The 56,133-nt window shown below is 71.9% G+C and carries 54 protein-coding genes (2 of these 54 only partly in view); 29 read left to right on the plus strand and 25 right to left on the minus strand.

Annotation, left to right across the window (positions count from 1 at the left end; translation table 11 throughout):
• The 3 genes from J8N05_RS16495 to J8N05_RS16505 form a co-directional block, all read left to right on the plus strand.
• Positions 1–884: the 3' portion of a lytic transglycosylase domain-containing protein gene (locus J8N05_RS16495; RefSeq protein ID WP_210883604.1), read on the plus strand. The gene continues 820 nt to the left of window position 1, outside the view; the window shows 884 of its 1,704 coding nt (coding positions 821–1,704); its start codon lies off the left edge, out of view; the stop codon is at positions 882–884.
• A 188-nt stretch (positions 885–1,072) separates the two neighbouring features.
• Positions 1,073–1,207 (plus strand): SPW_0924 family protein, encoded by a 135-nt coding sequence (locus tag J8N05_RS16500; RefSeq protein ID WP_210883605.1) that lies wholly within the window; start codon positions 1,073–1,075, stop codon positions 1,205–1,207.
• Between the two features lie 66 nt (positions 1,208–1,273).
• Complete coding sequence (locus J8N05_RS16505; RefSeq protein WP_210883607.1) at positions 1,274–2,266, plus strand: DUF3068 domain-containing protein; 993 nt, start codon at positions 1,274–1,276, stop codon at positions 2,264–2,266.
• Positions 2,267–2,290: 24 nt separating this feature from the next.
• On the opposite strand, the gene hrpB is transcribed toward J8N05_RS16505, so the two are convergent.
• Together hrpB and J8N05_RS16515 are read right to left on the minus strand one after the other, a co-directional pair.
• Entirely contained in the window at positions 2,291–4,885 is a 2,595-nt protein-coding gene (gene hrpB / locus J8N05_RS16510) for an ATP-dependent helicase HrpB (RefSeq protein ID WP_210883610.1), read from the minus strand.
• A gap of 68 nt (positions 4,886–4,953) precedes the next feature.
• Complete coding sequence (locus J8N05_RS16515) at positions 4,954–5,832, minus strand: class I SAM-dependent methyltransferase (RefSeq protein ID WP_247706721.1); 879 nt, start codon at positions 5,830–5,832, stop codon at positions 4,954–4,956.
• A gap of 401 nt (positions 5,833–6,233) precedes the next feature.
• On the opposite strand from J8N05_RS16515, the gene rpsA reads away from it, so the two are divergent.
• The 4 genes from rpsA (at position 6,234) to J8N05_RS16535 (ending at position 10,166) form a co-directional block, all read left to right on the plus strand.
• Positions 6,234–7,751 (plus strand): 30S ribosomal protein S1, encoded by a 1,518-nt coding sequence (rpsA, locus tag J8N05_RS16520; protein WP_107017577.1) that lies wholly within the window; start codon positions 6,234–6,236, stop codon positions 7,749–7,751.
• Positions 7,752–8,033: 282 nt separating this feature from the next.
• Positions 8,034–8,972, plus strand: a complete 939-nt coding sequence (locus J8N05_RS16525) for a PAC2 family protein (protein WP_189770096.1) — start codon at positions 8,034–8,036, stop codon at positions 8,970–8,972.
• A 137-nt stretch (positions 8,973–9,109) separates the two neighbouring features.
• The gene (gene coaE / locus J8N05_RS16530) at positions 9,110–9,721 is read left to right on the plus strand and encodes a dephospho-CoA kinase (protein WP_210883612.1); all 612 of its coding nucleotides are present in this window, start codon (positions 9,110–9,112) and stop codon (positions 9,719–9,721) included.
• A gap of 64 nt (positions 9,722–9,785) precedes the next feature.
• Positions 9,786–10,166, plus strand: coding sequence for a tetratricopeptide repeat protein (locus tag J8N05_RS16535; protein ID WP_210883613.1), 381 nt, complete (start codon positions 9,786–9,788; stop codon positions 10,164–10,166).
• A gap of 46 nt (positions 10,167–10,212) precedes the next feature.
• On the opposite strand, the gene J8N05_RS16540 is transcribed toward J8N05_RS16535, so the two are convergent.
• Positions 10,213–10,476, minus strand: coding sequence for a DUF6343 family protein (locus J8N05_RS16540; RefSeq protein WP_210883615.1), 264 nt, complete (start codon positions 10,474–10,476; stop codon positions 10,213–10,215).
• An 86-nt stretch (positions 10,477–10,562) separates the two neighbouring features.
• On the opposite strand from J8N05_RS16540, the gene J8N05_RS16545 reads away from it, so the two are divergent.
• The 3 genes from J8N05_RS16545 (at position 10,563) to J8N05_RS16555 (ending at position 12,986) form a co-directional block, all read left to right on the plus strand.
• A complete protein-coding gene (locus tag J8N05_RS16545) occupies positions 10,563–11,549 on the plus strand; it encodes an acyltransferase domain-containing protein (RefSeq protein WP_210883617.1) in 987 nt (328 codons plus the stop codon).
• Positions 11,550–11,693: 144 nt separating this feature from the next.
• Positions 11,694–12,389 carry a class I SAM-dependent methyltransferase gene (locus tag J8N05_RS16550; RefSeq protein WP_247706300.1) on the plus strand — a complete coding sequence of 232 codons (696 nt, stop codon included), beginning with the start codon at positions 11,694–11,696 and terminating at the stop codon, positions 12,387–12,389.
• 114 nt (positions 12,390–12,503) lie between these two features.
• Positions 12,504–12,986, plus strand: a complete 483-nt coding sequence (locus J8N05_RS16555) for a DoxX family protein (RefSeq protein ID WP_210883618.1) — start codon at positions 12,504–12,506, stop codon at positions 12,984–12,986.
• Between the two features lie 30 nt (positions 12,987–13,016).
• Here the strand turns inward: J8N05_RS16555 and J8N05_RS16560 are convergent, their stop codons facing one another.
• Positions 13,017–13,553: an RNA-binding S4 domain-containing protein gene (locus J8N05_RS16560; protein ID WP_247706301.1), complete on the minus strand. Its 537-nt coding sequence runs from the start codon at positions 13,551–13,553 to the stop codon at positions 13,017–13,019.
• Positions 13,554–13,640: 87 nt separating this feature from the next.
• On the opposite strand from J8N05_RS16560, the gene J8N05_RS16565 reads away from it, so the two are divergent.
• Positions 13,641–14,360: a uracil-DNA glycosylase gene (locus J8N05_RS16565; protein ID WP_210883619.1), complete on the plus strand. Its 720-nt coding sequence runs from the start codon at positions 13,641–13,643 to the stop codon at positions 14,358–14,360.
• Positions 14,361–14,433: 73 nt separating this feature from the next.
• Here the strand turns inward: J8N05_RS16565 and J8N05_RS16570 are convergent, their stop codons facing one another.
• Complete coding sequence (locus tag J8N05_RS16570) at positions 14,434–14,841, minus strand: (2Fe-2S) ferredoxin domain-containing protein (protein WP_210883620.1); 408 nt, start codon at positions 14,839–14,841, stop codon at positions 14,434–14,436.
• On the minus strand, positions 14,838–15,527 hold the full coding sequence (locus tag J8N05_RS16575; RefSeq protein WP_210883621.1) for a GntR family transcriptional regulator: 690 nt from the start codon (positions 15,525–15,527) through the stop codon (positions 14,838–14,840). The genes J8N05_RS16570 and J8N05_RS16575 overlap by 4 nt, the downstream gene beginning before the upstream one ends.
• Positions 15,528–15,731: 204 nt before the next feature.
• Here J8N05_RS16575 and J8N05_RS16580 point away from each other — a divergent pair, with 204 nt between their 5' ends.
• The 3 genes from J8N05_RS16580 (at position 15,732) to J8N05_RS16590 (ending at position 19,180) form a co-directional block, all read left to right on the plus strand.
• Complete coding sequence (locus tag J8N05_RS16580; RefSeq protein WP_210883622.1) at positions 15,732–17,225, plus strand: NCS1 family nucleobase:cation symporter-1; 1,494 nt, start codon at positions 15,732–15,734, stop codon at positions 17,223–17,225.
• Positions 17,226–17,227: 2 nt separating this feature from the next.
• Positions 17,228–17,944 (plus strand): aspartate/glutamate racemase family protein, encoded by a 717-nt coding sequence (locus J8N05_RS16585; RefSeq protein ID WP_210883623.1) that lies wholly within the window; start codon positions 17,228–17,230, stop codon positions 17,942–17,944.
• Positions 17,945–18,229: 285 nt separating this feature from the next.
• Complete coding sequence (locus tag J8N05_RS16590; protein ID WP_210883625.1) at positions 18,230–19,180, plus strand: glycoside hydrolase family 6 protein; 951 nt, start codon at positions 18,230–18,232, stop codon at positions 19,178–19,180.
• A gap of 13 nt (positions 19,181–19,193) precedes the next feature.
• Here J8N05_RS16590 and J8N05_RS16595 read toward each other — a convergent pair whose 3' ends face one another.
• Complete coding sequence (locus J8N05_RS16595; RefSeq protein ID WP_210883627.1) at positions 19,194–19,613, minus strand: RidA family protein; 420 nt, start codon at positions 19,611–19,613, stop codon at positions 19,194–19,196.
• A 189-nt stretch (positions 19,614–19,802) separates the two neighbouring features.
• Between J8N05_RS16595 and J8N05_RS16600 the strand changes: the two genes are divergently transcribed.
• The 4 genes from J8N05_RS16600 (at position 19,803) to J8N05_RS16615 (ending at position 25,012) form a co-directional block, all read left to right on the plus strand.
• Positions 19,803–20,975, plus strand: a complete 1,173-nt coding sequence (locus J8N05_RS16600; RefSeq protein WP_210883628.1) for a peptidoglycan recognition protein family protein — start codon at positions 19,803–19,805, stop codon at positions 20,973–20,975.
• Between the two features lie 125 nt (positions 20,976–21,100).
• Positions 21,101–21,532, plus strand: a complete 432-nt coding sequence (locus tag J8N05_RS16605; RefSeq protein ID WP_210883629.1) for a hypothetical protein — start codon at positions 21,101–21,103, stop codon at positions 21,530–21,532.
• Between the two features lie 58 nt (positions 21,533–21,590).
• Positions 21,591–22,322, plus strand: coding sequence for a DUF7873 family protein (locus tag J8N05_RS16610; RefSeq protein ID WP_210883630.1), 732 nt, complete (start codon positions 21,591–21,593; stop codon positions 22,320–22,322).
• Between the two features lie 749 nt (positions 22,323–23,071).
• Positions 23,072–25,012, plus strand: coding sequence for an FUSC family protein (locus J8N05_RS16615; RefSeq protein WP_247706302.1), 1,941 nt, complete (start codon positions 23,072–23,074; stop codon positions 25,010–25,012).
• 104 nt (positions 25,013–25,116) lie between these two features.
• Here J8N05_RS16615 and J8N05_RS16620 read toward each other — a convergent pair whose 3' ends face one another.
• Positions 25,117–26,073 carry an endonuclease/exonuclease/phosphatase family protein gene (locus tag J8N05_RS16620; RefSeq protein WP_210883631.1) on the minus strand — a complete coding sequence of 319 codons (957 nt, stop codon included), beginning with the start codon at positions 26,071–26,073 and terminating at the stop codon, positions 25,117–25,119.
• Between the two features lie 170 nt (positions 26,074–26,243).
• Here J8N05_RS16620 and J8N05_RS16625 point away from each other — a divergent pair, with 170 nt between their 5' ends.
• From J8N05_RS16625 to J8N05_RS16635, 3 genes are all read left to right on the plus strand, one after another.
• Positions 26,244–27,665, plus strand: coding sequence for an amidohydrolase (locus J8N05_RS16625; RefSeq protein WP_210883632.1), 1,422 nt, complete (start codon positions 26,244–26,246; stop codon positions 27,663–27,665).
• Positions 27,666–27,791: 126 nt separating this feature from the next.
• Entirely contained in the window at positions 27,792–28,496 is a 705-nt protein-coding gene (locus tag J8N05_RS16630; RefSeq protein ID WP_210883633.1) for a DUF899 domain-containing protein, read from the plus strand.
• Between the two features lie 145 nt (positions 28,497–28,641).
• The gene (locus tag J8N05_RS16635; RefSeq protein ID WP_210883635.1) at positions 28,642–28,812 is read left to right on the plus strand and encodes a hypothetical protein; all 171 of its coding nucleotides are present in this window, start codon (positions 28,642–28,644) and stop codon (positions 28,810–28,812) included.
• A 40-nt stretch (positions 28,813–28,852) separates the two neighbouring features.
• Here the strand turns inward: J8N05_RS16635 and J8N05_RS16640 are convergent, their stop codons facing one another.
• The 3 genes from J8N05_RS16640 to J8N05_RS16650 form a co-directional block, all read right to left on the minus strand.
• Positions 28,853–30,715 carry an ABC transporter ATP-binding protein gene (locus tag J8N05_RS16640; protein WP_210890218.1) on the minus strand — a complete coding sequence of 621 codons (1,863 nt, stop codon included), beginning with the start codon at positions 30,713–30,715 and terminating at the stop codon, positions 28,853–28,855.
• A gap of 362 nt (positions 30,716–31,077) precedes the next feature.
• A complete protein-coding gene (locus J8N05_RS16645) occupies positions 31,078–31,530 on the minus strand; it encodes a hypothetical protein (RefSeq protein WP_210883637.1) in 453 nt (150 codons plus the stop codon).
• 204 nt (positions 31,531–31,734) lie between these two features.
• Positions 31,735–32,334 (minus strand): ATP-binding protein, encoded by a 600-nt coding sequence (locus J8N05_RS16650; protein WP_210883639.1) that lies wholly within the window; start codon positions 32,332–32,334, stop codon positions 31,735–31,737.
• A 178-nt stretch (positions 32,335–32,512) separates the two neighbouring features.
• On the opposite strand from J8N05_RS16650, the gene J8N05_RS16655 reads away from it, so the two are divergent.
• Both J8N05_RS16655 and J8N05_RS16660 read left to right on the plus strand, forming a co-directional pair.
• Entirely contained in the window at positions 32,513–33,373 is an 861-nt protein-coding gene (locus J8N05_RS16655) for a helix-turn-helix domain-containing protein (RefSeq protein ID WP_210883640.1), read from the plus strand.
• Positions 33,374–33,637 carry a DUF397 domain-containing protein gene (locus J8N05_RS16660; RefSeq protein ID WP_107017598.1) on the plus strand — a complete coding sequence of 88 codons (264 nt, stop codon included), beginning with the start codon at positions 33,374–33,376 and terminating at the stop codon, positions 33,635–33,637.
• 107 nt (positions 33,638–33,744) lie between these two features.
• On the opposite strand, the gene J8N05_RS16665 is transcribed toward J8N05_RS16660, so the two are convergent.
• The 4 genes from J8N05_RS16665 to pdxR form a co-directional block, all read right to left on the minus strand.
• Entirely contained in the window at positions 33,745–34,461 is a 717-nt protein-coding gene (locus J8N05_RS16665) for a fused DSP-PTPase phosphatase/NAD kinase-like protein (protein WP_210883641.1), read from the minus strand.
• A gap of 151 nt (positions 34,462–34,612) precedes the next feature.
• On the minus strand, positions 34,613–35,521 hold the full coding sequence (locus J8N05_RS16670) for a hypothetical protein (protein ID WP_210883642.1): 909 nt from the start codon (positions 35,519–35,521) through the stop codon (positions 34,613–34,615).
• On the minus strand, positions 35,518–37,860 hold the full coding sequence (locus J8N05_RS16675) for a PEP/pyruvate-binding domain-containing protein (protein WP_247706303.1): 2,343 nt from the start codon (positions 37,858–37,860) through the stop codon (positions 35,518–35,520). Before J8N05_RS16675 ends, J8N05_RS16670 begins: the two co-directional genes overlap by 4 nt.
• Before the next feature lie 435 nt (positions 37,861–38,295).
• On the minus strand, positions 38,296–39,705 hold the full coding sequence (gene pdxR / locus J8N05_RS16680; RefSeq protein WP_210883644.1) for a MocR-like pyridoxine biosynthesis transcription factor PdxR: 1,410 nt from the start codon (positions 39,703–39,705) through the stop codon (positions 38,296–38,298).
• A gap of 47 nt (positions 39,706–39,752) precedes the next feature.
• Here pdxR and J8N05_RS16685 point away from each other — a divergent pair, with 47 nt between their 5' ends.
• Positions 39,753–40,253 (plus strand): carboxymuconolactone decarboxylase family protein, encoded by a 501-nt coding sequence (locus J8N05_RS16685; protein WP_210883646.1) that lies wholly within the window; start codon positions 39,753–39,755, stop codon positions 40,251–40,253.
• A 57-nt stretch (positions 40,254–40,310) separates the two neighbouring features.
• On the opposite strand, the gene J8N05_RS16690 is transcribed toward J8N05_RS16685, so the two are convergent.
• The 3 genes from J8N05_RS16690 to J8N05_RS16700 all read right to left on the minus strand — a co-directional run bounded on the left by J8N05_RS16690 (position 40,311) and on the right by J8N05_RS16700 (position 43,356).
• A complete protein-coding gene (locus J8N05_RS16690; RefSeq protein ID WP_210883648.1) occupies positions 40,311–41,798 on the minus strand; it encodes a glutamate synthase subunit beta in 1,488 nt (495 codons plus the stop codon).
• Between the two features lie 178 nt (positions 41,799–41,976).
• Complete coding sequence (locus J8N05_RS16695) at positions 41,977–42,456, minus strand: anthrone oxygenase family protein (protein WP_210883649.1); 480 nt, start codon at positions 42,454–42,456, stop codon at positions 41,977–41,979.
• Between the two features lie 192 nt (positions 42,457–42,648).
• Positions 42,649–43,356 carry a DUF2293 domain-containing protein gene (locus J8N05_RS16700; protein WP_210883651.1) on the minus strand — a complete coding sequence of 236 codons (708 nt, stop codon included), beginning with the start codon at positions 43,354–43,356 and terminating at the stop codon, positions 42,649–42,651.
• A 151-nt stretch (positions 43,357–43,507) separates the two neighbouring features.
• Between J8N05_RS16700 and J8N05_RS16705 the strand changes: the two genes are divergently transcribed.
• Complete coding sequence (locus tag J8N05_RS16705; protein ID WP_210890219.1) at positions 43,508–44,161, plus strand: nucleoside/nucleotide kinase family protein; 654 nt, start codon at positions 43,508–43,510, stop codon at positions 44,159–44,161.
• 162 nt (positions 44,162–44,323) lie between these two features.
• A complete protein-coding gene (locus tag J8N05_RS16710) occupies positions 44,324–44,752 on the plus strand; it encodes a CBS domain-containing protein (RefSeq protein ID WP_210883652.1) in 429 nt (142 codons plus the stop codon).
• Between the two features lie 98 nt (positions 44,753–44,850).
• Here the strand turns inward: J8N05_RS16710 and J8N05_RS16715 are convergent, their stop codons facing one another.
• Positions 44,851–45,978: a magnesium and cobalt transport protein CorA gene (locus tag J8N05_RS16715; RefSeq protein ID WP_210883653.1), complete on the minus strand. Its 1,128-nt coding sequence runs from the start codon at positions 45,976–45,978 to the stop codon at positions 44,851–44,853.
• Positions 45,979–46,212: 234 nt separating this feature from the next.
• Between J8N05_RS16715 and J8N05_RS16720 the strand changes: the two genes are divergently transcribed.
• Positions 46,213–47,007 (plus strand): methyltransferase domain-containing protein, encoded by a 795-nt coding sequence (locus tag J8N05_RS16720; RefSeq protein WP_210883654.1) that lies wholly within the window; start codon positions 46,213–46,215, stop codon positions 47,005–47,007.
• 89 nt (positions 47,008–47,096) lie between these two features.
• Here the strand turns inward: J8N05_RS16720 and J8N05_RS16725 are convergent, their stop codons facing one another.
• From J8N05_RS16725 to J8N05_RS16750, 6 genes are all read right to left on the minus strand, one after another.
• Entirely contained in the window at positions 47,097–48,059 is a 963-nt protein-coding gene (locus J8N05_RS16725; RefSeq protein WP_308286802.1) for a carbohydrate kinase family protein, read from the minus strand.
• Positions 48,056–48,955, minus strand: a complete 900-nt coding sequence (locus J8N05_RS16730) for a pseudouridine-5'-phosphate glycosidase (RefSeq protein ID WP_210890220.1) — start codon at positions 48,953–48,955, stop codon at positions 48,056–48,058. Before J8N05_RS16730 ends, J8N05_RS16725 begins: the two co-directional genes overlap by 4 nt.
• 142 nt (positions 48,956–49,097) lie before the next feature.
• Positions 49,098–50,324, minus strand: coding sequence for a formaldehyde dehydrogenase, glutathione-independent (gene fdhA, locus J8N05_RS16735; protein WP_210883655.1), 1,227 nt, complete (start codon positions 50,322–50,324; stop codon positions 49,098–49,100).
• Between the two features lie 117 nt (positions 50,325–50,441).
• Positions 50,442–51,713 carry an MFS transporter gene (locus J8N05_RS16740; RefSeq protein ID WP_210883656.1) on the minus strand — a complete coding sequence of 424 codons (1,272 nt, stop codon included), beginning with the start codon at positions 51,711–51,713 and terminating at the stop codon, positions 50,442–50,444.
• 194 nt (positions 51,714–51,907) lie between these two features.
• Positions 51,908–52,462 (minus strand): methylated-DNA--[protein]-cysteine S-methyltransferase, encoded by a 555-nt coding sequence (locus J8N05_RS16745; protein ID WP_210883658.1) that lies wholly within the window; start codon positions 52,460–52,462, stop codon positions 51,908–51,910.
• 146 nt (positions 52,463–52,608) lie between these two features.
• The gene (locus J8N05_RS16750; RefSeq protein ID WP_210883659.1) at positions 52,609–53,481 is read right to left on the minus strand and encodes a glycerophosphodiester phosphodiesterase; all 873 of its coding nucleotides are present in this window, start codon (positions 53,479–53,481) and stop codon (positions 52,609–52,611) included.
• Positions 53,482–53,758: 277 nt separating this feature from the next.
• Here J8N05_RS16750 and J8N05_RS16755 point away from each other — a divergent pair, with 277 nt between their 5' ends.
• Positions 53,759–54,619, plus strand: a complete 861-nt coding sequence (locus J8N05_RS16755) for an MHYT domain-containing protein (protein ID WP_210883660.1) — start codon at positions 53,759–53,761, stop codon at positions 54,617–54,619.
• A 40-nt stretch (positions 54,620–54,659) separates the two neighbouring features.
• Positions 54,660–56,133, plus strand: partial view of an excinuclease ABC subunit UvrB gene (gene uvrB / locus J8N05_RS16760; RefSeq protein ID WP_210883661.1) — the 5' portion only. The gene runs 659 nt beyond the window's last position; only the first 1,474 of its 2,133 coding nucleotides appear in the window; the start codon lies at positions 54,660–54,662; its stop codon lies off the right edge, out of view.

Here is a 56,133-nt window from a genome sequence, read left to right on the forward strand (position 1 = left end):
ACCGCAGCGACAACGGCACCGGCGGCGCGAGCCCCGGCCCGACGTCTCCGGCCTCCACCCCGCCCACCAGCCAGAGCCCGGGCGGCGGCACCACGAGCCCGAAGCCGCCGACCACGACCCCGCCCACGACGACCCCGCCCACCACGCCTCCGCCCACCACGACGCCTCCGACATCCCCGTCACCCACGCCCACCGAGACGGTGGACCACCTGGAGGACGCCGGCACCGGGAAGCTCACCGCGACCGCGGGCGACACCTTCGCCGAGAAGATCAGCGCCCGTACGGAGACCAAGGCCGGCAAGGCCGTCGCGAAGGTCCGGGTCCGGTTCACGATCACCGGCGACACCGACACGACGTTCACCGGCGGCGAGAGCGTCGCGACCGTCGTCACCAACTCCTCCGGTGTGGCGACCGCGCCCGCGCTCAAGGCCGGCGAGAAGACCGGCGCCTTCAAGGTGCGCGCCACCGTCGTCGGCCGCACGGTCTCGGGCCTCGACTACGCGGCGACGGTCACCGCCCGCCAGGCCGACGCGCTCGCCCGCACCGCCGACACCGCGCTGACCTGCGTCCCGGGCGCCGAGTTCGCGGACCTGGTCGAGGTGAAGGCCACGTACAAGGGCGCCGCCGCGGACGGTGTGGCCGCGACCGCCACGCTCATCAAGACGGCGGACGACGCCACCGAGAACGACAAGGGCCCCTACTTCAAGGACGCGGACGACAAGGCGGTACGCACTCTCACGGGCCTTGAGACGGACAAGGACGGCCTGTTGAAGCTGCCGAAGCTGTACGCGGACGACACGGAGGGCACGTACCTGCTGCGGATCACCACGACCGGCGGGGCGACCCTGACCGTCGAGCTGAAGGTGGCGGCAGCCGCCTCGTAGCCCCGAAGATCGCCGGCCGCGGCCCCCCCCCCGTCGGGGGGGGGGCCGCGGCCGTTGTCTGCGCAACGTGTTCTCATCTGGCCCGCCCGTTGCTACGGTGCCCGACCTGACGATGTATCAGTTCCATGGGGCCGGTTTTGCCCGGCTCCGCTCCATGTACTCGGTTCCGCCTGTGCCGGGAGGCCCGCATGCGCGCCCTGATCGCCGCCGCGACCGGTCTGGCCCTCGCGTTCGCGCTGGTCCTCCTCGTCACGGCCATGGGCTCGCCGTCGGGCGAGACCTCACCGAAGCCGCTGCTCACCACCGTCCCGAGCCACCCGTAGCGCACACACACCCGTGACGCACGCACCCGTGACGCACATCCCCAACGCACCGGGAGGGCCGCCGAGATGCGCCGCAAGGCCAGCCTGATCCTGCTCGCCCTCGCCGTGTTCTTCGCGGCGCTGTCCCCGCTGCTGCGCTGGTACGCCTTCCCGCGCGTGGCCAAGATCCCCGCCGACCAGTACCAGGACATGGTCCTGGAGGCGAAGGACGCGACCCTCCTCGACTACGGCTCGATGACCGCCAAGAAGGTCGACAAGGTCACCGTCGTCCAGACCCTCAAGGGCAACGTCGAGGCCTCCGAGAGGATCGAGCGGACCGCGAACCGCGACGTCGTCGTCTGGGACGGCCTCTCCTACGTCCAGGGCCCCGACGGCGAGATGGTCTCCCGCATCCCCGAGCGGTACATCTTCGACGCGCACACCCAGGAACCCGTCCACGCCACCGGCGAGAGCGTCGACGGCGATCCCGTCCGGCGCGAGGGCATCGAGTTCAAGTGGCCCTTCCTCACGGAGAAGAGGGACTACGAGTACTTCGACGCGCAGGCCCGGATCACCGAACCCATCCACTACAAGGGCACACAGAACTTCAGGGGCGTCGACGTCTACTACTTCGAGCAGACCATCCCCTGGACCAAGGTGCCCTTCCCGAAGGTCATGCCCGTCGAAGGCATCACTCCGGAGTCCGTCGCCAAGACGGGCACGACCCGCTGGTACACCACGGTCCGCAAGTTCTGGGTCGAACCCGTCACCGGAGCACCCGTCTACGGAGAGGAGATCCACCGGGAGGAACTGCGCGGCGGCACCCTCCTGGGCGACCGCGACAAGGTGACCGCCTTCGCCGGACACGTGAAGATGCGCGAGGACTACATCCGCTCGACCGTCGACCTGGTCAAGTCCCAGCGGCTCCTCGTCGCCCTGATGTCCTCGTACCTGCCCTGGGGTTTCCTGATCCTGGGCGTCGGACTCCTGGCGCTCTCCCTGTACCTGGAGGCCCGCAGCCGCCGCCCCGGCGATCCGTCCCCGACGCGGACCCGGGAACCGGAACCGCTCAGCGCCTGAGGCGGACTCGGCGCCGAGGCGGGTTCAGGGTCTGTTGCCGCGGGCGGTCGTGTGCCGGGTCGGCCGCGCGCCCGCCGGGTCCTCCGGCCAGGGGTGCTTCGGATACCGCCCGCGCAACTCCGCCCGTACGCTCCGGTAGCCGTCCTTCCAGAAGGACGCGAGGTCCGAGGTGACAGCGGCCGGGCGCCCCGCGGGCGACAGCAGATGCACCTGTACGGGCACTCCCGCGACCGTCGGCGACTCCTGCGCCCCGAACATCTCCTGCAGCTTCACGGCGAGCACCGGCCGCTCGGGGTCCGCGTAGTCGATCCGGATCCTGGACCCGCTCGGCACCTCGAACCGCTCCGGCGCCAGCTCGTCGAACCGGGCCGCCTCCCCGGACGCCCACGGCAGCAGCCGGCCCAGCGCCTGCCCGGCCTGGACGCGCTCCAGATCGGCTCGCCGCCGGGCCCGGCCCAGCTCCGGTTCCAGCCACTCGTCCACGCGCGCGTGGAGCGCGTCGTCCGACACGTCGGGCCAGGGAGCGCCGACCTGCCGGTGCAGGAAAGCGAGCCGCTGCCGCAGCACCTCGGCGTCCCGCGACCACCGCAGCAGCCCGAACCCCTCCGCCCTCAGCCCTTCGAGCAACGCCTCCCGTACGAGTACGGGGTCGGCGTCGCGCAACGGCCGTACCGCCAGCTCCACGGCTCCCAGCCGCCTGACCCGCCGCGCGACGACGTCCCCGCCGTCCCAGCGCACCTCGTCGCCCTCCGCGTACAGGGCTCCCGCCGCCTCGCGCGCGACCTCCTCGTCGACCACGGCCCCGAGCCGCACGCGCGCGTGCCCGGCGCCCACCGGCCGGTCGGCGACCGCGACGGCGATCCAGGAGGCGTCCCGCAACCCACTGCCGTCCCCGACCTCGGCCCGGGTCCCACCCACCATGAGAAAGGACCCCCCTTGCCGCCGGGCAACCCGCTCAGGAAAGGCAAGCGCGGCGACGAGCCCGGCAACATGGTCGTCGCCGATGCCTCTGACCTCGACCTGGGGCGCCCCGTCAGGGGCGCGGGGAACTGCGCGACCGGCCACGACGGGCCCGCGGCCGTCGACGGACCCTCCCGCCGCGCCGGGCGCGGCCCGGGACGGGACCGCGGCCCGCAGCCGCCGGACCTCGGCCCGCCACCGCCCGGCATACGCGTCACCCCCACGGCGCGCGGCCCGCAGCACGGCGGCGAGGTCGTCGCCGTACGACCGCGGCGGCTCCTCGCTCAGCAGAGCGACCACCTCCGCGGCCCGCTCGGCACCGAGGGACGCCCCGGCGTCCAGCAGCGCCCGCCCCAGCCGCGGATGCAGCCCGAGCCGCGACATCCGTACACCCCGGTCGGTCGGACGCCCGTCCGAGCCCACCGCGCGGACGGCCTCCAGAACGCCCCGCGCGGCAGCCATGGCGCCCGCCGGCGGCGGATCCAGCAGAGACAGCCCCGAGGCGTCCGGATCGCCCCAGCAGGCCGTCTGGAGGGAGAACGCCGTCAGATCGGCCACCTTGATCTCCGGCGCCGGGAAACGCGGCAGACGCCCGTCCTCCGCCTCCGCCCAGCACCGGTACACCGCCCCCGGAGCCTCGCGCCCCGCCCGCCCGGCCCGCTGCCTGCCGGCGGCCTGCGAGGCCCGTACGGTCGTCAGCGCGCTCAGGCCGCGCGCGTGGTCCACGCGCGGTTCGCGCGCCAGCCCGGAGTCCACGACCACCCGCACACCCGGGACCGTAAGCGACGATTCGGCCACCGACGTGGCGAGGACGACCCGGCGCCGCGTACCGCCGGACAGCACCGCGTCCTGCACGGCGGTCGGCGCCCGTCCGTGCACCTGTAGTACCTCGACATCGCCCAGTGCCCCGAGCTGCCCGGCGACCCGTGCGATCTCCCCGACCCCGGGGAGGAAACACAGGACATCCCCGTCCCGCTCGGAGAGCGCCCGGCGCACCACCGACGCCACATGGGTCAGCAACACAGGGTCCACCCGCATCCCATGGGGTGGCCGCACAGGGCGCACGGACGGCGCCCACACCACCTCGACAGGATGGGAGACCCCCGCCGCCTCGACCACGGGGACGTCGCCGAGCAGCCGGGCCCAGCCCTCGGCGTCGGTCGTCGCCGAAGCGGCCACCAGCCGCAGCTCGGGGCGCAGCGCGGCCCGGACGTCCAGCAGGAACGCCGCCGCCGTGTCCGCGTCCAGATGGCGTTCGTGGCACTCGTCGAGCACGACCGCGTCGACGCCCGCCAGCTCGGGGTCCCGCTGCAGCCGTTGCAGCAGCACCCCGGTCGTGACGACCTCCACGCGCGCGTGCGGCCCGACCACCCGTTCCCCGCGGACGGTGAAACCGACGCTCTGACCGACCTTCTCGCCGAGCAGCCACGCCATCCGCCGTGCGGCGGCGCGCGCCGCGATGCGCCGCGGCTCGGCCACCACGACCCGCCGCGCCGGCTCCCCGCCGACGAGCCCGGCGAGCACCAGCGGCACGAGGGTCGTCTTGCCGGTGCCGGGCGGGGCGACGAGGACCGCGGCGCCGCGGTCCTCCAGGGCGTCCCTCAGGCCGGGCAGCGCGTCGCGTACGGGCAGCGAGTCCAGGGCGTCATGACGGATCACACGATCACATGCTCGGTACGGGTCACCCGCTCAGTCTCTCTCCCGGCCTCCGGCCGGGGTGCCGCCGTCTAGCTCCGCTCGCACACGAAGATCGTCGTGCCCGGGATCAGGTTTCCCCGAAGGGGCGACCAGCCGCCCCACTCCTGGGTGTTCCAGGCGGGCCACTCGGGCTCGACCAGGTCGACCAGCCGGAAACCGCCCGCGACCACGTCCCGGACGCGGTCGCCGACCGTCCTGTGGTGCTCGACGTACACCGCGTTCCCGTCCTCGTCCTGCTCGACGTACGGCGTGCGGTCGAAGTACGAGGAGGCCACGCTCAGCCCCTCGGGTCCCGGCTCGTCGGGGAAGGCCCAGCGGACCGGATGCGTGACGGAGAAGACGAACCGGCCGCCCGGCCGCAGCACCCGGTGCACCTCCCGCAGGACCTGCACGGGCTCGGCGACGAAGGGCAGCGCCCCGTACGCGGAGCACGCGAGGTCGAAGGAGCCGTCCGCGAAGGGCAGCGCCGTGGCGTCGGCCTCCACGAGCGGGACGCTGTCGGCGCCGATCCGCAGGGCGTGCTGGAGCTGCCGGTGCGAGAGGTCCAGGGCGACCGGCCGGGCACCCTGGGCGGCCAGCCAGCGCGAGCACTGGGCGGCCCCCGCGCCGATCTCCAGGACGTCCTTGTCCTTCAGGTCCTCCATCGGGCCCAGCAGCTCGGCCTCGATCTCGTCGAGACCCTCGGGGCACCACACGAAACGGTCGTCGCCGAGGAACGTGCCGTGCTCGATCTGGTAGTCGTCCGCGTTCCGGTCCCACCAGCCGCGATTGGCACGGGAGCTCTCGGAGCCACCGGCCGCGCGTCGGGTCGCCTCGGGCTCGGGCGCCTCGAACTCGGACGCCTCCGGAGAGGACGCTTCGGGCCGGGACGGTTCGGGCTCTTGGATGATCGGCTCCCTCGTATTAATCTGCGGTCACTTCGGTGCGGCCGTCATGGCGGCGGTCACGAAAGTGGCACTACAGAATCCGCGTGACCCCGTGGCGTTGCCTGATGTACGGCTGCCGCCGCGTGGGTCCTGTGCCGGGTATGCGGCGATCCGCCCCGGGTGTGCGCCTTCGCGCATTGACCCTGTCCGGCTGCCCCCGTATGCTACAAGTTGCGCTGCGGGCCTGCGCTCCTCAGACGTAGCAGGCTGCGCTCGCATCTGTCGTATGTCCCCTCGGTTTTCGAGGCGCCACCGGCGAGTGTTCTCATCGAACACGGCCCGGATTCGGCGCTTCCTTGGCTGTCCGGCTTCTTCAGAGCGAAACGGGCTCCCGGCGTAAGCAGTACCTACGACTCACTGTCCGTACCGGAGCCCTTTCCCACATGACGAGCAGCACCGAGACCACCTCTACCACGCCGCAGGTAGCGGTCAACGACATCGGTAACGAGGAAGCCTTCCTCGCCGCGATCGACGAGACGATCAAGTACTTCAACGACGGCGACATCGTCGACGGCGTCATCGTGAAGGTCGACCGGGACGAGGTCCTGCTCGACATCGGTTACAAGACCGAAGGTGTCATCCCGAGCCGCGAGCTCTCGATCAAGCACGACGTCGACCCGAACGAGGTCGTCAAGGTCGGCGACGAGATCGAAGCCCTTGTTCTCCAGAAGGAGGACAAGGAAGGCCGCCTGATCCTCTCGAAGAAGCGCGCCCAGTACGAGCGCGCCTGGGGCACCATCGAGAAGATCAAGGAAGAGGACGGCATCGTCACCGGCACCGTCATCGAGGTCGTCAAGGGTGGTCTCATCCTCGACATCGGCCTCCGTGGCTTCCTGCCGGCATCTCTCGTCGAGATGCGCCGTGTCCGTGACCTCCAGCCCTACGTGGGCAAGGAGCTCGAAGCCAAGATCATCGAGCTGGACAAGAACCGCAACAACGTGGTCCTGTCCCGCCGTGCCTGGCTGGAGCAGACCCAGTCCGAGGTCCGCCAGACGTTCCTCACCACCCTCCAGAAGGGTCAGGTCCGTTCCGGCGTCGTCTCCTCGATCGTCAACTTCGGTGCCTTCGTGGACCTGGGTGGCGTCGACGGTCTGGTGCACGTCTCGGAGCTCTCCTGGAAGCACATCGACCACCCCTCCGAGGTTGTCGAGGTCGGCCAGGAAGTCACCGTCGAGGTCCTCGACGTGGACATGGACCGCGAGCGTGTCTCCCTGTCGCTGAAGGCGACGCAGGAAGACCCGTGGCAGCAGTTCGCCCGCACCCACCAGATCGGCCAGGTCGTGCCCGGAAAGGTCACGAAGCTGGTTCCGTTCGGTGCGTTCGTCCGCGTGGACGAGGGCATCGAGGGTCTGGTGCACATCTCCGAGCTGGCCGAGCGCCACGTGGAGATCCCGGAGCAGGTCGTCCAGGTCAACGACGAGATCTTCGTCAAGGTCATCGACATCGACCTTGAGCGTCGTCGCATCAGCCTCTCGCTGAAGCAGGCCAACGAGTCCTTCGGCGCGGACCCGGCCTCGGTCGAGTTCGACCCGACGCTGTACGGCATGGCCGCGTCGTACGACGACCAGGGCAACTACATCTACCCCGAGGGCTTCGACCCCGAGACCAACGACTGGCTCGAAGGTTACGAGTCCCAGCGTGAGGTGTGGGAGAACCAGTACGCCGAGGCGCAGACGCGCTTCGAGCAGCACCAGGCTCAGGTCATCAAGTCCCGCGAGGCGGACGCCCAGGCCGAGGCCGAGGGTGTCGCCACCCCCGGTGCGGCTCCGGCCGCCTCCGGCGGCAGCGGTGGCGGCGGTGGCGGTTCGTACTCCTCGGAGTCGGACGACAACTCCGGCGCCCTGGCGTCGGACGAGGCCCTGGCGGCTCTGCGCGAGAAGCTCGCCGGCGGCCAGAGCTGAAAGCTCACCGCCAGCGGTAGCTAGCTGGTAACCGCGGGCCCGCACCCACTTGGGTGCGGGCCCGCGGTGCGTTGTCCTCCCGGACCCGGACAGACACGTACCTGCACCCGCTTCGGCTCTCTGCCCCGCACCTGCTCCGGTTCCCGGCGGTGCCGCCGCCTCGCGCGCGGGCCCGTCATGGGCATGAGAAGCCGGTAAGAGGCGCAGTGAAGCGGGGTGAACCGGGAATGCCCATCTCCTGGCCCGTGTTGTCGATTAGGAACACGAGGAGGAGCGGTCACAGTGCTTGATCCGCAGGGTTTGTACGCATGGGAGCCGAAGGGCCTGGCCGTGGTCGACGTGGCGCTCGCCCAGGAGTCGGCCGGTCTTGTCATGCTCTACCACTTCGACGGATACATCGACGCGGGCGAGACCGGCGACCAGATCGTCGACCGGGTGCTCGACTCGCTGCCCCACCAGGTCGTCGCGCGATTCGACCACGACCGGCTCGTGGACTACCGCGCCCGCCGCCCGCTGCTGACGTTCAAGCGCGACCGCTGGGCCGACTACGAGGAGCCCACGCTGGACGTGCGGCTCGTCCAGGACGCCACCGGTGCGCCCTTCCTGCTCCTCTCCGGGCCCGAACCGGACGTCGAGTGGGAGCGCTTCGCCGCGGCCGTCCAGCAGATCGTGGAGCGCCTCGGCGTCCGGCTGTCCGTGAACTTCCACGGCATCCCCATGGGTGTCCCGCACACCCGGCCCGTGGGCCTCACCCCGCACGGCAACCGCACGGACCTCGTCCCCGGCCACCGCAGCCCCTTCGACGAGGCCCAGGTGCCCGGCAGTGCCGAGTCGCTGGTCGAGTACCGCCTCATGGAGGCAGGACACGACGTCCTCGGAGTCGCCGCGCACGTGCCCCACTACATCGCCCGCTCCCCGTACCCGGACGCCGCGTTGACGGTCATGGAGTCGATCACGGCCGCGACCGGCCTGGTCCTGCCGGGCATCGCGCACGGGCTGCGCACCGAGGCGCACCGTACGCAGACGGAGATCGACCGGCAGATCCAGGAGGGCGACGAGGAACTCGTCGCGCTGGTCCAGGGACTTGAGCACCAGTACGACGCCGCCGCGGGCGCCGAGACGCGGGGCAACATGCTGGCCGAGCCGGTGGACATCCCGTCCGCGGACGAGATCGGTATGGAGTTCGAGAAGTTCCTGGCCGAGCGGGAAGGCGATGCGTAGCTCGCTCTTCGCGAGCGGCCACGCGGTAACGCTTCGCGTGGGGGCGGTTCGTCGACCGCGGGCCGGTGGGGGCTGGGCGCGCAGTTCCCCGCGCCCCTGACGGGGCGCCCGCGGGCCCCGGGCTTATGCTGCTGGGCATGTTGAAGGTGGGGCTGACCGGTGGGATCGGGGCCGGCAAGAGTGAGGTGTCGCGGCTGCTCGTGGAGCACGGGGCCGTACTGATCGACGCCGACAGGATCGCCCGGGAGGTCGTCGCGCCGGGAACGCCCGGGCTGGCGGCCGTGGTCGACGCCTTCGGTGAGGAAGTGCTCACCGCAGACGGCACCCTCGACCGGCCGAAGCTCGGCTCCATCGTCTTCGCGGACCCGGACAGGCTCGCCGTACTGAACTCGATCGTGCACCCCCTGGTGGGCGCCCGCTCCCGTGAACTCGAAGAAGCCGCTTCGGCGGACTCCGTGGTCGTGCACGACGTGCCCCTGCTCACGGAGAACGGCCTCGCGAAGCTGTACGACCTCGTGATCGTGGTCGACGCCAGTACGGACACACAGCTCGACCGGCTCGTCTGGCTGCGCGGAATGACCGAGTCCGACGCCCGCGCCCGTATGGCGGCCCAGGCCACCCGCGAGCAGCGCCGAGAGATCGCGGACGTCGTCATCGACAACGACGTACCTTTGGAAGATCTGCGGCGACGTGTACGGGACGTGTGGGCGGACCTGGAGCGGCGGGCCCGGGAGGGCGGGGAGCAGTAGGCGTCCTCGGAATAGTGGGTGTCCGCCAGGCGTTGATTCCCCGCAGCGAGGGAAGGAATGTGCCGTGCCCGAGACCAGCGGATTCGCCGGACGTACTCCGGAGACGCATGTCATCGACTTCCGCGCCGCGGAGCAACTGCTCGCCGCGCGGGATCCCAGGGGCGCGGTGAAGCTGCTCGACAACGTCATCGCCGCGTACCCGGAGAACACGGCCGCGCGGCTGCTGCGCGCGCGGGCCTTCTTCGCCGCGGCGCAGCTGCGGCCCGCCGAGCTGGAGTTCACCATCGTGCTGGAGCGCGAGCCGGACAACGCCTTCGCGCACTTCGCGCTCGCCCGCACCTACGAGCGCTCCGGGCAGCAGGCGCAGGCCATGCGCCACTTCCGCCTCGCGGCGGCGCTGGACCCGCAGCCGGAGTACCTGGCCGCGGCACGCTTCGACTCCTGAACCGAGCCACTGCCGGGTCCAGCGCGGGTGATGGGCCGGGTCAGGGTCAGTCGCGGTGGTCCGGTGGTGGGTACGGCGGGATGTCGGGCCCCGGCTGATAGTGCGGCCCCTGGCGGAGATGCCTGAGGATCATCGCCAGATCGACGGTGGTGATCAGCCACAGCACACCGCAGGCGACGGCCCAGCCCGTCCGCCCGGCGAGAGCGAACGCGGCCGTCCCCGCGAGCGCCCAGACGAGCCCCCACACACTCAGCCACAGACGCGCTCGCAGCGCACTGCGCGCGGTCGTCGGTTCACTGCCCGTACGCATAGGAATCACCACTCCTACCGGAAAAACGTACTCTTCGTAGTGCACATTTCACCTGGGGCGGGCGGACGAGCGGACGGGGAGCGGCTGTGCTGGTGGAGGAGCTGCGGGCGGACGACAGGCTCGCCGGATGGCTGAGGGACCTGGAGAGCGGGGGCGCACCGCGCACGGAGGCGGTCCTTCCCGACGCCATCGAGCTGCCGGACGTCCTGCTCGACCTGGCGGTACCGCACGAGTGCGTCAACGAACTGGTCGCACTGCGCGCCCGGCTGGCGGCGGACCCGGAGGCGTCGACGCTGCTCGGGCTGTGCGTCGACCGGTTCGTACGCGACATGGGGAAGATCGGCGGCGGCTGGGAACCGCCGGCGTTCCCGGAGTCCACCGGGGCCCTGGGCCGTACGTTCCAGGTGTTCGTCTTCATCGCCGCGCTGCCGTACGTGCGTGCCTACCACCGGCAGCGCGACATCCCGGCGGACGTCTCCCGGCGCACCCTCGCGGACCTGGGCCGGAACCTGGCCGTGCACCGGCGGCGGACCGGCACCACGGGGCTGCTGGTGCCGTGGTGGATCGGGCTGCACTTCCACGGGGAGCTGTACCAGTTGGGGCGGCTGCAGTTCCAGCGCGCCCGGCTGGGCGGGGCCACCGGGCAGGCGGCGGCGGACGCGGGGCTCGCCACAGGGCCCGGTGAGCCCTGTCTGAGCCTGCACATCGCCGACTTCCGGGGGCCGCTGTCACCGGAGGCCTGCGACCGGTCGCTGGACCTGGCGCGGGAGTTCTTCGCGCGCCACTACCCGGAGGAGCACTACGCGGTGGCGGTCTGCCACTCCTGGCTGCTCGACCGGCAGTTGACGCGGTATCTGCCCGATGGCTCCAACATCGTGCGTTTCCAGGAGCGGTTCCGGATCGACTGCGAGGAGACGAAGGCCGACGACAAGGTGCCCGTCGCGTTCGTCTTCGGCGACCCCGAGCTGCCCGTGGCGGAGCTGCCGCGGCGGACCGGCGTGGAGCGGGCGGTGGGGGACCATCTGCGGGCGGGCGGTCACTGGTACGGCGGCCACGGGTGGTTCGCGCTGTGATCGTCGGCTGGGAGAGTCGCCGTCGGCCGAGGAAACCGCTGCTTCCGCGGGCCGTCTCTTCCGCGTCCTGACCCCGTCTCACTCGTACGGGTGAGACGTGGTGGGGAGGGGAACGACTGTGCGGGCGTGGGCCGTTGGGCGGGTATGACGATCGAGATGCGTGAGGGGTACGAAGGGACGGGGCCCGGCGCCATCACGCCGGACGGCTGCGCGGTGGAGCTGTACGCGCGGTTGTCCGTCGGGGACGAGCCGGACATCATCGCCTCGGCCGTGCCGGCGGGGGCGCACATCCTCGAACTGGGCAGTGGCGTGGGGCGTATGACCCATCCGCTCCTGGAGCGCGGCTTCACGGTGACGGCCGTGGACGAGTCCGCCGAGATGCTGGAGCGGGTACGGGGGGCGCGCACGATACGCGGTGCCATCGAGACGCTCGACCTGGGCGAGAAGTTCGACGTGGTGATGCTCGCGTCGTTCCTCGTGCACGCCGGGGACGTCGAGGTGCGGCGCGGAATGCTGGACGCGTGCCGGAGCCATGTCACGGACGGCGGCTGTGTGCTGATCCAGCGCGAGGGCGAGAACTACCACACCGACCTGCCGCGCGAGCGGCTCGATCCGAGCGGGTTCACGATTCGCATGCTGTCCGCGGAGCCGGTCGGGGACGGGGTCAACTCGGTGCGGGCCGAGTATGTGTTCCCGGACGCGGTGTGGACGCAGACGTTCCTGGCCCGGCCGCTCGGCAAGGAGGAGTTCGAGGCGGCGCTGGCAGAGGCAGGGCTGCGGGTCGACCGGTATCTCACGGAGGACCGGGTGTGGGTGCGGGCGGTGCCGGTGGAGGTGTGACCTGCCGTGTCCGCGGGGCGAGTTGCCGTGAAGCGATGAGTTTCGGAGGGCGGGCCGGTCTACCTCTGTGACAGCAACGCGCGCCGTTGCCCCCGGAGAACCCAGGAGAACCTCATGTCCGAGACCACCGTTCCCGCCGCCTCCGCCCCGGCAGCCGCCTCCGCCCCGGCCGCCGCGTCCGGCACGGTCGTTGCCGAGTCGGCGACCGCCCGTGGGCGCCGCGCCCGCCTCGCCCTCAAGGGGCTGCAGATCCTGCTCGCGCTCTTCTACGTGATCGCGAGCGCGCTGCCCAAGCTCGTCGCGCACTCCTCGGCGGTCGAGTCGTTCGACGAGATCGGCTGGGGCAGCGCCGGGATGTACACCATCGGACTGCTCGAACTGGCCGGCGGCATCGCGCTGCTGATACCCGTGCTGGCCTCCGTGGCCGCGGTGTCGCTGAGCGCGCTGATGGTGGGCGCGTTCATCACCCAGGTCACCGTGTTCGACGGGGAGTACGCGGCGACCCCGCTCATCCTGATAGTGCCGCTCGCACTGATCGCCTGGGCGCGACGGGGGCGGACCGCGGACCTCGTGAAGCTCCTGCGGCGCCGGTCCTGAGGCGTGGGACGAGTGGGCGGTGCCGTCCGCCTACTCGGCCGAGCCGGGACCCCGCAGGCGTTCCATCTCGCGGCGGTCGCGCTTGGTGGGGCGGCCCGCGCCCCGGTCGCGGATGCCCGCGGGGGCGACGGCCTCGCGGGGCGGCGGCGGGGGACTGTTGTCGACGTAGCACTCGGCGGCGACCGGGGGCCCGACCCGCTTGCGGATCACGCGCTTCACGATGACGATCCGCTCCCGGTCCGCGTGCCGGAGGCGGACCTCGTCACCGACGCGGACGGAGTACGCGGGCTTGACCCGTTCGCCGTTCACCCGGACGTGGCCGCCACGGCAGGCGGTGGCGCCCATGGAGCGGGTCTTCACCAGACGGACGGACCAGATCCAGCTGTCGACGCGCACGCTCTCGCCGCTCGCGGGCGCGGCCGCCTTCGCAACGGCCACGGCGTCGGCCACCGCGTCCGTCGCGTCACCGGTCGCGGAACCGTCGGCGCCCGGCCCGGCGTCTCCGCGCCGCCCCGCCTCGTTCCTCCGAGTCCCCGATCCAGTCCCCGACTGAGTCCCTGAAGCCATGGTCCGACCTTAGTCCTCGGCGGGCGTGGAGCCGGAATCGTTTTCCGTCGCATGGAGCCGGGTTCTCGCCGGGCATACCGTGACGGCATGGAGCAGGAGCGCAGCGTGGCGGAACTGGACCGGCGGATCGCCGGGTGCCGGGCCTGCCCACGGCTGGTCGAGTGGCGGGAGGAAGTGGCCCGGACGAAACGGGCCGCCTTCGTGGACCAGACGTACTGGGGCCGCCCGGTGCCGGGGTTCGGACCGCCGGACGCCCCGCTCCTCGTGATCGGGCTCGCGCCCGCGGCGCACGGCGGGAACCGGACCGGCCGGATGTTCACGGGAGACCGGTCCGGGGACGTGCTGTACGCGGCGCTGCACGACGTGGGCCTCGCCTCGCAGCCCACGTCCGAGAGCGCCGACGACGGACTGACCCTGTACGGCGTCCGCGTCACCTCGCCCGTGCACTGCGCGCCGCCCGCCAACAAGCCGACGCCCGAGGAACGCGACACGTGCCGCCCCTGGCTCGTGAACGAACTGCGGCTGCTCGCACCCACCCTCCGCGCGGTCGTCGTGCTCGGCGGTTTCGGCTGGCAGGCGGCGCTGCCCGCGTTCACCGAGGCGGGCCGGCAGGTACCCCGGCCCCGTCCGGCCTTCGCCCACGGAGCACAGGTCGTCCTGGAGGGCCCGGAGGCCCACCCCCTCCACCTCTTCGGCTGCTACCACGTGAGCCAGCGCAACACCTTCACCGGCCGGCTGACCCCGGAGATGCTCCGGGACACACTGCGCACGGCGGCCCGAGCGGCGGGGCTGCCCGCAACCCCATGACCGGCCCAGGGCGGTGCCCCCCCCCGCCACATCCTCCCCGCGCCCGGGCGCGCGGCCTCCCCCGGGCGCGGGGCTACCGACGCGCCCGGTCCCGTTCGCCCGCCGACTGGACGAACTGCAGTTCCAGGGTGGCCGGGGGAGCGGTGATGCCGGGGCCGCCCGATTCCGCCCAGCGGAGTATCTCGTCGGTGCAGTCGTCGCCCATCGACCAGCCGATCCAGACGGCCTTGCCGCCCCGCCTGCGGCCCTCGCCCGACGGCTGTACGACGATGATGTTGGCCTGGTCGCAGGGGCCGAGGCAGTCCGCCGTACGGACCGCCAGGCGGCCACCGGAGGCGTCGGCGGCGGCGCGCAGGCGGGCCAGTTGCCAGTCGTGGTCGTAGCCGGGGTACTTGCGCGCGTCGCCGCAGCAGCAGCCGCGGCAGACGACGAGCGTGCAGGGCCGGGTCCTCGCGGCACCGATCGCCGTACGGGCAGTCACACTTCTCCTTCGAGATCAGTACCGGTGAGGACGGGGGCGTCCGTGTCGCCGAAGAGGTGGCGCACCGTCGAGCGGTAGTTGGCCCGGACGTGTGCCAGCGCGTGGGCGCGGGCCCGTTCGCGGTCGCCGGAGGCGATGGCCGCGTACAGCTCCCGGTGTTCGGCGAGGAGTTGCGGCCACTCCTCGTTCTGGCGGGTGAGCCAGCGCAGGCGGCCGTCGACCGGTTCCATCACGGAGATCAGCAGGCTGTTTCCGGCCATCGCCAGGATGCGGTCGTGGAAGCGGGTGTTGATGTCGGTGATCGCCTCGGCGTCGTCCGCGGCGGTCGCGTCCGCCGCGCGGTCGAGGAGTTCGTCGAGCTCGGCCAGGTCGGCCCGGGTGGCGCGCCGGGCGGCGAGCCCGGTGGCGTACACCTCAAGGGCCTCGCGGAGTTCGAAGAGTTCCGCGACGTCCGTGCGGGTCAGCCGGCGTACGACCGCGCGGCGCGGGGTCTCGAAGAGGACGAAACCCTCGGTGACCAGCGCCCGGATCGCCTCGCGGACCGGTACCCGGGAGACCCCGAACCGCTCGGCCAGCTCGCGCTCGACCAACCGGTCGCCGGGCAGCAGCCGCCCGGCGATGATCTCCTGCCGCAGCGAGCTGAGCACCCGCTCGCGCACCGCCCCCAGCGGTTCCACCGTCGTCATGCGTCCATCCTCGCCGACCCGTGGACTGTTTTACCGAGCTGTTACCGCCCGGACATGGCGAGATGTCATCGGGAGCGGGACCATGACCACAGTTTGGTATACCAAAGCGGTCTGCAGCCGTCCCCGTCCTCCTCTCACTCATCCACTCGCGCATCCCCCCACCCCAGTCCTCCCGTCGTCCCCGACCACGCTCATGGAGGCCCTGTGTCACTCGCCGATCCCGCCGCTGCCACCGGCACGCCGGCATTCGTCCCCGATCCCAGGCTCACCAATGAGGACCTCGCCCCCGCGGGCAAGCGCAACTGGAAGGTCTTCGACCTCTTCGCCATGTGGATGTCCGACGTCCACAACCTCGGCAACTACACGTTCGCGGCCGGGCTGCTGGTCCTCGGCATGAACGTCTGGCAGATCTTCACGTCCCTGCTCGTCGGCTTCGTGCTCATCTACATAGGCATGAACTGGATGGGGAGGATCGGACAGGCACACGGCGTGCCCTTCCCGGTCGTCAGCCGCATCAGCTTCGGCGTCTGGGGTGCCAACATCCCGGCGCTGATCAGGGCCGTCATCGCCATCATGTGGTACGGCATCCAGACCTATCTGGCCTCCGTCGCCGTCAACATCATGCTGCTCGCGGCCTGGCCGGGGCTGGAATCCTGGACCCACAGCTCGTTCCTCGGGCTCGACGCGCTCGGCTGGGTGTCCTTCGTCTCGCTGTGGCTGGTCCAGGCGCTGATCATCAGCCAGGGCATGGAATCCGTACGGAAGTTCCAGGACTTCTGCGGTCCCGCCATCTGGCTCGTGATGATCGCCCTCGCCATCTGGATCCTCGCGAAGGCCGGCTGGACCATCTCGCTCACCTCGACCCCGAACCCGGTCTCCGTGGGCGAGCAGTGGCGGCAGTGGTTCGGCGCGATCGGCCTGATCCTGGCCACGTACGGCACGCTGATGCTCAACTTCTGCGACTTCTCGCGCTTCGCGCCCAGCTACCGGACCGTCAAGCGCGGCAACTTCTGGGGTCTGCCGATCAACTCGACCGCCTTCGTGATCGTGTCGGTCATCGTCACGGCCGGCTCCATCGAGGTGTTCGGCAAGGCGATCACCGACCCGGCCCACCTCGTCGCCGAGATCGGCAACAAGTGGGTGCTCATCCTGGGGGCGCTGACCTTCGCCATCGCCACCATGGGCGTCAACATCGTCGCCAACTTCGTCTCGCCCGCGTACGACCTGGCCAACGTCTGGCCGCAGAAGATCACCTTCAAGGTCGGCGGCATGATCAGTACGGTCGCCGCGTTGGTCGTGACGCCGTGGAACCTCTTCTCCAACCCCACCGTCGTCAACTACTTCCTCGGCGGCCTCGGCGCCTTCCTCGGCCCGCTGTTCGGTGTGATCATGCTCGACTACTTCTGGGTCAAGCGCGGTCGCATCGACGTGAACGAGCTGTTCAACGCTCAGCCCGGGTCGCGCTACTACTACCGCAAGGGCGTCAACCCCAAGGCCCTGTGGGCGTTCCTGCCCGCGGCGGCGGTCTCGGCGGTCCTCGCGCTGGTGAAGACCTTCAGCGACGTGGCCCCGTACTCCTGGTTCATCGGTACGGCGCTGGCCGCCGGGCTGTACGCGCTGCTGTGCCGCTCCGAGCGCGCCGCCGCCGACACCGCCGTGTCCGAGCCGGTCGCGGCCGTCACTCCCCAGGAGGGCTGAGCGTGCGGATCGTCGTCACCAACTGCAATACGACGCAGGGGATGACCGAGGAGATCGTGCGAGGTGCCCGGGCCGCCGCAGGCCCGGGCACCACCGTGCTCGGACTCACCCCCGCCTGGGGCCCCGAGTCCGCGGAGGGCTGGCTCGACAGCTATCTGTCGGCCGCCGCCGTCCTCGACACCCTGCGCACGTACGAGGGCCCGTACGACGCCGTCGTCATGGCCGGTTTCGGTGAACACGGGCGCGAGGGCGTACGGGAACTCGTGGACGTACCCGTCGTCGACATCACCGAGGCCGCCGCCCACCTCGCGTGCCTGCTCGGGCGGCGGTACGGAGTCGTCACCACGCTGGAGCGCTCCGCCGGGCAGATCGAGGACAGCCTGTACACGGCGGGGGTCGCCCGGAACTGCGCCGTGGTCGTGGGTACGGGGCTCGGTGTGCTCGACCTCGGAGACCAGGAGCGTACGGAGGCGGCCTTCGTCGCCGCGGCCGAGCGGGCCCGGGACGCCGGCGCCGAGGTCCTGGTCCTCGGATGTGCCGGGATGACCGGCCTGCAGCGGGCCGTGGGCGAGAAGCTGGGGCTGCCCGTCGTCGACGGGGTGGGCGCCGCGGTGAAGCTCGCCGAGTCGCTGGTGTCCCTGGGTCTCACGACGAGCCGCGCGGGCGGTTGGGCGAAGCCGCTGCCGAAGCGGCGGATCTGGTCGCCGCCGCGGGAGTGACGGCTGCGGCGGGCGCCGCCGTCGGAGTGATTCCGGGGGCGGCGGAGGCGGCGGGCACGGCGGTGGATCCCGGGGGACCGCAGACTCCCGGAGAGAGCCGCCGGCAGCCGGCCGGCCGCTCGCGGACGAGCCGCCGCCGGTGCCGCGGCGGCGGGAACGGAGTCGGTCGTGCCCCCAGCTGTCGGAGCCCGCGTCAGCGCCCGTCGCCGTCCACGCCGTCGGGACGAGGCCAGGGGCAGAGCCGAAAGCACGAGGGAGAGGGACAGGGGCAGGGGCCGTGTACGGATGTTCGTCGTCGGGCTGGTCGCCTCGGGGGTGGCCGCGTCGGCCGCTCTGTGGGGCGGCGAGGTGTCCGGCGCCGACGCCGAGACCGTCCTCTGGGTGAATCCCGACTCCGGCGCCGCCCGGCAGGCGGTCGAATGGCGTAGTACGGGACGGACCGCGGACGCCCTGCTGATGGAACGTATCTCCACCCGTCCCCAGGCCGAATGGCTGGTCGGCTCCGAGCCCCGGGCCGTCGTGGAGGCGCGCACCACCGCCGCCGCACGGGAAGGGCGTACGGCGGTACTCGTCGCCTACTACATCCCGTACCGCGACTGCGGCTCGTACTCGGGCGGCGGAGCCTGGAGCGCCACGGAGTACCGGGAGTGGGTCGAAGAGTTCGCGGCGGGGCTCGGGGACCGGGGCGCGTACGTGATCGTCGAGCCGGACGCGGTGGCGCACAGCGTGGACGGCTGCGGCCCGGTCGTGCCGGACGAGCGGTACGCGCTGCTGGCGTACGCCGTCGACCGGTTCAAGCGGCAGGCGAACACCCGCGTCTACCTCGACGCGGGCAACCCCGCCTGGCACCCGGACACGTCGAGGCTGATCGCGCCGCTGAAGCAGTCGGGTATCGCCCGCGCCGACGGCTTCGCGCTGAACGTCGCCAACTTCCGCACGGACGCGGACAGTTCGGCGTACGGCGACAAGCTGTCCGCGGCCCTCGGCGGTAAGCACTTCGTGATCGACAGCAGCCGCAACGGCAACGGGCCCCGGGCCGGTACGGATTCCTGGTGCAACCCGCCGGGCCGGGCGCTGGGCGTGGCACCCACCACCGTCACGGGCGCGCCGCTGATCGACGCCTATCTGTGGGTCAAGCGGCCGGGCGAGTCGGACGGCACCTGCCGGGGCGGCCCGGCGGCCGGCCAGTGGTGGCCGTCGTACGCGCTGGAGCTGGCGCGCAATGCCCGGGGGTGAACGACGGACGGCTCTAGGCGTGTTCGCCCTCGGAGCCCGGGATCACAGCTGTCGCGGTGATCTCCACGAGCTGGCCCCGATAGCCGAGGCAGGCGACGCCGAGGAGGGTGGAGGCGTGCGGGCCGACGCTCAGCCGGGAGGCCTCCACGACCTTCCAGACCTCGGAGAGCACGGCGGGGTCGGCGCTCACCACGTACACGTCGGTGTACGCGACATGCTCGAAGTCGCTCCCGACCGCCCGTAGTTGCTCACCCAGGTTCGCGATCACCTGCTCGGCCTGCCGTACGGGGTCGCCGGGGCCGACGAGTTCGCCGTCCGCGTCGAGGGGCACGGACCCGGCGAGCAGGGCGAGGCGCGTGCCGGTCTCGACCACGGAGGCGTGGGAGTACGTGGGCGGGGTGAAGAGGCTGGGGACGGTGACGCGCTTCAGCACGGTGGTCGCCTTTCGGAGTGCGGCGGGACGGGGCGGGACAGCGGGCGGATGGGCCGATGATGCGGTCCCGGCGCACGGGTCCGCATCCGAATATCCGCCCGGTCGGCGACCTATGATCCTTTGCGTCTTTGCACCTTCGAACGCGCAGGAACGGCCGGCAAGACGGCCGGCAAGACCAAAGGAACCCCCATGACTGTTCCCCCCAGCACCCCCACATCCACCCCCACCCCCGCTCCCTCCGCTCCTCCCGCTTCCCGCCGCGCCGGGTCACGCGTGACGCGGCGTGGGCTGATCGGCGCAGCGGGCGCGGTCGCGGCGGGCGCCGCGCTCACTCCCGTCGCGACGGCCGGCACCCCCGAGGAAGCGGCCACCGCGGACACCGCCGCCCCGGAACCCGGCACGACCTCCGAGACGTTCCCCACGACCCGCGCCGAGACGGCCACCGGCGAGGCACCCGTCGAGACCGCCTTCCCCATCGGCTACGTCGGGGTGCGCTGGACCGGCCCCCGCGGGACGACCGGCGGCGGCATCAGGCTGACCGGCGCCGACGGTGCCAGGAGCGCCTGGCAGCCGCTGAGCGATTGCGGCTGCTCGGACGGCGACGGCGGCGCGCTGCTCATCCCCGTGGACCGGGCCTCGGGGTACGAGCTGAAGGCCCCGGACGGCGCGACGGATCTGCGGTCGACGGCCCTCGACACCACCCGGGGCCCGGCGCGCAAGGTCGCCGTGCCCCGCGACCGCACCCGGCTGCGCGGCGTCGCCTACCTCTCGCGCGCGGCCTGGGGCGCGGACGAGAAACTCCGCTTCAAGCCGGACGGCACGGAGAACTCCCCGCAGACGTACTACAAGTTCCAGACCCTCACGGTGCACCACACCGCCACGGCCAACGGCGACGCGAACCCGGCCGCCACGGTGCGCGCGATGTACCACCTGCACGCCGTCACCAACGACTGGGGTGACATCGGCTACCACTTCCTCGTCGACGAGAAGGGCGAGATCTACGAGGGCCGCTACTCGGGCGAGGGCGGTACTCCCGCCCATGACGCGAACGGCAAACTCGTGACCGCCTTCCACACGGGCGGCTACAACGCGGGCAACCTCGGCATCGCGCTGATCGGCAACCTGGTGAAGCAGGGCCCGACCGCGGCCGCCCGCGGCGCCCTCACCGACCTGGTCCGGTCCCTGGTCCGCTTCCACGGGGTCGACCCGCAGGCCAAGGTCACGTACACCAACCCGATCAGCGGGGCGAAGAAGGAGGTCGACGAGATCAGCGGCCACCGCGACTGGCTGGCGACGGAGTGCCCGGGGGCGGTGATGTACGGAGAGCTGGCCGCTCTGCGGAAGGCGGTGGCGGCCGGCTGAGTGCGGGAAGGGCGCGTCCCCGGCGGGCGCGCCCTCCCGGTAAGAGGTTGCCGTCCCGGTACGGGGTTGCCGCCCGTGCCGCTCCCACTACCGTGGGTACCCGCAGACGCGACGAAGGGGGCCCGATGGACGCGGAGTTGGCGGCGCTGGCGGCGGCGGGGGCGACGGCTCTCGTGCAGCAGATGGTGACCGACGGGTGGGGGAACGTGCGGGACCGGGCCGTCGCCCTCTTCTCGCGGGGGCGGGACGACGAGTCGGTCCAGGGGGAGTTGGAGGAGTCCCGCGCGGACCTGGTCGCGGCGCGGGACGCCGACGACGAGGACGCGGCGGCCGACATCCAGGCGTCCTGGCGTGCCAGACTCCGGCGAACCCTCCGCGACGATCCGCGGGCGGCGGCCGAACTCCGCGCACTTCTCGACGAGTTGGACCCGCAGCCCACGGGTCCCACGACGCTCACCGTCCACAACACCGTCAGCGGCGGGGCGTCCGGTGTGGTGGTCCAGGGCGGCACGTTCAACGGCGGGCTGACGATCGGGGAGTCCTGGCGCCGTACATGACGCGGCTCGTCGAATAACCCTTCGATCAGTCCCCGTCCGCACTGCTACCGTCACCGACGTGGCGAAACTCAATCAGATCATCGCAGTGGAGAAGGGCGTCAAGTCCAAGTCGCACCAGGACCTGACGGCCGCGCATCACGGGCTCCAGAAGCCTGCCCTGCTGGCCGGAATCTCGCGTACGTACCAGCCCAAGGACGAAGAGGGCGAGCAGTTGCCGCCCGAGTCGACCCGGGTGCAGGTGCGGGCCGAGAACGTGCTGCGGGACACCGCGGCCACGCTGACCCGGCTGTTCGACGTGACCGCCACCAAGGACTGGGCTAACTGCACCGCCCGCGCGGACGTCAAGGTCGACGGGCGGGTGCTCGTCGCCGACGTTCCGGTGTCCTACCTGCTCTTCCTTGAGAAGCAGCTCACCGACCTCAACACCTTCGTACGGAAGCTGCCCGTGCTCGACGCCTCCGAGTCGTGGGTCCAGGACCCGTCGACCGACGCGTGGAAGACCGAGCCGGTGCGCACGCTCCGTACGAAGAAGGTCCCGCGGAACCACGTCAAGGCCGAGGCCACCGACAAGCACCCCGCCCAGGTCGAGGTGTACTACGAGGACATTCCCGTCGGGTACTGGACGACCGTGAAGTTCTCCGGCGCCCTGCCCGCGCGGCGTGTCAACGAACTGCTCGACCGGGTCGAGAAGCTGCAGCAGGCCGTCAAGTTCGCCCGGGAAGAGGCGAACGGCGCGGAGGTCACCGACGAGCGTGTCGGAGACGCTGTGTTCGGCTACCTGTTCGGGTAGCCTCACCATCTCCCCGGTCATCGCCTATGAAGGCCGAAGGCCGGGGTGCGCGAGGAGCGCAAGCTGAACCTGAAGCTTGTCGTGACCGCGCGGTTCCAGTGGAGGTTCAAGTCCTCCCCGCGGCACCCTTCGCGCCGCGGTAGCCCAATCGGCAGAGGCAGACCGCGCTCAATCTCAGACTATTGCTCCAGACTCAGCATTCGCCGCCGATCGCCGGATCGACCGGACCCAGGCTCCGGGCGTCGAAATGCCGGTTCAAGTCCGGCCCGCACAGCTCGATGTGCGGTGGTCCAAAGGCAGGACGCGGCGACATGAAACTGACCTGGGTCCTCAAGCGTGCCGGCGTGCCGCATGGGTGGCATCACAGGGCTCGGGGGCCGGCTACGCCCCCGGGCCCGCTCCCTTTTCCGGCCCGACCCGGCCCAGCCCGGCCCGACCCGGCCCAGCCCGGCCCGACCCGGCGCACTCGCGCCCGCGCCCGCGATTGCGATTGCGTTCATAAAGAACCCGGCTCTCGCCGAAATCGTCACACCGTGGAAACGCTCATGTCCGGTTTCGCCACCGGACACGATCTACCGTGGAGAACCGGTCCTCCGTAGAGGCCCGCTCCACCACAGAGAACCGATCCGCCGCAGAGAACCGATCCGCCGCAGAGAAGCAGGCAAGGACCCCACCGACACCGCCCGGCCGATGTCGCCCGAAGGCATGCCATCCGCAACCGCCCTCGTCTCGACAGGAGCCCCGTGCCCGTGCCGCGACCGTTGCTCAACGTCCTCCCCGTCGTCCTCCCGCCCTGGCTCACGCATGCGCTGCGCGCGCAGCGGGGGCCCGTGCCGTGGAACGCCGTGCTGCGCGGGACGCTCGCCGCCGGGCCCCTGCTCGTCGTCGCCGTTCTCGTGGGGCGGGAGCCCCTCGGTGTGATGGCCGCCCTCGGAGCCATGTTCGCCGGGATCAACGACCGGCCGGGGAGCCGCCGCACCGCCGTGCCCCGGATCGGCGTCCCCGGGCTGGCCGGAGCGGCCGGGATCGCCGTCGGCACGTACGCCGGGGAGGGCCTCGGCGCCGCCCCGCTGACCCTGACGCTCACCGCGCTCGGACTGCTCGCCGGAGCCGTCAGCGCGGTGGGGCCCGTGGCGTCCGGGGCCGGCACCCAGCTGCTCGTCGCCGCGGCCATCGGCGCCGGGATGCCGTTGCCCGAACCGGGCTGGCAGCGGGCCCTGTTCTTCCTCGCCGGCACCGGCTGGCTGATCGCGCTGCGGCTCGCGCTGCCCACGCCCGGGGCCCTGGCCAACGACTTCCGTTTCGACGGGGAGCGCGCCGGGGTGGCCGGTGTGTACGACGCGATCGCCGACCTGCTCGCCGCCGTGGGCGGGGAGCAGGCCGCCGCCAGACGGGCCGCGCTGACCGCCGCGCTCGATCACGCCCAGGACGCGCTGGCGGGGCCACGGCTGCGGCGGTACGCCAGTTCCGCGGCCGAGCGGCGGCTGCGGGCCCAGTACGCCGCCGCGCTGCCGCTCGCCGAGGCAGCGACCGCGCTGGCCTGGGCCGGTGAGGCGCTGCCCGCCCGCACGGCCCGGGGACCGCGGCGGCTCGCCGTCGCCGTGCGGACGGGGGAGCCCTGCGGGCCGCTGCCCGCGCCCGCCCGGACCGTCCCCGGACTGCGGGCCCTCGACGACGCCCTGCTGCACGCCGCCGAGACCTTCGACCGCGGCGGCCCGCAGCCCCGGAAGGCGAGCGGCGGCCACCCCCTCGGGCTCGGCGCCGAGCGGACCGCCCACAAGGGCCTGCATCTGCGGCCCCCGCGCGCCCGGGCGCTCCTGCGCACCGTCACCGGCACCGGAGGGCGGGAGTACGGCCTGCGCGTGGCCCTCTGCTACGGCGCCGCCGTCGCCGTCGCCCAGGCACTGCACCACGTCCACTGGTACTGGCTTCCCGCGACCGCCGTGTTCCTCGTGAAGCCGGACCTCGGCCCGCTCGTCTCGCGCGTACTGAACCGGGCGGCCGGAACCGTCCTGGGCGCCCTCGTCTTCGCGGGCTTCGCGGCCGTACTGCCCCGGCCCGAGGGCCTCGTCGCGCTCGTGGCGGTCAGCGGAGCCCTCATCCCCGTCGCCACCCGGCACTTCGCCGCGCAGACGGCCGTCGTCACCGTCCTCGTGCTCGCCCTCGTCATGGTCGGCGGCGAGCCGGAGGCCTCCTGGAGCCGGATCGGCGAGACGCTGCTGGCCTGCGCGATCGTGCTCGTCGTCGGACATCTCCCGGCGCCGGGGCAGCGCGGCGGGAACGTACGGGCCCGGCTGACGGCCGCCACCGACGCGGCGCACGCCTATCTCACGCACGTCCTGAGCGTCGTCGACGGGGGCGTCGACGGCGTCGTCGGCGGGGGCACCGACCGCGGCGCCGCCGACGACCGGGCCACCCGCTGGGCGCTGCGCCGCGAGGCCTACCGGACGCTGGCGGAGGCCCGCGCGGCGATCGACCGTTCCGCCGCCGAACTCCCCACGCTGGCCCGGCACACGGCGGGCACCGACGAGGTCGCGGCCACGCTCGAACGGCTCGTGGACACCACCACCGCCTGCGCCGTGCATCTCGACGACACGGGACGGCTCACTCCGCGGCACACCGAGCGCCTCGCCGTGCTTCTCGACGAGCTCGTGGATCGGCGGGAGGGTGCTGGGCTGCGCATCGCCTGAGCTTGGGGACCTTGTCTGCGGGTGCGTCGTGGCTGGGCGCGCCCACGCGGCGCAGCCGCAAAATGTCACAGCCCCGCGCCCCTACGGGGGCGCTGCCGGACCGCTCAGGGCGCTATCCGTGCCCACACCGGCGCGTGGTCCGAGCCCGTCGCGTCCCGGCGGGTGGCCGGATCCGTGTCGACCGACGGCAGCGGTGTCTCCTGGACCGGTGCCCCCGTCCCCGCCCCGGTCACCCGGTCGAGGAGCCGGTGGCTGACCAGGATGTGGTCGATCAGTTCGGGGCGCCCGGAGTGGACGCGGGAGAAACGCTGCTTCTCCGGGATGAGGGGAGCGATGTTCCAGAGCCGCGTCGCGTCACCCCGGTCGGGCCGGCCGAACCCGGGAGTGCCGATCTCGGAGCCGGGCGGGCCCTGCAGGATCTGTGTCGTCGCGGCGGCGACCTCGTCGTTGAGGTCGCCGAGCACGGCCACGTCTCGCTCCCCGCCCTTGCCGTCCAGGAGGCGGTCGGCGACGGCACGCAGTGTCGTGGCCTCCGCGGCCCGCCGGTACAGGGCGTACGCGCCGTAGCGGGCCCGCTCGCCCTCGTTCCGTGGCTGGAACCGGCCGCCCGGGTACGTCAGCAGCTTCGACTTCAGATGGCAGACCGCCACCGACAGGGTCACGCCCGTGCCCGGAAGCACCGCCTCCACCGCCAGGAGACCGCGACCCGTCCGGGGCACCGGTTCGCCGTCGTCGTCGCCCTGGACGGGCCGCAGCGGCGCGGGGAACTCATTGGTGTCGACGAGCGTCCGCGGTACCGGCCGGCTGAGGAAACCGACCCGGATGCCCCGGCCGTCCGGATGCGCCGAGAGCACGGTGTGCCAGTCGCCCTCCAGCATCCCGGCCAGGTCCTCCAGCGCGGCCGGGTCGCCGACCTCCTGCACACCGAGCAGCGTGGGATCCAGTTCCCTGACGACCCCGGCCAGCGTGGTGAGCTTCGCCTTGTACGCGGCCTCGGTACGCGGGCCGAACGCCCCGCCGGGCCGGTACAGGTTCTCCAGGTTCCAGGTGCCGAGGAGCATGCCGGGCTCCTTCCCGGACGGGCCTTCCCAAGGGCGCCGCCCGTCGAATGGTGAGGCCGAGGGACGGTCCTCGGGCTCAGAGTGCGCGCGAAACCGCCCCCGGGACAGGGCGGGGACAGGATGCGCGGTTCACGTCACCCGGCGGCACGATCCCGCCGTACCGTGGCGTGATGACCTCGCCCGAGCCCACGCCCGACGCGACGACCGACCCACCGGGTTCCCCGGCCGCCCGCGCGCCGGAGGCCGCCGATCTCGTCATCACCGGGTGCACCGCCCTCGTGCACGACGAACGCGAAGAGATCGGCTTCGTCGAGGACGCCACCATCGTCGTACGCGGCGGCCGTATCGCGACGATCGCCGGCGGCCCGGCCGACCTCCTCGCAGCCGGCCTCGCCGACGCCGAGCACATCGACGCCCGTGGCCAGGTCGCGATGCCCGGCCTGGTCAACTGCCACACCCACACCCCGATGGTGACCCTGCGCGGCATCGCGGAGGACCTGCCCATCGAGGAGTGGTTCAACGAATACGTCTGGCCCATCGAGTCCAACCTCCAGGAGCGGGACGTCGAGTTGGGGGCGCGGCTGGCCTGCGCCGAGATGATCCGCGGCGGGGTCACCTGCTTCGCGGACCACTACTTCTCGATGGACACCGTCGCCGCCGTGACCGCCGAGAGCGGTCTGCGCGCCAACCTCGGGCAGGCCTTCTTCTCCTCTCAGGGCGCCGAGGGCCGTGAGCGGTCGCTCGACTTCGCCCTGAGGCACCGCGACACCGCCGACGGCCGGATCACCACCTCGCTCGCCCCGCACGCGCCCTACACCGTGGACGACGCCGACCTCGCGGCGACCGCCGGGCTCGCCCGCGAACACGGCCTGCTCGTGCACCTCCACGCCGCCGAGAACCGCGCCCAGACCGACGCGAGCCTCGCCCGCCACGGCCGTACCCCGATCGAGGTGCTGGCCGAGGCCGGCCTGCTCGACACCGATCTGCTCATCGCGCACGGCACCGGCATCGTGGAGCGCGACCTGCCCGTGCTCGCCCGCGCGACCGGCCGTGTCGGCGTGGCCAGCGCGCCCCGCGGCTACCTCAAGTTCGCCTGGCCCACGACCACTCCGGTACGCGCCCTGCGTGAACTCGGCATCCCCGTGGGGCTCGCCACCGACGGGGCCGCCTCCAACAACTCCCTGGACGTATGGGAGTCCATGGCGCTCACCGCGCTGGCGCAGAAGTTCACCGAGGCCGACCCGCGCCGGCTCACGTCCCGACAGGCCCTGCACCACGCGACGCTGCAGAGCGCGCGGGCGGTCGGGCTCGGCGAGCGGATCGGCAGCCTCGCACCGGGGCGCCGGGCCGACATTGTCCTGGTGGACCTGAGCGGCCCGCACACCCAGCCCGTGCACGATCTCGCCGCCACCCTGGTGCACAGCGCCCGCTCCGGTGACGTACGCACGACGATCGTCGACGGGCGGATCCTCATGCGTGACCGGGAACTCCTGACCCTCGACGTCCCGGCGGTGGTACGGGAGATGAACGAACGCATGCCCACCCTCATCGACCGCGCCCACGGCAGGCGCGTCCAGGAGTACGAGACCTGAGACGCACCCGGCCCCGTGCCGGCAGGCCCGGAAGAGAACGTCCCGAAAAGAATTTCCGGCCCACCGATGAGTTCCGGCGCTCCCCGCGGTCCACCCCTGACAAGGCACCGCACCGAAGGAGTAGCGATGACGCTTCCGCGGATCGTGTCGCGCGAGGAATGGCAGGCCGCGCGCGAGGAACTGCTGGTCAGGGAGAAGGCCGCGACCCGGGCCCGGGACGCGCTCAACGCCGACCGGCGACGGCTGCCCATGGTCGGGATCGACAAGGAGTACGTCTTCGAGGGCGGCGACGGCAAGGCGACCCTGCTGGACCTCTTCGAAGGGCGGCGGCAACTCGTCGTCTACCACTTCATGTTCGCGCCCGAGTGGGACGCGGGCTGCCGCAGCTGCTCGGCGTTCGTCGACCAGATCGGGCACCTGGCGCATCTGCGCGCGCGGGGCACCGAGTTCGCGGTGATCTCCAGGGCGCCGTACACGAAGATCCTGCCCTTCAAGGCGCGGATGGGGTGGACGCTGCCCTGGTACTCGTCGTACGACAACGACTTCTCCTACGACTTCCAGGCCTCGTTCGGGACGGGCGCGGGCGACGACGGCCAGGAGCCCTACGAGCGGCCGGGGGTGAGCTGTTTCCTGCGGGAGCGGGACCGGATCTTCCACACGTACTCGACGTACGCGCGCGGACTCGACGGGCTGGGCTCCACCACGAGCTTCCTGGACCTCACGGCACTCGGCCGGCAGGAGGAGTGGGAGAAGCCGGAGGGGCGCGCGTCGGCACTGGGGGCGCCCGCGGGCAGCGAGGGCATCCGATATCACGACGAGTACGAGGACTGAGAGCGATCGCCCGGATGTTCCCCCATCCGTTGTGACCGTGTGTCGACTACGTCTCAGTGACGTCACTTCGCGAGACCTACACCCCATGATGAGCGTTTAACTCTTCAAGGGCTCTTACGGGAGCAGCGCTACATGGAGGTACAGGATGGTGAACGGTCGAACGGTGCTGGAGCGCTTTCCGGCCGGTGGGCCGCGTGGTTCCTGGCCCGCGGAGGAGTTCGCGCATGCGCGCCGCCTCGAAGGGCAGCACGTGGACGTCGTGATGGACCTGTCGACGGACACCTTCCTGGTCGTCGTGCGGGAACTCGTCGAGTAAGCCGCGCGAGCGGGCGCCGCCGGGTCGGCCGCCGGGCGTCTCACCCCGCTTTCGGCGCCGGCACCTGCACCGAGAACTGCCCGGCCTGCAGTCCGTACAGCTCGGCGTAGACACCGCCCGTGGACAGGAGCTCGTCCGGAGTGCCGGATTCCACGAGTCGGCCCTGGTCGAGGACGTGCACGAGATCAGCATGGCGCACCGACGCCAGCCGGTGCGTGATGAGGATGACCGTCTGACCGGTACCCGCCAGGGCCCGGATCTTCTCGAAGACCTCCAGCTCGGCGCGCGCGTCGAGGGCCGCCGTCGGCTCGTCCACGACCAGGATCGCGCCGCGCCGGTACGCCGCCCGTGCGATGCCGAGCCGCTGCCACTGGCCGCCCGACAGCTCGTGCCCGCCGCTGAACATCCGGGCCAGCAGTGTGTCGAGGCCCCGCGGCAGATCCGCCACCACGTCCTCGGCGCCCGCCTCCGCGACGGACGTGCCCAGCCGCTCGTCGGTGAGCGGCGCGGAGGCCCGGCCGATCGCGACGTTCACCCGGGCCGTGAACGGCCACCGCTTGAAGTCCTGCGCCACCATCGCGATCCGCTCCGCGAGCTGATGCCGGTCGGCGGTCGCCGCGTCCACGTCGTCCCACAGGATCCGGCCGCGCTGCGGGGCGTACAGGCCCGACAGCAGTTTGACCAGGGTGGTCTTCCCGGAACCGTTCTCCCCGACGAGTGCCACGATCTTGCCGAGCGGCACGCTGAGCGTCAGGTCCGACAGCGCGGGCCGGGCCGCGCTGCCCGGATAGGTGAACGTGACGTTCTCGAAGCGGATCTCACGCGGCCGCTCGGGCAGCACCGCGCCGCCGACCGGGATCGTGCGCTCGGCCGCCTCCACGTGCAGGCGTTGCAGATCCCCGACGAACAGCGCCTCCTCGTGGAGGGTGTTGACCTCCAGGACGAGCGTGTCGAGGTTCGCGGAGCCGGTACGGATCGCGATGACCGCCGTACCCGCCACGGACAGCGCCATCGCCCCGGCCAGCAGCAGCCCGCCGAGCGTCGCGTACGTCGCCACGGTGGCGAGGCCCGTCCAGGCGGCCGCGATCAGGCCCGTCCGGGCCTCCAGACGGGCGAGCCGGGCCTGCTCGGCCTCGGCGGCCTCCGACATCGCGCGGAAGTGCCGCAGTAGGAAGGGTCCGACGCCGTGGACGCGGATCTCCGGCGCTGCGGCGGGCTCGGTGAGCAGACTGCCGATCAGCCGGCCGGCCCGCGCGTGCTGCACCCAGGCGTGCCACGACGCGTACCGGCGCCGGGCGATGGTCAGCGCGCTCCAGGCGCTCGGCAGCGTCATCGTCATCAGCAGGGGCAGCAGCGCCGGGTGCAGCACGGTGAGGACGCCCGCCGCCGCGATCAGCGAGATCATCGCGTTCACCACGCGCGTGGCGATCCCGATCATCCGCCGGGCGGACGAGGCGCCGTACTGCGCGGTGTCGAGCAGCTTGTGGAACGCCTCGTCCTCGATCGCCGACAGCTCGACCGTCGCGGCCCGCTCCAGGTACAGCTCCGTCGCGACGCGCTCCACCTTCGGTTCGAGGCGGCCGGTCGCGTACGTCGAGGCGCCCCGCAGCAGGGCGGCGAGCAGCGTCACCGCGGCGACCGTGACGAGCGCGGGCGCCGCGTCCCGCAGCCGGTCCGCGACCGGGCCGCTCGCCATCAGCCGGCCCAGGACGCTGTTGACCGCCAGCAGGCTCACCGCCTGGGCCAGACCGCGGCCCACCTCCGCGCCCAGGACGGTCCGCGCGGCCCGGCGGTCCGCCTGCCAGGCCAGCCGGAAACTGGACGCGAGCAGTGCGGGCAGCCGCGTCACCATGGCACGGAAGTTCAGCTCCATGAACGCGTCGGAGTGCTGCGACCAGCCCATGTCGTAGCGGAGCGGACCGCCGAACAGAAGCCGCTCGGACTCGGAGGGTTCGGGCCCGTCCGCACCGGGTTTCTCGCTGTCGCGCGTGACCTTCTTCGACGATCCCGCCGACTCGGCAGACCCCACCGATGACCTCCCCGATCGAGGGCGAACGGCCACTATCGCGGTGCCGGGCGCTCTCGGGCAGGGCGCGCACCCGCTCCCGCACGGCGTATCCGGGGCACGCCCGGCGCTTGTCGCCGCGCGATGTGCCATGCCGTGCCATGCCCTGGAACGCGTGCTTCCACGCACATGGGGTCGCGGGATTCAGCTCGTACGACTCGGCTCGTACGAGCCGGCCCGTACGGATCAGCCCGTACGGATCACGCGCTGATCGGTCGGGACCAGGCCGGCGGCGTCCCGGTCACCCGGCACAGGGCCAGGTAGAGGGGGATCGGCGGGGTGTACGGCAGCGTGCCGTCCGGTGTGTGTATCAGCCCGGGGAACGTGGGCGAGGCGGGAACGAGCGCTCCCGTGGCGTAGTGCGCGGGCGAGGGCCACTCCAGGGCGACGTCCGAGTCGGAGGGCACGAGCCACCACCAGTGCGTGCTGTCGGCGTACACACAGCCGACGCGCGGCAGGCGGGGCATCAGCAGCGGGCCGAGTCTCGCGGGCATCGCCACCGCGTCGCAGCCCAGCGGGGCCTGCATGCCCTCGGGCACGGCCAGCGGCCGCGAAGCGCCCGGGCCCGACGCCGTCCGGCCGCGTTCGATGCGGACCAGCGTGTTCAGGTTCAGCACCCTTGGCGTACCGGCCGAGGTAGCCCTCACACCCATGCAGCCCCCGTTCGTGTTCCCAATGTCTTCGGTCCCGTCCGGTCGGTCCTGGCTCTTCGGTGTCGCGACGCCCGCGCCCACCCGCCGAGGCCGATGCCGGTGACGACGGCGGCGACGGTGTCGCCACCGGTGCTCGTGCTCAGGCGCTGATGCTCAGGTGCTGATGCTCATGCCGATGTGCGGCCGGGGACGGAACGGTTCGGGTCAGAACCATTCGTTCCCGGCCGGGGGTATGTGCACCCCCGTCGGCGAGGAGCCGGCAGGGGCCGGCCGGCTCCTCGCACTCCAGCCCAGGTCCGACCGCGGCTCGACGCCGTTGTTCGCCGTCCGCGGCAGTTCCGCCCAGACCAGCAGTCCGGGACCGGTTTCCTGGGCGCCCCAGGCAGTGCACATCGCCGCCACGAGAAGCAGTCCCCTCCCATGCTCCTCATCGGGACGCTGTGGCGACGGGTGGGGCTCACCCGGCGCACATCCCTCGTCACGGACGGCTATCCGGACCAGGTCACCGCCGTCGTGCAGCTCGCACACCACATGGCGGCTCGCGGTGTGCACGATGGCGTTGGTGACCAGTTCGGAGACGACGAGCTCTGCCGTGTCGCAGGTGTCCTCGCAGACCGCCCAGCCCGACAGCCGGGCCCGCGTCAGGTGCCGGGCCTGGGCCGCTGAGCCCGGGTGTGCGGCCAGCTCGAAGCGGAACCGGCGCTCGGCCGCCGTGTCGGGGCGTACCCCGGCGGTGGCAGTAAGACGGTCTCGGTTCACGGCTGCGGCTGTTCCTAACGGCGCGGACGGAATCACGTTTGCCACTATCTCCCCGTCGTGAACACTTGGCAAGTGTCACTCTGAAAATTGCAGAGTGCAGTGTTCTGAGCGGTATGGCCATGGCACACTGCTCGCAACAGCACGTGGCGCGGCGTCAGTTGGGTACCCGTACGGGGCCCGAACGGGCGCCGCCCCGGCTGTCTGGACAAAAGTGGAGGTGGACGTGAGCGAGCCGCGGTCCGCGCCGACGGTGGGGCAGGTCGTCCTCGGACGGCGCCTGCTCGACCTGCGGGAACGCGCGGGGCTCAAGCGTGAGGAGGCGGCACGCATTCTGCGTGTCACCGCCGCCACCGTCCGCCGTATGGAGATGGCCGAGGTAACCCTCAAGATCCCGTACCTCCAGCTTCTGCTGAAGTCGTACGGCGTCTCCGACGACGAGGCCGACGCTTTCGTCATGCTCGCGGAGGAGGCGAACCAGCCGGGCTGGTGGCAGCGGTTCCACGACATCCTGCCGGGCTGGTTCTCGATGTATGTCAGCCTGGAGGGTGCGGCCGCCCTCATCCGTTCGTACGAACCCCACTTCGTGCCCGGAGTGCTGCAGACCGAGGAGTACGCGCGTGGCGTCATGCTTTCCGGCGCCGTCGGCCAGACTAGACCCGAGGACATCGAGCGGCACGTGGCGCTGCGCATGCAACGCCAGGAGCTGCTGACGCGCGAGGGCGCGCCCCGGTTCTGGGCCGTGATGGACGAGACCGCCCTGCGCCGCCCGGTCGGCGGCCCGGAGGTCATGCGCGGCCAGATCGACAGACTGCTGGAAGCCACGACACTGCCCAACGTGACCCTGCAGGTCGCCCCCTTCTCCTCGGGGCCGCACGCGGGCACGTACGGGCCGTTCGTGCTCTTCCGCTTTGCCATGCCCGAACTGCCGGACATGGTCTACAGCGAGTACCTGACCGGCGCCGTCTATCTGGACGCGCGTACCGAGGTGGCAACCCACCTTGAGGTCATGGACCGCATGGCGGCCCAGGCCGCCACGGCACATCGCACGAAGGAGATCCTGATGGATCTCCGCAAGGAGCTGTGAATGGATCGCATCAAGTCCCGGATACGCCTCGCGCGGATCTACAACGGCATGCCCGCCAGGGAACTGGGCAGCGAGGGCTGGCACAAGCCGTGGAGCGGTGGGAACGGCGGCAACTGCCTGGAGGCGATGAAGCTCGCCGACGGCCGGATCGCGGTCCGTCAGTCGGCCGACCCGGACGGTCCGGCTCTCATCTACACCCCCGGCGAGATGACCGCGTTCATTCAGGGTGCCAAGGCGGGGGAGGCGGACTTCCTGCTCTCCTGAGGTCGCCGACGAATCCGCCGGCCGGTTGCTGAAGAACCGATTCTTCAGGCGGTCGTCGCAAGGAAGTCGAGACCGCTTCAGAAGTCGAGACCGCTGTCGAAACCGCTTCAGAACCAGGACCACATGCGGCGCGGTGCGTCCACGAGGCGGCTGACCGCCACCACCGGCAACGGCGGCTGCTCGGCCCGGTCCGGGCCGAGGCTCAGCGCGTAGTAGATCTGCTCGATGGACGGCGGTCCGACCGCGAGGTTGCGGCGGACCGCGCCCGACGGGGATTCCCGCCCGGCCCGCACGAGGTAGGCCGCGGCCATCGTCCCCGTACGGCCCACTCCCGCCCCGCAGTGCACGAACACCGGCCCCGGGGCCGCACCGACGACGCCCAGAAAGCGTCGTACCTGGTGCGGCGTCGGGGTCTGTCCGTCCCGCACGGGCAGCCGTACGACGTCCAGGCCCGCCCTGCGCGGCCCGGCGAGCCGCTCGGCGGACAGGTCCTCGGCGCGCAGGTCGACCACGGTGGTGAAGCCGAGCCGGGCCAGTTCCCGGTAGCCCTCGCGCGAGGGGGCGCCGCCGCGCCACAGCCCCCCTGCGGCGTCCACCGGCTGGAAGTGGTCGATTCCCCGCACCGGGTGGGTGCCTGCGGGCGGCGGTGTCTGTTCGCGCGCCCAGTACGACAGCGCGAGGATGCCGAGGGCGCCGGTGGCCCAGAGGGCGAGGTAGCAGATACCGAGGGCCGCGAGCGCGCGCGGCAGCGTCCGGCGCAGGGTGCGGCGGGAACGGGTCCCGCGCGGTGTGAGGCGGGGCGGCGGCGGGGCGAGGACAGCCATGGGCGACCCGGAGGCTCGGGGACGAGGCGCGCGTCGGCATCGTAACCCCGGGCGCCGGTAACGGGCGGTGCGCTGGCGCCGACTACGGGCGGTGCCAGGGGTCGACTACGGGCGGGGCCGGGGGGTCGACAACGGTGGCGCCCGACCGCGCTCAGTCGTCGTCCGCGTCCGCGTCGCCGATACCGACCACCGTCAGGTGCGTACGGTCCAGGCCGGTGTCCTCCAGACAGCCGCGCAGGCGCATCCGGTCGTGGTTGCTCAGTGCGGGCCGGACCACTCCGGCGAAGAGGCCGTCGCCCAGCTCGCCGAGGCTGGCCCGGCTCAGCGGTGCGGACGTCGAGTCCCGGCAGCTTTCCCAGAGCTGGCGCGCGGCGAGCGACTGCCGTTCGGCGGTCATGTCCGTACCGCGCATGTCGACCCGCAGGAGCAGGGAGGTCGCCTCGGAGTCCGCGGCCTCCTCCTCGCGGGTCTGCGTGAGGTCGGCGAGCCCGACGACGAGCGCCGCCAGCAACGCGCTTGCGACCACGCCCGCGGCGAGTACGCGCAGGGTACGGCCGCGGTCCCGCCGGGCGCCGGGCCGCGGCAGGTCGTCCAGGTCGGTCCCGCCGTCCGGATCGGGGGCGGCCAGGACGGAGAGGCGCCCGGCCAGCCGCCGTTCCGCCATGGGGCGGGCCGTGGCGGACGCGATCCGCTGCACCAGCCAGGCGAGCCCGGAGAGCAGTACGCCGGTGACCATCAGGACCGGTACGAAGACGTAGGTGGGGCTGGTCGGTTCGTCGTCCAGCCAGCGGAACCGGTCCCCGCTCGGAGCCGTCGGGGCCTCCTTCTCCCGCAATCGCGCGAGGACGTCCTCCTGCCGCCGGTCGGCGTCGCGCATCCGCTCCTCGATCCGCGCGAGCCGCCCGAGCAGCACGATCCCGAGGAGCAGCACCTCGACGACGAGCAGCAGCACCCCGCACAGAATGGCTCGTTGCCACTGCCACCGGTAGAGATAGACGACGACGTACGTGCCGGCTCCGGCGGCCGCCGCGCCGCCGAAGAGGTAGGCGACGCGCCTCATCGGGTACCTCGGGTGGGTGCGGGTGCGGGTGCGGGTGCGGGTGTGGGGGCTGGCGCTGGTGGGGGTGCGGTCCCTTCCGGGGGCACGTCGCCGTCCGCGCGTACGTCCCCGTCCGTGTGTACGTCGCCGGTCGCGCGTACGTCACCGTCCGTGTGTACGTCGCCGGTCGCGCCGTCGATCGTGAGGCGGGAGTCTGCCGGGAATCGGCGTACGGCGTCCGTGGCCCCCACGACCGTGGGCAGACCGAACTCCCTTGCCAGAAGCGCCAGATGGGAGAGAGGGCTGCCGGTCTGCGCGACGAGTCCCGCGAGCCCGGGCAGCAGCGGGGCGAGCGCGGGGTCGAGGGTGCGGACGACGAGCACGGGGTCCGGTGGGCGTGGGCCGGTGCCGTCCCAGGCCGTCCCGGTGGCCCGGCCTCCGGACACGCCCTGTCCCTCGCGCCTGCCCGCGCCGCCGCCGCTGCTGTGGCCCGTGGTGCGCTCGGCGACCACCGTGCCGTTCTCCGCGAGCCGGAACGCGTCGGGCAGCGGTGCCGACACGGCCCTCGGCAGCCGCTCGCCGAAGTCACCGGGCAGGAAGCCGTGTTCGAGCGCGTCGACGAGTTCCGGCCAACGCAGCAGCGCCACTTTTGATCCGGCCGGAGCATGGGGCGGATCTCCGGTCACGGTCAGTCGCCGCGCGGCGTCCCGGACGAGCCGGACCTGCAGCTCCTGAACCCAGCGGACGCGCAGCCGCAGGGCCTCACGAGGGGGGAGTGAGGGTGTCGCCGGCCTGATGTGTCCGGCGTCCGCCCCTTCGGGGCCGGCAGGACTGGCGGGACTGGCGGCGGGGCGAGCGGGACTCGCCGGGAGTCTCAGGGGGCGGCTCAGGCTGGGAGCGGCCAAGGCCAGCACCACCGGTTGCGCGGCCACCACCTGGTGGTCGGGTACGCCGCGAGCACGCGCCTCCGCGAGGACGACGAGGGCCGTACCCGCGGCCGTACGAGATGAGGTGCTCAGAGCTGCTGTGTCCGGTGCCGCGCCCGGCGTCCTGTTCGTGGCCGTTGCCCGTGGCTCGGGCAGCAGCGCGCCGGCGAGGGCTTCCTGGGCGTGCAGGGAGACCAGGACGGTCCGGGTCCAGCGCAGGGCGGCGACGAGTTCGCGGCGGGTGAGCCGGTCCGGGGGCGGTGTCCCGGCGAGCCGACGGTCGACATCGGCGACGAGGTCCGTCGAGAGACCGGGCAGCGCCGCGGTCAGCCGGCCCACCCGCCACGCGGCGGCCAGCCTGCGGGCACCCGGCGCCGGATTGAGCAGCGCCGCCCATCGATGCCGTGGCGGGGCGGCGCCCAGCAGCCGCAGATCCGCCGCGGCCCGCCCGCCGACCGTCGTGACGACCGGCAACGCCCGCAGTTGCCGCCGTGGCGCGGTGCCCCCGATGTCGAGCGCGGTGGCCAGTCCCCGGGCCATGGGTGCCACCCACAAGTCCTGCTCCAGCGGCTCCAGTTGACCCGGCAGGGTCTCCGCGACCGGGCCGGGGCCGAGCAGCCGTGCCCCGCGCGCGGGCCGCGCCGCCATCGCCGTGATGGGCCGGCTCTGGAACAGCCACAGCCGCCCCGCCGCGTCGAACCCGAACTCGATGTCCTGCGGCCCGCCGAAGACCCCGCGCGCCTGCCGGGCCAGCCGCGCGAGTCGGCGCAGTTCGGCGGCCCCGAGCAGCTGTTCGGCGCCCGCGGGTCCGGTGCGCGACAAGCGGCCCCGACGGGTCAACCAGTAGGTGGTGCCCGGCTGTTCGCCGCTGACCAGTGAGTCGGGTCCGCCTCGCACCGCGCTCACCAGCATCCGGTCGGACCGCCCCTCCAGCGGATCGGCGCCGAACAGCACCCCTCCCACCCGGGCCGTGAGCATGGGCTGCACCAGCACGGCCATCGGCGCGACCGAGCCGTCCGGCCGGTGGGCCGAGTCGAGCACGGTCCGTACGGCCGCACGGAAGTCGTGCCAGCCCCGCACATCCAGCACGGACGCGAACTGGCCCGCAAGGGACGACTCCTGGGTGTCCTCCTGCGGCGACGAGGACCGTACGACGAGGGGGAGGGCACCACCGTCGGAGAGCCGCAGCCAGGCGCGGCGCAGCGTTTCGGAGTCCCCGTGGGCCGCCTGCCACGGTTCGTCGTGCCCCTGTCGGCCCCGCCGTGGATCGCCCTGTCTTGGTTCGTCCTTGTCGTCCGGCCCGCTGGACCGGGGCCCGCCGGTCCACGGCAGGACGAACCCCGGCAGCACGGGCAGTCCGGCCCGCGCCGCACGCGCGAGATGCGCCGCCTTGGAACCGGCGAGCACGACGCGCGTGGCCTGTGGATCGCTCAAGGGGACGGCGTACGCGGGACGGCGTGCGCCCCGTTCCTCCCCGTCGCACGCACCGTCTTCGTGACGTTCGTCAACCGTCGTCATCGAGCACCCTCCAGGACCGACCGCCAACAGGGGGGACGCGCGGGGGTGGCCCTGCGCCTGACGGCGGAACGAAGGATGGGGGCGGGTTCCTGCCGGACCGGCCGATGAAGCCGACCGATGAGACGGCCGCGTCAACAACGCGCCTCCTGAAACGATGATCCCACCGCGCGTTGCATCGCAGGCCGTCACAGGGTCGCCTTCCGGCCACCTGCCCGACGGCCCGTACGGATGCGGTCCCACCTCGGTCGGGCTCTGGGAAGAGAGCGGAGGCCTACGAAGGGGGCGGGGCCTGGAGGCGGCGGCGGGCCCTCGCCGGAGGTGGCGGGGGGCTTTACGGAGGCGGCGGGGCCTTTACGGAGGTGGCAGCGCGGCGCACAGCGCGTCCAGCGCGGCTCCGTAGGCATGCTCCGAAGGCGTGGCATAACCCACGACGAGGCCGTCCGGCGCGGTCATGGCCGCCTCCGGGTGCCGGAACTCCGCGAGCCCGTCCAGCGAGAGCCCCTGCCACACGGCGGCTTTCACCGCGGACCGCTCACTGCCGGGCGGCAACCGCAGCACCGCGTGGAGCCCGGCCGCGATCCCGGTGACCTCGACATGAGGCGCCTGCGCGGCGAGCGCCTCGACCAGCCGGTCCCGCCGCCTCCGGTACCGCTGCCGCATCCGCCGCACATGACGGTCGTACGAGCCCGACTCGACGAAGTCCGCGAGCGTCAACTGGTCCAGGACGCTCGCCCACGCCTCCCGATCGCCCTTCGCCACCAGTACGTCGTCGACGTACCGCTCGGGAAGGACCATCCAGCCCAGCCGCAACGCGGGCGACAGGCTCTTGCTGACCGAGCCGATATGGACGACCCGTTCCGGATCCAGGCCCTGCAGGGCTCCGACGGGCTTGCGGTCGTACCTGAACTCCCCGTCGTAGTCGTCCTCCAGAATCACCCCTCCACGCGCGCGTGCCCAGTCGACGACGGCGGCACGCCGTGCGGGATGCAAGGGCCCGCCCGTCGGGAACTGGTGCGCCGGCGTGAGCAGCACCGCCCGCTCCCCGCCGAGGTCACCGACCCGGGCGCCGTCCTCGTCGAGGGCCAGCGGGACGGTTCGTACTCCCGCCGCCGTCAACAGCTCCCGGTGGAAGGGGAGCCCGTACGCCTCGACGGCCAGGGAGCCCCGCAGCACCGCGGGGAAGAGCAGCCGCAGCGCGTGCGCGAACCCCGAACAGATCACGATCCGCCCCGGCTCGGTACGGACCCCACGCGCGCGTGCCAGATACTCCGCGAGCGCCTCCCGCAGCTCGGGCCGCCCCGCGGGATCACCGGGCCCGAACGCCTCCGTGGGAGCCCGCTGAAGAGCCCGCCGGTACGAGGCGAGCCAGGCGGTGCGCGGGAACGCCGACGCGTCCGGGGTGCCCTGCCGCAGGTCGTGCCGCGGCCCACGCGCGCGTGGAGGGGCTTTTCTCGGTACGCGCCCCTTGGCGCCCGGCGGTTCGGCCCGCTCGGCGACCCTGGTCCCCGAACCCTGGCGCGCCGTGAGCCAGCCCTCCGCGACCAGCTCGGCGTAGGCGTCGGCCACCGTGTTGCGTACGACTCCGAGGTCGGCGGCGAGCGAACGGTACGGCGGGAGACGGGTGCCCGGAGCGAGCCGCCCGCTGCGGATCGCCTCGCGCAGCGCATGGATCAGGGCGGCACGGCGACCACCCGGACCGGACAGTTCCAGATGCAGATCGACGCCGATGCGCTCCGCCGAATTGACCCATGAATCTGTCATGGAAATGCACCCTACTGTGGGTCGCTGACACTCATAGATTCATCTGCATGACGACGAACACGATGGCCCCGATCGACGCGAGCACCTCCGGGGTGGCCGAAAATGTCCGCCTCGACTTCGCGAAGTCCGCTCCCAAGGTCTTCCGCGCCCTCATCGGCTTCGACGCCGCGGCCCGTGAAGGGCTGGACCCCGCCCTCGTCGAGCTGATCCAGATACGCGCCTCGCATCTCAACCACTGCGCGTACTGCCTCCACATGCACACCAACGACGCCCGCAAGGCAGGCGAGAGCGAGGACCGGCTGCACATGGTCGCGGTGTGGCGCGAGGTCCCGCACTTCTTCTCCGCGCGGGAACGGGCGGCCCTCGCACTGACGGAGGCGGTCACCCTGGTCGCGGCCGACGGCGTACCGGACGACGTCTACGCCGAGGCCGCCAAGCACTTCGACGACCGGGAACTGGCCCAGGTCCTGGCCCTGACCTTCGCGATCAACACCTGGAACCGCGTCGCCCTGTCGACGGCGAAGAGGGCGGGCACGGACCAGCGCTGAGCGTTGTCGGGGGAGAGGGGCGGGGCGGGGCTCGGTGGGCGTTGACGAGGGCTGGGGCTAGGCCGTCATGGGCCGGTCGTGCGGCCCGATGGGTGCGGGCAGCCGCGAGTCGCCCGTCAGCCGGCGGTCCACCGCTGCCGCCACCGCCCGGCCCTCGGCGATCGCCCACACGATGAGCGACTGGCCGCGCGCCGCGTCCCCGGCGGCGTACACCCCCGGCACATTGGTCGCGAAGTCCGCGTCCCGGGTGATCGTGCCACGCGGGCCGAGGTCGAGGCCGAGCTGGTCGACGAGGCCGTCGGTGCGGTCTGGGCCCGAGAACCCGAGGGCCAGCAGTACGAGGTCGGCGGGGAGCACCCGCTCGCTGCCGGGACGCGGGCGGCGGTCGGCGTCGACCTCGACGAGGTGCAGCGAACTCACCCGGCCGGACGCGTCCCCCGTGAAGCGGAGCGTGGACGCCGCGAAGAGCCGGGCGTCCGCGTCCGCCGCGGGCGAGGTCTCCAGGGCCCCGGCCTCCTCGTGCGCGGCCGACAGCCGGTAGATCTTCGGATACACCGGCCACGGCTCGGAAGCCTCGTCGCGCTCCGCACCGGGCTGAGCGTAGATGTCCAGCTGGGTCACGGACTTCGCGCCCTCGCGCACCGCCGTACCCAGACAGTCGGCCCCGGTGTCGCCACCGCCGACGATCACGACATCCTTGCCCGCCGCCGACAACGGAGACGCCTCCAGATCCCCCTCGCACACCCGATTGGCCAGCGGCAGATACTCCATCGCCTGATGGATACCGCTCAACTCCCTCCCCTCCACAGTCAGTTCACGCCACGCCGTGGCGCCCACGGCGAGTACGACCGCGTCGTGGCGCGCCCGCAGCTCGGCCGCCCCGATGTCCCGGCCGACGGCCGTCGACGTACGGAACTTCGTACCCTCCGCCCGCATCTGCGTGATCCGTTGCTCCAGATGCCGCTTCTCCATCTTGAACTCGGGGATGCCGTACCGCATCAGCCCGCCGATCCGGTCGTCGCGCTCGTACACGACGACGGTGTGCCCGGCCCGGGTCAGCTGCTGCGCCGCCGCCAGCCCCGTCGGACCCGAGCCGATCACCGCGACGGTCCGCCCCGACAACCGGTCCGGCGGCTGCGGCGGCGCGAACCCGTCCGCCCAGGCCCGGTCGGCGATGGCCACCTCGACGTTCTTGATGGTGACCGCGGGCTGGTTGATCGCCAGCACACAGCCCGCCTCGCACGGCGCGGGGCACAGCCGCCCGGTGAACTCGGGAAAATTGTTCGTCGCGTGCAACCGGTCGCTCGCCCCACGCCAGTCGTCGCGCGCGACCAGGTCGTTCCACTCGGGGATCAGATTGCCCAGCGGACAGGCGTCGTGACAGAAGGGGATGCCGCAGTCCATGCACCGGTCGGCCTGTGTCCGGACGATCGGCAGCAGCGCCCCGGGGACGTACACCTCGTCCCAGTCACGGACCCGGTCCTCGACGGGCCGACGCGGCCATTCCTCGCGGGAGGAGTTCAGGAAACCCTTGGGATCGGCCATGGCCGTCTCCCTCACGTACACGCACGGGGCCCCGTACGGCGCTCGCCACCGTCTACGACTCCATCCTGTCCGACGCCGTCGTCGGGGCGGTGGGCCGCGAGGCCTGTTGGCAGACTCTTCCCGCCACGATACGACTCCGCGGCCGCGTCCGCCCCAGCTGGACGCCGCACCCGTGCCCTCAGGTCAGCGCCAGCACGTACAGGACGGTTCCGGCCGACGCGGCGACCATCCGTATGTGGTTCCACATCGACCACTCGCTCACATACGTGGGCCAGTACGCGATGGCCTCCGGGGTGCCGGGGTCCATCTCGGCCAGCTTGTTGTTCCGCGGGACGTTCGCCGCGATAGTGACCCCGAAGCAGCCGAACAGATACAGCGCGCTGCCCAGCAGCAGTTCCACCGTGCCCTCCTCGGGCCACAGCACGAAGGTGACCACCGCGATCACGGCACACAGCGCGGCCGACCCGATGAACACAACCATGAAGGCCGGCGTCAGCGCGGTCACATTGATCGCCTGCATCGCCGCGACACCCTGCGCAGGCGGCAACGAGGCCAGTCCCTTCATCACGAACGTCGAGAACGCGCAGAACGCCCCGGCCACCAGCCCGGTGCCGAGCACGCCCACCACGGTGAGCACGAAGTACGGTCCCTCGATCATGGCAACTCCCGCGTAAGCAGAACCACTGGTCAACAACTCGCGCACCGTTCCCGAAACCATGAGGGCCGGACCACCCCGAACCTCAGGATCCTGCCCGGCGCCCCCTGTCACCACAAGTGAAATGCCGGACGGTGAGGGCGGCCATGGCCGAAGTGCTCGACACCATGTCCAGGCGTCTCGGACCCGCCGCCGTCAGCCGTCCTCCCCCTCCCCGGTCGGCCCGCCCTCGCGCCAGTCCGCCAGCGTCGCCTCGACCGCGGAGGCGATCCGGCGGCGGGCCTCGTGGCGCGCCACACCGCTCATCAACAACTCGTCGTACGGAGTCTCCGTGTGCCGCACGGCCGCGCGCACCGCCGAGACCACCGCGGCTTCGGACAGCGCCCGCCCGGCGGCGCTGCGCCCCACCCGCCCGCTGCCCCGCACCGAGGCGTGCGCGGCGATCGCGTACGCCCGGCCGGTCGGACAGCCGGGAAACAGCTGCCGGATGTTCCGCGCGAACGCGTCCGTGAACCGCACATCCTCGACGGCCCGCCGCCGCGCGTCCCGCAGTCTGCGCCGCCGTCTCGCCTCCGCGTCCGCCAGGCACCGCTCCTCCGCCCGAGCGAGTGCCGCCTCCTCGACCAGCACCCCCTGCCGCTCGTACCGGCTGCGCCGCCGGTTGAACCGCACCACGACCGCGGACAGCCCGCTCTCCTCCCGCGACCTCCGCGTCAACGCCGTGTCACCGCGGGGCAGGAACACCAGATGCCCGAGGTCGGCGCAGTCGAGGCATCTCGGCGCCCCCTCCTCCATGACCAGCAGCGGGAGCGGCCCACGCCCGCACTCGCCGCAGTGCCGTCTCTTCAACGGCTGGACGACGAGAGGCCCGGTACGGGACGGGGGAGTAGCCATGGTCGCCATGGGCGGTTCCTTCCCGAACGACACCCGCCTGTACGCCGACACGCGCACCCCTTCTCCTCTCGCCGCCGCACCGCCCGTCACGCCCACCCGATGCCGTCGAACGGCTCCGCACGGGCACGCGGTCGCCGTACAGGTGTGCCCGCGCGGCATCATGGGCCGTGTGCGACTCGAAGCGATCACCTGGGACCGGCTCGGCGACCTCATCGCCGAGCGCCTGCTCGAACTGAAGCCGGCCGACGGCAGCCCCTGGCCGCGCATCGCCTTCGACGGGGCCCCGGCGGCCCACCCCGGTGACCTTGCCGAACGCGTCGCCGAGGCCCTTCGCCCACGCGGTCGCTCCGCCCTGGTCGTCGGCACGGAAGGCTATCTGCGGCCCGCCTCGCTCCGCTTCGAGTACGGCCGCCAGGACGTGGACACCTACTACGACGGCTGGTTCGACACCGGCGCCCTGTGGCGAGAGGTCTTCGGCCCCCTGGAACCCGGCGGTGACGGGCGTGTCCTGCCCGACCTCCTGGACCCGGCGACCGACCGCGCCACCCGTTCCCCATACGTCCAACTCCCTCCCAACGCGCTGCTGTTGCTGCACGGGCCGCTGCTCCTGCACCACTGGTTCCCCTTCGACTTCACCGTCCATGTACGGCTCTCACCGGCCGCGCTGCGCCGCCGCACCCCGCAGGACGAGCACTGGACGCTCCCCGCGTTCGAGCGGTACGAGACCGACACGTCTCCGGGCGACACGGCCGATGTCCTGGTCCGGGCGGACGACCCGCGCCATCCGGCATGGAACGGCTCAAGAGAGGCGTGAGGCGTGAGGCGTGAGCCATGAGCGACGGGCGGGGCGGGGACGTCAGGCCGAAGCCGGGGCCGTCCGGGTGCGTATCTCCGCGTACCCGGCGAGAATGTAGGGCGCCGGGACTAGCGGTGCGTCTCCGCGCCGCGCCGGCCGTCCGGCACCGGGAGGTACTACATGACCACCGCCGGAGACATCATGCACCGCGGCGCCCAGTGGATCCCCGCCCACGAGACCCTGGACCGGGCGGCACAGCTGATGCGTGAACTCAAAGTGGGCGCCCTGCCCATCAGCGACGAGAACGAACGGCTCTGCGGCATCCTCACGGACCGCGACATCGTGATCGGCTGCGTGGCCATGGGGCATGACCCCGCTCGTGTCACCGCGGGCGAGATGGCCAAGGGCACCCCGCGCTGGATCGACGCGGACGCCGACGTCAGCGACGTACTCGGTGAAATGCAGGAACATCAGATCCGTCGCCTCCCTGTGATCGAGAACAAGCGCCTGGTCGGAATGATCAGCGAGGCCGATCTGGCCTCGCACCTGACGGACGGACAACTCGCGAGCTGGGTCGAGAGCGTCTACGCGAAGAGCGACTCGCGCTGAGGAGAGGGACGCCGCGACAGCGGACACCGACGCCTCCGTGCCCTACGGGCACACCGTGAACTCCCGCTCGTCCGGCGAGCCGTGCCGGACGAGCGCGGTCACAGCCAGCCGTTCCGCTTGAACCCCCGGTAGAGGGTGAAGCACGCGACGGCGATCACGCCGACCGCCAAGGGATACCCGAACTTCCAGTGCAGCTCCGGCATGTGCTCGAAGTTCATGCCGTAGACACCGCAGACCATCGTCGGCACGGCGATCAGCGCGGCCCACGCCGTGATCTTCCGCATGTCCTCGTTCTGCGCCACGCTCACCTGCGCGAGGTGCGCCTGCAGGATCGAGTTGAGCAGTTCGTCGAAGGCGGCTATCTGCTCGGCGGCCCGCAGCTGGTGGTCGGAGACGTCCCGGAAGTAGGCCTGTATCTCCGGGTCGATCACCCGTATCGGCCGCGTGGCCAGATCCATGATGGGCCGGCCCAGCGGGACCACCGCCCGCTTCAGTTCCAGGAGTTCACGCTTGAGCTGGTAGATGTGCCCGGGGTCGGCCCGTGCGCCGTCCGCCGCGAACACGGCCGTCTCGACCTCGTCGATGTCCTCCTGCACGGAGGCCGTGACATTCAGATAGTCGTCCACCACATGGTCCGCGATCGCGTGCAGTACGGCGGCCGGCCCCTTGGAGAGCTGCTGGGGGTTGGCTTCCAGCTCCTCGCGCAGCGGGCCCAGCGAACCGTGTCGACCGTGACGGACCGTCACCACGAAGTCCCGGCCGACGAACACCATGATCTCGCCGGTGTTCACCACTTCGCTGGTCGCGGTCAGTTCGGTGTGCTCGACATAGCAGACCGTCTTGAACACCGCGAACAGCGTGTCGCCGTACCGCTCCAGCTTCGGGCGCTGGTGGGCGTCGACCGCGTCCTCGACCGCCAGCGGGTGCAGGTCGAAGAGCTCGGCGATGCCCGCGAACTCCACCTCCGTCGGCTCGTGCAGCCCGAGCCAGACGAAACCGCCGTCGGCCTTGCGGACCCGCTCCACCGTCTCGACCAGATCGCGGCCGGCGGGGACCCTGGCCCCTTCCTCGTACGCCACGCAGTTCACCACCGCGGAGCCCAGCGGTGACCGGGCGGGGTGGCTCAGGTCGACACGGGCACGCCGTCGTGTCAGCCGTGCCACTTTGCGCAGGCCGCCGACCTTGCTCAGGCCCGTGACCTTCCGCAGATTCCCTGCCATGGACATCTGGATCTCCTTGCGTGGATCTCCTCGCGCCGCACTCTGCGCCTTGCCGCGGCCAGTCTGCCAGGATTGTTTCGACGGCCGGTTCGGCCTGTGGGAACGGAACATTCCGCTCCGGAAACCGGTGGTCGGGGCGGTGTGAAGTCGTCTCCGGCGGCGCGGGCCCCCGCACGCGAAGAGTCCACGCCGGGAGCGTCGCCCCTCGGAGAAAAGCCTGACAAATGGGATGATCGGGGCATGACGCGAACCGACGGACACCTCCTCGACAACCGCCCGCCCGGGGCGGGGCAGCGATTCGACGCCCTCGCCGCTCTCTTCGACCCCACGACCTTCCGGCACATGGAACGGTTCGGCATCGGATCCGGCTGGCGCTGCTGGGAGGTGGGAGCGGGCGGCATGTCGGTGGTGTCCTGGCTCGCCAAGAGAGTCGGGCCCACCGGCCGGGTCCTCGCGACCGACCTCGACATCTCCTGGGCACCCCTGGCCGTGCGGCCGCCGATTCAGCTGCGCGTCCACGACGTGGGCGTCGACGAGCCGCCGGCGGAGGGTTTCGACCTCGTGCACGCCCGGCTCGTTCTCGCCGATGTCCCGGACAGGGAGCGGGCGTTGCGCACGATGATCAGGGCTCTGCGGCCCGGCGGCCGGCTCCTGGTCGAGGACGCGGACCCCACCCTGCAGCCGCTGGCCTGCCCGGACGAGCAGGGTCCCGAGCAGCAGCTGGCCAACCGGGTGCGCCATGCGATGCGCGACGTGCTCGCCGAGCGGGGCGCCGAACTCTCGTACGGGCGGCGGCTTCCCCGGCTGCTCCGCGAGGCCGGACTGCGGCAGGTCGAGGCGGACGCGTACTTCCCGCTCACCGCGCCCGCCTGCGGGGCCCTGGAGTCCGCGACGGTCGGCCAGGTCCGCGATCAGCTCGTCACGGCGGGCCTCGTCACCGACCAGGACATCGACCGGCACCTCGCGAACGTGGCCGCGGGCGGCATGGACCTGGCCACGGCACCGCTGATCTCGGCATGGGGGCGCAAGGTGTAGTGCCGTGCGACGGGGATGTCGCGCAGCGGCGGTGAGGGAGTGCGGGGTGTGGGTGCGGGTGCGGCGGTGCGAGGGCTCGGAGGTCGGGCTTATGCCTTCGCGCCCGGTGCGCTCGGTGCGTCCGGCGCCTCTGCGGTCCGTCCGTGCGGCCTGCCGCCCACCTGTTCCACCGCCCGCGCCCCGGCCCGGCATCCCTCCGCTGCCGCCTCCTCCGGTCGGCCGCCCGCGAGCAGGGCGGCCAGGAAGGCTCCCGTGAAGGCGTCGCCGGCGCCCGTGGTGTCGACAGGAGTCGCCGCTTCCGCCGGAACCCGGGCCCGAACCGTCCCCGACCGGGCGACAAGGGCTCCGGCATCGCCCTGCTTGACCACCACCAGCGGAAAGTGGCGGCTCAGCTTGGCCGCCGCGTCCGCCGTATCGGGCAGACCTGTCAGCAGACGGGCCTCGTCCCGGCTCGGCAGCAGGACGTCGACCCCCTCGGCGAGCGAGAGGAAACGGTCCACTCCCAGTTCGGCGAGGAAACCCGACGACGCCGGATCCACGCTCACCGGTACTCCACGCGCGCGTGCCGACTCCACCGCCGCCGACACCAGCGCCCGGCACGGCTCGGAGAAGAACAGATACCCCGACAGATGCAGCCGTGCGACACCGTCGAGCAGCGCGGGCGACCAGTCGTCGGCGTCCAGACGCAAGGAAGCGCCGCTGTCCGTGAGGAAGGTGCGTTCCGCCGAGGCACCCGCGTCCACCAGGCAGATCACCGTCCCCGTCGGTGCCCGTGGGTCGACGACCAGGAGGGGACGCACCCCACAGGCCACCAGCGCCCGCTCGTGCCACGCTGCCGAGTCGGCGCCCACCCGGCCGAGAAACCGCACCTGCGTACCGGCTCGACGGGCCGCCCAGCACGCCACGTTGGCGCCCGCACCGCCCGGCACGGTCCGTACGGCCGCGGCGGTGTCGGTGCCCGGGGCGAGCGGTCCGCGATGCCGGGCGACGACGTCGGTGATGACGTCACCGACGACAAGAAGAGCCCCGCCGGAACCGCCCGCTCCCGTCACACCTGTGCCCAGGCCGCCGCGATCCGCCCCGCGAGCCGTACGTTGCCGCGTACGGCCGCCAGATTGGCCTCAAGCGACGCCCCGTCGGTGTGGCGCACCAGGTGGTCGAGCAGGAACGGCGTGACCGCCTGGCCGCTCACACCCTCCGCCTCGCACGCGTGCAGCGCGTCGGCGAGCACGCGCGCGTGCAGTGCAGGGTCCAACTGCTGCGCCTGGGGCACGGGATTGGCGACGATCAGTGCCGCCGCCGGCCCGTCCAGCGTGTCCTGCGCGCGCATGACGCCCGCGACCTCGCCCGGCGACTCCAGCGTCCACTCCACCGGGTGTCCGGAGTCCGAGAGATAGAAGCCGGGAAAACGGTCCGTGCCGTATCCCGCGACCGCGACGCCCAGCGTCTCCAGGCGCTGCAGCGTCGCAGGCACGTCCAGGATCGACTTTACTCCCGCGCACACCACGGTGATCCGGGTCCGTGCGAGGAGCCCCAGGTCGGCGGACTCGTCCTGCGTCAGTGTCCATTCCCGATGTACGCCTCCGAGGCCGCCCGTGGCGAACACCCGCACCCCGGCCTGCGCGGCCAGCAGGGCCGTCGCCGACACCGTGGTCGCCCCGCTGGCCCCGGTGGCGATCGCCAGGGGCAGATCGCGATGTCCCAGCTTGCGGATGCCGTCCTCGTTGGCGATCCGCTCCACCTGCTCCTTGTCGAGGCCCACCCGGGGCTGCCCGTCGAGCACGGCGATCGTCGCCGGAACGGCGCCCTCCTGGCGTACGGCGTCCTCCAGCTCCAGCGCTATCTGGAGATTGCGCGGACGCGGCAGCCCGTGCGCGATGATCGTGGACTCCAGCGCCACCACGGGCCGACCCGTGGCGAGCGCCTCCCGAACCTCTTCGGACACCATCAGCACGCGCGTGCCTCCTGTCTGTCGGTTCTCCTCTCATCCCTGGCGGGCGGCGCGCCCGGCCAAACCCCCGCACGCACGCGAGGTGCGAAAAGGGGTGCCCACGCGCGCGTGGACACCCCTTATCGCTCGCCGGCAGTGCTCAGACAGGCCGTACGCCGGTCAGCGCGCCATGCGGGTCGAGGACGTACTTACGGCTGGCGCCCTGGTCGAACTCGGCGTAGCCGCGCGGCGCGTCCTCCAGACCGATCACCGTCGCGTTGACGGCCTTGGCGATGTGCACCCGCTCGTGGAGGATCGCCTTCATCAGCCCCCGGTGGTACTGCATCACCGGACACTGACCTGTGGTGAAGCGGTGGCTCTTCGCCCACCCCAGACCGAGCCGCACCTTGAGCGTGCCGGTCCGCGCGTCCTGGTCGACCCCACCGGGATCGTCCGTGACGTACAGACCCGGGATGCCCAGCGAGCCGCCCGCGCGCGTGAGGCCCATCAGCGAGTTGAGGACCGTGGCGGGTGCCTCCGGGGCGTCGGGGCCGTGGGCCCGCGCCTCGAAGCCGACCGCGTCGACGGCCACGTCCACCTCCGGCTCGCCCAGGATCTGGTCGATCTGCTCGCCCACGTCGCCCTGGCTGACGTCGACCGTCTCGCAGCCGAAGCTCCTGGCCTGCGCGAGGCGTTCGGCGTTGAGGTCGCCGACGATGACGACGGCGGCGCCGAGCAGCTGCGCCGATGCGGCGGCGGCGAGACCGACCGGCCCCGCACCGGCCACGTACACCGTCGAGCCGACCCCGGCGCCCGCGCTCACCGCGCCGTGGAAGCCCGTCGGGAAGATGTCCGACAGCATGGTCAGATCGAGCAGTTTCTCCCGCGCCTGGTCCCGGTCGGGGAACCGCAGCAGATTGAAGTCCGCGTACGGGATCATCGCGTACTCCGCCTGACCGCCGACCCAGCCGCCCATGTCGACATAGCCGTAGGCCGCCCCGGGACGGGCCGGGTTGACGTTCAGACAGATGCCGGTCTTGCGCTCCTTGCAGTTGCGGCACCGCCCGCAGGCGATGTTGAAGGGCACCGAGACGATGTCCCCGACTTCGAGGAACTCGACGTCCGGGCCCCGCTCGATGACCTCTCCGGTGATTTCGTGCCCGAGGACGAGCCCCTCGGGCGCGGTCGTACGGCCGCGCACCATGTGCTGGTCGCTGCCGCAGATGTTGCTGGCGAGTACCTTCAGGATGACTCCGTGCCGGCACTTGCGGCCGATGTTCGCGGAGGCCACCCCTGGTCCGTCCTGCAGTTCGAGCGTCGGATGGTCGATGGTCCTGACTTCCACCGCGCCCGGCTTCAGGTACGCGACTGCCCTGTTCCCGCTCATACGTGATCGCCGTCCCTTCGGCCCCCGTGCCTTCGGATGCCAGTGGCTGTGCGCACGGCGGAGTCTGCTACCGGCGAACCGTTCCGGCCAGCCTTCGCGCGGGCCCCATCGGGCACATCACGGACGGGACTTCCCGAGCCGGGTGAGCAGCGCCAGCGCGCCGAGCGGCAGGAGAAGGCACGCGGCGACGGCGTTCAGCCAGCCGTAGCTCGCCTGGGCGACGACGAGTCCCGCGGCGGCCCCGCCGAGCCCCGCCGAGGCGTTCATGGTCAGGTCGGAGAGCCCCTGCGCGGCGGCGCGCGCCGGCTGGGGCACGGAGTCGGTCAGGAGCGCGGAGCCGGAGACGAGACCGGCGGACCAGCCGAGACCCAGCAGAAACAGCCCGGCGGCGGTCTGCCGGTGGTCGGCGCCGGCGGTGCCCGCGAGGAGGGCCGCACAGGCCAGCAGGGCCACGGCGAGGGCTATCCCCGAGAGCCGCCCGAACCGGTCGGACAGCCTTCCCATCAGGGGCGAGAACGCATACATCCCCGCGATGTGGACGCTGATGACGAGCCCGATCAGATCGATGCCCGCCCCGTGGTGGCCGAGGTCCAGTGGTGTCATCGACATGACCGAGACCATCGCCGTGTGCGACACCGCCACCGTCACCAGAGCCAGCCGCGCACGCGGGGACGCCCGGACGGCGGCCGCCCCCGCCCTGATGGACCGCGCCGCGGGGGACCGCTCCTCGACCGGTGCCAGCGCGCGGGCGGTGAGCAGCGGATCGGGCCGCAGCAGCACCGCGACCAGCAGCGCGGACATGAGGAACACGCCGGCCGCCCACACGAAGGGGCCCGCCGCCTCCGGTATGCCGAGCCCGGAGACGCTGCGGCCCGCGGGCGCGGCGATGTTGGGGCCGAGGACCGCGCCGATCGTGGTGGCCCACACGACGTTCGAGATGGCCCGTGCCCGTCGCTTCGGCTCGGCCAGATCGGCGGCGGCGAACCGCGCCTGCAGATTCGCCGACGAGGCGGCGCCGAAACCCGCCATGCCGACCAGCAGCAGCGGGAAGCTGCCCATGACCGCGCCCGCCACCACGATCCCGGCCCCCGACGCGCCGATGAGATAGGCCAGCACGAGCCCCGGCCGGCGACCGCGCGCGGTCATCAGGGCGGCCAGCGGCACCGACAGCACCGCCGTCCCGGTGACGGTCGCGGTGGGCGCGAGCCCGGCGAGCGACTCCGTACCGGCGACCTCCTGGGCCAGGACCACGGCGAGCGCGATGCCCGTGGCCACGCCGAGCCCGCCGAGGATCTGACTGGCGATGAGCACGGCGGAGGTCCGGCGCCGCAGCGCGGGCAGACCGGCCGCGTCGAAGGGCACGGCGACCGGCCGCTCGACAGCGGTCACCGCGAACACGCCCGAGCGAGCGGAACGAGGGCGCGCACACGGCCCGGATCCGCGAACGGCACCGGGTCGGACGCGTACACACGAGTGAAGTCGGGCGTGGTCACCGGCGCAGTCTCCCCCTCGTCCCGAGCCCAGGACACCCCCACGACAACAACGGCGACCCCGAAGCCGAGCCCTTCAAGGGCCCCTCGCCCCTAGAACAACGGCTCCGGCAGCACCCCTTCCAGTGCCAGGAGCTTCCGCTTGGTCTCCACGCCGCCTCCGAACCCGCCGATGCCGCCGTCCCTCTCCACGACCCGGTGACAGGGCACGACGACCGGCAGCGGATTGGCTCCCATGGCCATTCCCACCGCCTGGGCCGCCCCCGGCTGGCCGACGCGCCGCGCCAGATCGCCGTAGCCCACCACCGCCCCGTACGGAACGCCGGACGCCAGCTCGCGCAGCACCTGGCGGTTGAAGCCGGAGATCAGCGACCAGTCCAGGGGCAGCTCGAAGTCGCGGCGCTCGCCCGCGAAGTACGCCGCGAACTGACGTATCGCCTCGGTCAGCAGCGGGGACTCCGGCGCTTCGACGGGCTCGGTGGCGAACCGCGACGCGAGCCGCTCCAGGGTCTTGTCGCGCACCTCGTCCGAGGCGTGGAAGACCACGCAGACCAGGCCCTCGCCGGTCGCCGCCAGCAGCAGCGGGCCGATGGAGCTGTCGACGACGGCCCACACCACCCGCTGCTCGTCCCGCCCATGGCTGTTCATGCGCTCCACGGTACGGCGCACCACTGACAACGCCGGTGGCGCGGACGCGCACGGACGCCGGGGACGCGGACGCGTACGGGCGTCCGCGCCACCGGCGACGGGCGGTCGGAGACGGCCGGTCGGCGACCGGCCGTCGGCCCGCGGGCTCAGTCCTCGCGCAGCGCCTTCCGCACCACGTCGGGCTTGTTCGTGATGATGCCGTTCACACCGAGACCCGTGACACGCCGTGTGTCCGCAGCGGTGTCGACGGTCCAGGTGAAGATCTCCAGCGGCTTGCCGTGCGGCCCTTCGAGCGCGTGGATCGCGGCGACGTATCCGAGGGAGATCGTCGTGTGCGACGAGTTGATCTGGTCGGCGAACCGCGCGTACGCGGGCAGCTCCGCGACCGAGGGGGTGCCCAGGAAACCCGTCTTGATGTCGGGACGCAGGGCGTGCACCTTGCGCACACTGTCCGCGCTGAAGCTCTGGATCACCAGCTTGCGCCGCACATGGGCCGGGCCCAGCCAGCCCTCGTTGCTGAGGGTCTTGAGGGTCTCCCGCTCGATGCCCGGGTACAGCTCGGGGTTCTTGATCTCCAGGACGAGCTTCTGATGGTTGTGCGAGACCCGGTTCATGTACTGCTTCAGCGTCGGAACGCGAGCGCCCTTGTAGCGGGCGCTGAACCAGCTGCCCGCGTCCAGGCGGGCGATCTCCTTCGCGGTGAAGTCCTTCACCTTCCAGGGGGCCCGGTCGGGGAAGACCTCCTCCACATCGGTCGTACGGGCCAGGCTGTCGTCGTGGATCACGACGAGCTTGCCGTCCTTGGTGCGCTGGACGTCGTTCTCGACCCAGGTGAAGCCGAGACGGGCCGCCCGGTCGATGGCGGCGAGGGTGTTCTCGGGGGCTTGGGCCGAAGCTCCGCGGTGTGCGATGACCAGGGGCTGGTCGGTGCTCACGGCTGCGTGAGCGAAGGGGGCGGGGAGAACGACGGCGGCTCCCAGGAGCGCGGTGGTCGTGGCGGCGGCAGCGCGCGCGTGCATGCGTACTCCTAGCGTCTGCGATCACGGACGGTCTCAGAGTGACAGCAGGGGGTCAACTTTAGGGGGGTACAGGATGGCCATAAATTGAATGGAGTTGCCCAAGCCCGATCACGTGTGCCGCACAACTGGGGCAAGGTCGTGATTCTTTGCCGGAAAATCGTTCGACCGTTCAGGTGCGAGTCATACTCTCTGCGACAACCCTGGTCGCTGAGGCGCTCCTGGGGCGGGGGCATTTCACGGAATTCCGGGATGTAACAGGGCGGAAAGGCAACCGCGCATGCAGGGCACGGTCGACGGATTCAGCTACGGACTCGTCACGCCGCTCGTGGCGTATCTGATGGCGTGTCTCGGCGGAGCGCTCGGTCTGCGCTGCACCACGAGGTCGATGCTCGTCACCCGCTCCTGGCGGCCGGGCTGGCTCGCTCTCGGCTCCGCGGCGATCGGCTCCGGCATCTGGACCATGCACTTCATCGCGATGATGGGGTTCTCCGTCCGGGAGACCCCGGTGAACTACGACATGCTGATGACCTTCGCGAGCCTCGGCGTCGCGATCGTCATGGTCGGCATCGGCATCTTCATCGTCGGATACCGGGGAGCCTCCGGAACGGCCCTGTTCACCGGGGGCACCATCACCGGACTGGGCGTCGCCTCCATGCACTACCTGGGCATGGCCGGAATGCGCCTCAACGGGAAGCTTGAGTACAACACCCTCACCGTCGCCGCCTCGGTCGTCATAGCCGTCGCCGCCGCCATCGCCGCCCTGTGGGCGGCGGGACAGGTCCGCGGCTTCCTGTGGAGCGTGGGCGCGAGCCTCGTCATGGGCCTCGCCGTCAGCGGGATGCACTACACGGGCATGGCCGCCCTCAGCGTCCATCTGCACGGCGCCACCAGCGCCCCCGCCGGGGACTCGCCCGCCTCCCTGCTGGCGCCCCTGATGATCGGCCCGCTGGCCTTCCTGCTGCTCGCCGGCGTCGTCGTGATGTTCGACCCGCTGATGGTCATGGGCAAGCCCGACTGGAGCGCCGCCGAGCAGAAGCCCGGCATCCCGGCCCACACGGTCCACCCCACCCGGCGCGGGCACGTCCCCGGCCCGCGCTCCCGCCACCACGACGATTCACGGACCCCGCAGAACTGGTGAGAGGACCCCGTTGTCAGTGCGGGGTCGTACGGTTGATTCCATGCGGCCCGTATCCAAGATCGAACGCACGGTGGCGCCTTTCGAGGTCGTCAGTCCCTACCAGCCCAGCGGCGACCAGCCCGCTGCCATCGCTGACCTTGAGCGGCGCGTCCTCGCAGGTGAGAAGGACGTCGTCCTCCTCGGTGCCACCGGCACCGGAAAGTCCGCGACCACCGCGTGGATGATCGAGAAGCTCCAGCGCCCCACCCTCGTGATGGCGCCGAACAAGACGCTGGCCGCCCAGCTCGCCAACGAGTTCCGCGAGCTCCTGCCGAACAACGCCGTCGAGTACTTCGTCTCGTACTACGACTACTACCAGCCCGAGGCCTACGTCCCGCAGTCGGACACCTACATCGAGAAGGACTCCTCGATCAACGAGGAGGTGGAGCGACTGCGTCACTCCGCCACCAACTCGCTGCTCACCCGGCGCGACGTCGTCGTGGTCGCCTCGGTCTCCTGCATCTACGGCCTGGGCACGCCGCAGGAGTACGTGGACCGCATGGTCAACCTCAAGGTCGGCGACGAGATCGACCGCGACGACCTGCTCCGCCGCTTCGTCGACATCCAGTACACGCGCAACGACCTGGCCTTCACACGCGGCACCTTCCGCGTCCGCGGCGACACCATCGAGATCTTCCCGGTCTACGAGGAGCTGGCCGTCCGCATCGAGATGTTCGGTGACGAGATCGAGGCCCTGTCCACGCTGCACCCGCTCACCGGCGAGATCATCACCGACGACCAGCAGCTCTACATCTTCCCGGCCACCCACTACGTGGCAGGACCCGAGCGCCTGGAGCGCGCCGCCAACGACATCGAGAAGGAACTGGGCGAACGCCTGTCCGAGCTGGAGAAGCAGGGCAAGCTCCTGGAGGCCCAGCGGCTGCGCATGCGCACGACGTACGACCTGGAGATGCTCCGCCAGATCGGCTCCTGCTCCGGCGTCGAGAACTACTCGATGCACTTCGACGGCCGCGAGCCCGGCTCCCCGCCGAACACACTGCTCGACTACTTCCCGGACGACTTCCTGCTCGTCATCGACGAGTCGCACGTCACGGTGCCCCAGATCGGCGCGATGTACGAGGGCGACGCCTCCCGCAAGCGCACCCTCGTCGACCACGGCTTCCGGCTGCCCTCCGCCCTGGACAACCGCCCCCTGAAGTGGGAGGAGTTCCAGCAGCGCATCGGACAGGCCGTCTACCTGTCGGCGACACCCGGCAAGTACGAGCTCTCGCGCGGGGACGGCTTCGTCGAACAGATCATCCGCCCCACCGGCCTCGTCGACCCCGAGGTCGTCGTCAAGCCCACCGAGGGCCAGATCGACGACCTGGTGCACGAGATCCGCAAGCGCACCGAGAAGGACGAGCGCGTCCTGGTCACCACGCTCACCAAGAAGATGGCCGAGGACCTCACCGACTACTTCCTGGAGATGGGCATCCAGGTCCGGTACCTGCACAGTGACGTCGACACCCTGCGCC

Origin of the sequence: Streptomyces liliiviolaceus (assembly GCF_018070025.1) — a bacterium.
Taxonomy (GTDB): domain Bacteria; phylum Actinomycetota; class Actinomycetes; order Streptomycetales; family Streptomycetaceae; genus Streptomyces; species Streptomyces liliiviolaceus.

Excerpts from the sequence above, each read along its gene's own strand:
- J8N05_RS16500 (WP_210883605.1), top strand. The coding sequence starts at position 1,073 with ATGCGCGCCCTGATCGCCGCCGCGACCGGTCTGGCCCTCGCGTTCGCG.
- J8N05_RS16505 (WP_210883607.1), top strand. The coding sequence starts at position 1,274 with ATGCGCCGCAAGGCCAGCCTGATCCTGCTCGCCCTCGCCGTGTTCTTC.
- rpsA (WP_107017577.1), top strand. The coding sequence starts at position 6,234 with ATGACGAGCAGCACCGAGACCACCTCTACCACGCCGCAGGTAGCGGTC.
- coaE (WP_210883612.1), top strand. The coding sequence starts at position 9,110 with ATGTTGAAGGTGGGGCTGACCGGTGGGATCGGGGCCGGCAAGAGTGAG.
- J8N05_RS16540 (WP_210883615.1), bottom strand. The coding sequence starts at position 10,476 with ATGCGTACGGGCAGTGAACCGACGACCGCGCGCAGTGCGCTGCGAGCG.
- J8N05_RS16550 (WP_247706300.1), top strand. The coding sequence starts at position 11,694 with ATGACGATCGAGATGCGTGAGGGGTACGAAGGGACGGGGCCCGGCGCC.
- J8N05_RS16555 (WP_210883618.1), top strand. The coding sequence starts at position 12,504 with ATGTCCGAGACCACCGTTCCCGCCGCCTCCGCCCCGGCAGCCGCCTCC.
- J8N05_RS16560 (WP_247706301.1), bottom strand. The coding sequence starts at position 13,553 with ATGGCTTCAGGGACTCAGTCGGGGACTGGATCGGGGACTCGGAGGAAC.
- J8N05_RS16565 (WP_210883619.1), top strand. The coding sequence starts at position 13,641 with ATGGAGCAGGAGCGCAGCGTGGCGGAACTGGACCGGCGGATCGCCGGG.
- J8N05_RS16575 (WP_210883621.1), bottom strand. The coding sequence starts at position 15,527 with ATGACGACGGTGGAACCGCTGGGGGCGGTGCGCGAGCGGGTGCTCAGC.
- J8N05_RS16590 (WP_210883625.1), top strand. The coding sequence starts at position 18,230 with ATGTTCGTCGTCGGGCTGGTCGCCTCGGGGGTGGCCGCGTCGGCCGCT.
- J8N05_RS16600 (WP_210883628.1), top strand. The coding sequence starts at position 19,803 with ATGACTGTTCCCCCCAGCACCCCCACATCCACCCCCACCCCCGCTCCC.
- J8N05_RS16605 (WP_210883629.1), top strand. The coding sequence starts at position 21,101 with ATGGACGCGGAGTTGGCGGCGCTGGCGGCGGCGGGGGCGACGGCTCTC.
- J8N05_RS16620 (WP_210883631.1), bottom strand. The coding sequence starts at position 26,073 with ATGCTCCTCGGCACCTGGAACCTGGAGAACCTGTACCGGCCCGGCGGG.
- J8N05_RS16625 (WP_210883632.1), top strand. The coding sequence starts at position 26,244 with ATGACCTCGCCCGAGCCCACGCCCGACGCGACGACCGACCCACCGGGT.
- J8N05_RS16630 (WP_210883633.1), top strand. The coding sequence starts at position 27,792 with ATGACGCTTCCGCGGATCGTGTCGCGCGAGGAATGGCAGGCCGCGCGC.
- J8N05_RS16635 (WP_210883635.1), top strand. The coding sequence starts at position 28,642 with ATGGTGAACGGTCGAACGGTGCTGGAGCGCTTTCCGGCCGGTGGGCCG.
- J8N05_RS16640 (WP_210890218.1), bottom strand. The coding sequence starts at position 30,715 with ATGGGCTGGTCGCAGCACTCCGACGCGTTCATGGAGCTGAACTTCCGT.
- J8N05_RS16645 (WP_210883637.1), bottom strand. The coding sequence starts at position 31,530 with ATGGGTGTGAGGGCTACCTCGGCCGGTACGCCAAGGGTGCTGAACCTG.
- J8N05_RS16660 (WP_107017598.1), top strand. The coding sequence starts at position 33,374 with ATGGATCGCATCAAGTCCCGGATACGCCTCGCGCGGATCTACAACGGC.
- J8N05_RS16665 (WP_210883641.1), bottom strand. The coding sequence starts at position 34,461 with ATGGCTGTCCTCGCCCCGCCGCCGCCCCGCCTCACACCGCGCGGGACC.
- J8N05_RS16670 (WP_210883642.1), bottom strand. The coding sequence starts at position 35,521 with ATGAGGCGCGTCGCCTACCTCTTCGGCGGCGCGGCGGCCGCCGGAGCC.
- pdxR (WP_210883644.1), bottom strand. The coding sequence starts at position 39,705 with ATGACAGATTCATGGGTCAATTCGGCGGAGCGCATCGGCGTCGATCTG.
- J8N05_RS16685 (WP_210883646.1), top strand. The coding sequence starts at position 39,753 with ATGACGACGAACACGATGGCCCCGATCGACGCGAGCACCTCCGGGGTG.
- J8N05_RS16690 (WP_210883648.1), bottom strand. The coding sequence starts at position 41,798 with ATGGCCGATCCCAAGGGTTTCCTGAACTCCTCCCGCGAGGAATGGCCG.
- J8N05_RS16695 (WP_210883649.1), bottom strand. The coding sequence starts at position 42,456 with ATGATCGAGGGACCGTACTTCGTGCTCACCGTGGTGGGCGTGCTCGGC.
- J8N05_RS16700 (WP_210883651.1), bottom strand. The coding sequence starts at position 43,356 with ATGGCGACCATGGCTACTCCCCCGTCCCGTACCGGGCCTCTCGTCGTC.
- J8N05_RS16705 (WP_210890219.1), top strand. The coding sequence starts at position 43,508 with ATGGGCCGTGTGCGACTCGAAGCGATCACCTGGGACCGGCTCGGCGAC.
- J8N05_RS16710 (WP_210883652.1), top strand. The coding sequence starts at position 44,324 with ATGACCACCGCCGGAGACATCATGCACCGCGGCGCCCAGTGGATCCCC.
- J8N05_RS16715 (WP_210883653.1), bottom strand. The coding sequence starts at position 45,978 with ATGTCCATGGCAGGGAATCTGCGGAAGGTCACGGGCCTGAGCAAGGTC.
- J8N05_RS16720 (WP_210883654.1), top strand. The coding sequence starts at position 46,213 with ATGACGCGAACCGACGGACACCTCCTCGACAACCGCCCGCCCGGGGCG.
- J8N05_RS16730 (WP_210890220.1), bottom strand. The coding sequence starts at position 48,955 with ATGGTGTCCGAAGAGGTTCGGGAGGCGCTCGCCACGGGTCGGCCCGTG.
- fdhA (WP_210883655.1), bottom strand. The coding sequence starts at position 50,324 with ATGAGCGGGAACAGGGCAGTCGCGTACCTGAAGCCGGGCGCGGTGGAA.
- J8N05_RS16745 (WP_210883658.1), bottom strand. The coding sequence starts at position 52,462 with ATGAACAGCCATGGGCGGGACGAGCAGCGGGTGGTGTGGGCCGTCGTC.
- J8N05_RS16750 (WP_210883659.1), bottom strand. The coding sequence starts at position 53,481 with ATGCACGCGCGCGCTGCCGCCGCCACGACCACCGCGCTCCTGGGAGCC.
- J8N05_RS16755 (WP_210883660.1), top strand. The coding sequence starts at position 53,759 with ATGCAGGGCACGGTCGACGGATTCAGCTACGGACTCGTCACGCCGCTC.